Origin of the sequence: Vibrio sp. 2-1-2a (genome assembly GCF_032648565.1) — a bacterium.
Taxonomy (GTDB): Bacteria; Pseudomonadota; Gammaproteobacteria; order Enterobacterales; family Vibrionaceae; genus Vibrio; species Vibrio diabolicus.
Genome location: NZ_WBOH01000014.1, coordinates 1 through 57,671 on the forward strand (window position 1 = coordinate 1; position 57,671 = coordinate 57,671).

The window sequence follows — 57,671 nt, forward strand, 5'->3', positions numbered from 1 at the left end:
ATCAAACTCTTCAATTTAAGATTTTGTTCGGCTCAATGAATACTGAACATTACATAAAGTAATGTTTGAATTGACTGTGCTGAATCTTTCGATTCAATGGTCACTTCGTTTCATTGAAACCTAAATTGTTTCCGAAGAAACTATTTGGATTATCATCAACGAGTGCCCACACAGATTGATAGGTTTATATTTTTAAAGAGCTTTTCTAACTTATCCAGCAACTTAGTTGCTCGTCGTTAGGGGTGCGTATCTTACTCCGCACCGTGAGAGAGTCAAGCATTTTTTCAAATTTCTTTTTCTCTCACTTCCGATTCGCTGTGTGACTTTCGTCTCACTCCGTGTCGGTGGATGCGCAGTATAGGGAGTTGAGAAATTAGTACAAGCGTTTTTTGCAAAAAAACTTTCAACAGGTCATTAGTTAGCCAAAAGCGTGATATTTGCATATTTCTTCGTCACATTTGAGACATATCACAGCAATTGGTTGGAAAAACACCAACCATATACGTAAGATTCATGTGTCTATTCTGTTAATGGACAATCGATCTCTTTATCACTATGTGTAGTAATTAAAATGACGTCTAAAAAAAATCTGATTTTATGTGCTGGGCTGGCCGTCGTTGGGGGAATCGTCTTCTCTCAAGTCACCATCCCACCAGCCTTGAGTTTTCTCATTGGTGTTATCGCTACTGCTTTTTTATTTTCATTTTCTAGCCAGACACCTTCTATTCAATCAACAGACTCGGATCCATCAACTAAAACTCTGTATGTCGGCAACCTTCCTTATAAGGCCAATGAGAGTCACGTTCGCGATTTGTTTGCTGAATATGGACAGGTCTATGCAGTACGCTTAATGAAAGATAAGCGCACTGGAAAAAGAAGAGGGTTTGGTTTTGTCGTGATGGCTGCGGCAGATGCCAAGCCAGCTATCGATAAACTTAATGAAAAGGAATATATGGAGAGAACGCTAAAAGTGAGAATTGCGAACGATCCTAAACACCCGGATGGTGGTAAACCAGAACAGGATTAAAACCTAGCTTCTTTAAACAAATGTTCAGTGCATCTTCCTGCCAAGGAGTTGCACTGGCATAAATCGACTTACTTCCCTCTTCCGTATCCTCAATTTCATCACTTAATAGTAATGCTTTTACTCGACGTGCAATGGCTGCACCCGAATCAATTAAAGTAACGTCCCCACCCAAAGCTTGATGAATTTCCTCTTTGATTAAAGGGAAGTGAGTACAACCGAGCACCGCAACGTCTACTTTATCGCGAAGCGGAAGCAGGATTTTTGTCAGTTCGTCTAGAGAAACGCTGTTGCCTCGCAACTTCTCTTCGGCCATATCCACCAAGCGAGTTGATCCCAACAGCTCAACTGGTTTGCCTTGCGCAAAGTCTCGTATTAACTCTTGAGTATATTGGCGTGTTACTGTCGCCGGAGTGGCGATCAGCCCCACCCCTTTTGATGCCAAAAGCGATGCGGGTTTAATCGCTGGGACAACACCAACAACGGGAATCGATAGATTTTCACGTAAGGAAGGAAGCACTATGGTGCTTGCCGTATTACAAGCAATGACAACAATGTCGACTTGGTGTTCTTCGACTAATGAAGAGACCAGTTGGTTAACTCGTGAAATGAGTACCGCCTGATCGAGTTCACCATAAGGGTAAGCCTGATTATCGAATAAGTATAAGTAGTCAAGCTGCGGCAATAGGCGATGTATCTCTTGGAATACAGAAAGACCACCAACACCGGAGTCAAAAACTAGGACTTTTTTCTTACTTGCTACTCGCACGAGCCTTACCTAAAGAACAGAAACGTTGCGATCATACTGCTTAGATTTGTTTTGGCAATGCTTTAGCATGGTATCTTTGATGGCTGAATCTATCTCCAGATTCTACATCTCGCTTCGTTAGATCGATATGCCCTTGAAAAGACGGCGAAGACGTGACCAATGTGTGAAATTCACCATTTTCCCCACAGGGATCAATTTGACTTGGTAATGACTCTATTAGGGCTTTGTCATACCAGCGACCACACCATTCTGGAGGGAGAACACTTCCGTCGATGGTGATCAACATCGTTTGAATACCACGCTCTATGATTTCCATCGCTAGTTTGTCGCTGCTCTCCCCTAATAGCGGAAAGACGCACTCCCAGCCAGCAGGTTCAATATAGCTGCGTCGGTACTCGGCAATGCCATTGCAAAACATATCGCCAAATGCGACAGCTTCTATATTCAGACCACTACTTTGTAATACATTAACGATGGTCGATTGATAAATGTCGTTACTCGGAAAGACTTCAGGTAGCTCGATAGTAATGAGCGGAAGCGCAAGTAAGTCTGCTTGCATTTGTACAACCTCAAGCGGAGTTGCTTGGAAAGGGACTTCTTTCCCTACGTAAGTCGTGTACAAACCGACAACTTGATAATTTGGATTCTCGTTAAGGCGCTCAAGCGTTAATGTCGAATCTTTGCCACTGGACCAACTGATCACCACTTGCTTAGGTTTCGTCATTCGATTTTCCATCACAAAAATATTAAAAACCGCCCGAAGGCGGTTTGTGTTCATTCACGATTAGAATTCGTAGCCAACGTTTAGATAGTACGCTCGCTCCGCGGCAGGGTAACCTTTTGCCATCTCATACTCTTTATCAAATAGATTATCGATACGAGCGCTAATAGAGGTCGACTCATTCGGATAGTAAGTCACAGCCGTATCAACCAACGAGTAAGAAGAAAGCGTGATATCTTGTGAAGGCCAAGTGCTGTAATCCACATCTGGACGCTTACCTACATACTGATAGCTAACCGACCAGTCCACTTTATCGAAGCTCACTAAAGCGTTCCACTTATACATTTCTTTAGCGCGGCGCTGCAATTGATGCCCTTTATCGTCTTCAGCATCTTTGTAATCCGCACTCAACTGGTGCTGCACAATCCCTGTATCAAACTCAGCAACAAGCTCCACACCTTGGATATGTGTTTCACCATCGACATTCAAATATTTGTATGTGGTTGGATGGTAATCGATAAGATTCGTGATTTTATAGTCATAACCCGTTACGGACCAAAAAACGCCTTGGACATCACCGCTGAATGCTAGCTCCCAAGCATCTGACTCTTCCGGCTTCAGATCTTTCTCACCGTATGTTGGGTCATACTGTTGATATAGGTTTGGAGCCTTAAACGCAGTACCAAAAGAAGCTTTAACCCCAAACTCTGGCACAAACTGGTAACCAGCCGCTAAGCTGTAAGTGAACTCACTACCGTATTCTTCGTTATCATCCAAGCGAGCACTGCCCTCAAGCATTGCTTTATCAATGCTAGTGGTTGCCATACCAAACAGAGCGCCATTGGTACGATCAAACGTTTTATTCGCACTCTTGTCTTTATAAGATTCGTTGCGCCAATCAATACCACCAGCAAACGTCGTATTGTTGTTTAGCAAGTAACTGTTGGTCCACTGGACATTTTGCTGCTCAAGTTCATCTTCAGTACCTGAGTGTTTGCCTTTTGCTTGCTCATAGTTCCAAGACTTCTGTTTCTGTGCCGTTACTTGTAGTTCTGACATCACATTATCAGACTGATACTTACCGCCCAGAGTGGCAGAAAGGTCGTCTTTTTCTGCTTCGTAATAACCGCGACTGCCGTAGCTGCTGTCATATTGATAAACATTTTCGTAAGCACGTAGGTTACCAAATACAGACCACTGGTCATTGAAGTTATGCACGTAACCTAGCAGACCATTCTTTGTATCAAAGCCATGGCGGTCGCCGTCATTAACTCCCGGTACAGGACGAACGTTATAACCATCATCACTTTCACTACCAAGCGCGATATTCAGTTGGCCGCTCTCTGTGACTTTAATGCCAGATGCCACACTCAATTCTTGGTAATCTAAGCTACCTAAACCAGCGCTTAACTTCGTTCCTTCTTCGTCAGCACGCGCAATGGTGATGATATTGATCACGCCACCAATCGCTTCTGAACCATAAAGTGACGCACGCGCACCACGCACGTACTCAATCCGTTGAACGTAAGTAAGTGGGATTTGGTTAAAGTCCACAGCGCCCTTCGCTGCACGCGCAAAACGTACGCCATCAACCAGTACTAGAACTTGGTCGGAACTGGTACCACGAACAAATAAAGACGCTAACTGACCACGACCACCATTTTGTGAAACTTGAATCCCCGTAAGACGGCGCAACACATCTGGTAGGGTTTTCGCTTGAATGCGATCAATGTCTTGTCGAGTAACCACTTCGACATCTGCCAACGTACGGCTTTCGGCTTGCTCAAAACGGTTTGCAGTAACAACGATGGTTTCGTCAGTGGAGGTTTCTTGGGCCTGTAGATAAGAGACAGGTGAAAGCAGCGATGCCAAAGTGATCGCCAGTGCGGATTTTCTCATTGTATTGTCCTAAATCGCGTAATTCCTTCCGAGCCCTGTCATCATGACAGTCCAGTGCTGTGGCTCAGTTGTTGGCAGGTATTCGGACTCAAGAGCACGGGTGTACCGCCTACTTGCTCGACTTCCCACATAAACTAATGCAGTGTCTGATGAGCGTTCGTTCTCTTTTACCGCTGCGCGTCAGTTCTGGATTCACACCAGATTCCCATTTCAGCCATCTAGATTGCTAGATAGCACCAACTTGAGGCAAATATTATTCAGCTATTGATTATTTGTCCAGCCAATATTGCCCTTACAAGTTGTAACGTTTTGATTGATTTTGCTTTCTACTCTGTCTGTACGCACTATCTTTAAATCAATTCCAGTACAAAACTGGACATCCTATTGAGATTGAATAAAATCTGCGCTCTTAAATTGAATGCACTATAAAAGGTAAGATCATGGCTACTCTTGATGTAAACCCACAACGCTACCAAGAACAACTGGCTGAAAAAGTCGAACGTCTCACGGATATGTTCGCGCCATACAACATGCCAGAACTGGAAGTGTTTGAATCACCAGAGCAGCACTACCGCATGCGTGCTGAGTTCCGTGTTTGGCATGAAGGCGAAGATCTTTACTACATCATGTTCAACCAAGAAACTCGTGAGAAGTACCGTGTTGACCAATTCCCTGCAGCAAGCCGTCTGATCAACGACCTGATGCCGCTATTGGTTGAAGCGATGAAAGACAACGACTCACTACGTCGTAAACTGTTCCAAGTAGATTTCCTATCGACGCTAAGTGGTGAGATTCTGGTTTCACTCCTTTACCATCGCCAACTTGATGAAGAGTGGATTGAAAACGCGAAAGCCCTTAAACAGCGTTTAAATGATGAAGGCTTCAATCTAAACATCATTGGTCGTGCTCGTAAGATGAAGATTGTCCTAGACCGCGACTACGTTATCGAGAAGCTCGATGTAAATGGTCAAAGCTACATCTACCAACAAGTAGAGAACAGCTTCACTCAGCCGAACGGCAAAGTCGCAGAGAAGATGCTGGAATGGGCGGTCGACTGTACCCAAGAAAGCACTGGTGACCTACTAGAACTTTACTGTGGTAACGGTAACTTCTCGCTGGCCTTGGCACAGAATTTCGACCGCGTCCTGGCAACTGAGCTAGCTAAACCATCGGTGGTATCTGCACAGTACAACATCGCTGCCAATAAGATTGATAACGTACAAATCTTACGTCTATCAGCAGAGGAATTTACTCAAGCGATCGAAGGTAAGCGTGAATTCCGTCGTCTACAAGATGCAGGTGTGGATCTGAAGAGCTACAACTGCAACACGATTTTTGTCGATCCACCACGTGCTGGGATGGATGCCGATACTTGTAAAATGGTGCAAGGTTACGAGCGCATCATGTACATCTCTTGTAACCCTGAGACTCTAAAAGAGAACTTGGACATTCTATGCGAAACACACAACGTGACGCGTTTTGCTCTGTTTGACCAATTCCCTTATACCCACCATATGGAAGCGGGCGTGCTATTGGAGCGCATCAAATAAGGGATCTCACTGTTTTTTTATTGTAGAGAAATCGCCACGGGTACGGCTTAGGGTACGGGGATATTTCAATAGTAGCAAAGACGCTTTAGTATCTAGCTTGCAATGTTGGGGACAATAAAGCTCTCAATCAATTAGTCGTTACAAGGTAAAATACAAAGGCTTCTGATAACATGGAAATACAAACCAGAAACCATATGAAACTGCCACCCCATTGGAATAGCTGCTCTGACAAAAAAGTTATATCTTGATGAATTATAGAAAAGAGGATGCTATTCGCACCCTCTTTTCTTTTTATAACTTTTATCTAGTTTTATGCGTAGATCTCAACCCAAGATAACTGGTGACTACTAGAATGAAGTAATCTTCCCAATTTCCATTAGCGATTGAATCTAGAACTCACGCGTAAATGCATCTCTGGCTGATTCGATTTAAGCAAATATTCATTAATCAACATTGAATCCGGCTCAACTTGACAAGCATGTGAGAGGAACTCCCTATCAATTAATCCAGGAAAACAGCCCAGTGACAGCTTTTGATGATCATAAGAAACGATAACTGGACTCTTTTCAGTGTTACCCATTGTACATTTATAGCCATCTAGCTCTAGTAAAGAACATAGCTGAGACAACTGTCTAGCTTGCTCACTAAAATGAGCACTTTGAGGTATCTCGCCATAGATTGCATAACGCAATAATGATGCCCCTAAATATCTATCTAGCCTCGTTTGTAGGTGTTGATTGTGGAAGTGGTTTAAACAATCTGTACAAGAAGAATCACACTCGCAACCTTCGAGAAGCTCCAAAGTCGTGGACAGGATTTCATCTAAATTGTTAGCAGCGATTTCCGCATACCCCGCACCTCCCGATAACGTATCGTAAAGAAACAGATCGACTAAACGATCTTCTCCTTGAAGGGCAGGCACAACTCTGAAGCCAGCCCCAAACTCTGCAGGGTCGACATCTAACTGTCTATGTCTACTAGCAGCAAGACGAAGAGCTTCAGCTATTGTATGCATTGAGTCTTCTAGAATATGTAATGAAATGCTATCAGAAGTATCTGTAATCAAGGGAGCCGATATCTTAAACCTTATCAAAAGCAAATCTGTCGTAAAGTTATGCCCTAAGAAAACCCTTTTAAATTCACCAGCACATTTTTGTGGCGTTCCTTTAGAGTGTAGCGCTTTGTACGGTCGCTCATGCTCACCACTAAAATTAGAACGTTCATCAAAAACCGAAGCTGCTCCGCAGTCTTCACACACGGAAAATCCACCTAGTTCATTGTCTTTTTTCCCACGGTTAACAGTGACAAGTCGTTGACCAATTTCATGTGTATAGCTAGCGTTTGGACCACAAGGTTTAAAAACAAAATCCTGCTCATTGACCGGTTGAGGGAACTGAGCCATCGTAGCAAAAGTAATCTCCTGTTCCCTATCTTCTTCCGGGAGATATCTAGCTTTTTCTGGCCCAAACACTTCTGGCTGGATCATGGTTTCTTCCCTGAGATTCCCCGAACAAACTGGGCAAATGAGTTGTGTATCCTGCGTTATATAAGGATCTCGTACAAAAGAGCAGTCCTCACAATAAACCAGGGTCTTAGCTTCCTCAAATAGAGGCCGGGCTCGGTTAACCTCATATGGAGGCATATCGGCAAAAACACCTCCGGATCGATACGTTTTTTTATCTATAACTATTAGCCTTCCAGGAGCGTACTCACTGAGAGCTTTTGAAATGGCTTGTTGAGGTTTTTGAACCGTTTTAACTTTCCAGGTACCTTTTTGTTTCTCCAAAACTTCTACTAAAAAGCTACTCAAACTAGTGGGGAATGCATAGCTTGGAAGTAAGTCATGAAAAAATAAGAAGTCTAAGAGTTCTTCTTGCTCTAACTCATCAACAACCTCATTATCAGTCGCTATTTCATCCTTATCTACATCAATGACTTGAGGGATATCTTTACCTAAGCATTTCAGCTTTTCTATAAAAGCTGTCACTGTATTCAGCAGCCACTGCTCTAGATTATGCGGCCCCGTTGATAAAGATGTCGGTAGCCAATTAAGGATGGATTTACGTAAGTTACCGTCTTCCGCTAGCACTTTAACGGATACCCATTGCTCAAACGCTAGTAAACTAAGCTCACTATCCATACTGCCAAAGAAAAAGTCTCGAGTTTTACCTAAAGCTTTCTCTAATACAGAAGTCTCATCACTCGGTTTTTTATGAGAAAAATCAATATTTTCATGGAAGAATGTTTGTATTAAATACGAATGGACGTGCCTCGTAGCAATTCTTGCATTATCAACTTTTACTTCAGGGGTCCTAGGTGGCCCAGCAACAATATTATGCGGATTAAGGAAGTAGTGACTATCATGCGGTCCATTCTGACAATAGGTGATAACCGTAGAGACGGACGATCCTCTTCGTCCTGCTCGACCAGCCCTTTGCTGATAGTTCTCACGCTGAGGTGGAACATTACGCAACGATACTGCTGTGAGAGAACCAATATCTACACCTACTTCCATAGTAGTCGTACAGCTTAAAACATCGATGGGTCTACTATCAGCATCAATCAAAACATCTTGAAACCTAAGTTCATAAAGCTCTGTGGTTGAGTGAACACTGCTTCTATCTCTATTTGATAACTGTGCTGTATGCTCTTCTACGGAGAGAGTTGAAAGTCGAGTTTTATTAACTAATGCGTCTTCAACCGGGGCTCTCCAAAAACCCTTCCTAGCGTTAATATAAGTATCACTGCGTGGATCGAGTGCTATCGCTGTATTACTTCCACATGAAACACATATATCTTCCTTTAGAACTATTGGCATTAAAGAAGTACAATCTGCACACTGATACCAAATGTGTTCCATATCTATATATACAACTAGAGAGTTAGGCGACAAAAAATATGTATTACCTTGCTCTAGAGTCAACTGATCCCTGAAAACACTCTCGACCTCTTCAATTGTATTATCACACCAAGAAAGCCTTTGCGTTAAGCTATCACGAAATGCCCTTTCAAAACGTCCACGACTCCCCCAGGTTGGTTTATAGTAGCTTGCAGCTTTGTAACGCAAATGTGAATCGATAGAAGAATCGAAAGCAAAAGCTCTTAGTTGAGAGTCAATCCAAGCAACTGAAAGAGCTGAGACATCGCTATCCGATAAACCAAGCCCTTTGCTTTTAAAATTATTAACCAATCGCTTAAACTTTGCTTTACTTGGCTCAACGAAGCCAACGGTGGTACCGGCTAAAGAGTAGTAAGTACCACACAGAAGTTTGAGCAATGCTACTTTATAACGACTAGGTGGCGGCTCAGAAGGCTCAAAATTATCCTCTAGAGCCTCTTCAAGGTCTCCATCGTAGTCACGGCTAAACTCATTTCTTGCAGCAATAAGCTTTAAGGCATCCGAGCCATCAAACATTTGTAAATCATGCTCAGAGAGAACCGACAAAAACGCTAGGTAAAGGCTATTATTAGGCCTAGGCTCTTTAGAGCATTCTCTCAACCGAACACACGCTAATGCTATCGCTTGACGAAAAACATCCAACTCTATATCTCTAGGTATATCACGAGCTAGTCGCGCTGCTTTTTGTCTGCCATCTGAAAATATTAGTACTTTTCGGCCACCATTGGGATGTTTGGCATCAGCAGTTCTATTAGGGGCCTGATTGGACATTTGTGTTCTGACTAACGCAGTAAATGGAGCCTCACCTTTCGTAACATGATCCATGATCTTTGAGCTTTCACCGTTTGACAGACTGGTATTACGCATACAAACGGGACACTCATCAAATAGCAGAGGCTCACCTGTCGCTAGTCGATCTGGAATAAATACTTTTCGGTAACCATTGAGGTCTAGTGGACAAGTATCAATAAGCTTGCCACTAGACATATGTAACCACATTTCTCTATAACGTCCACGTGGATGAACTTTATCCTCAACCAATATATCTATAGGGACTAAATCCAGTGCGCCATTTTCAGTTAGGGGGCCATTTGCTTCATGCCATAGAAAGTTCAAGTCAGAACTCACAAAACCTCTAAGAAATGCAGCACCACAGTCTCGATGAGTAAACAATTCATAAACTCGAGATTTACCTAAACAATCACACTGTCTCCGCGATTTAGTATGTAGACGTCCTAAGATAGGGGAGTCCTGAGTTCCTAAGCGCGCAGAACAACTAGGATCAACACATGCATGGAGACCAGGTAAACCTCGGTGAAACAAGTGCAGTCGTGTCGGTAGTAGTACCCTTCCGTCAGAAAGTCTTTTGGCATAACAGCCCAAAGCAAGCAACGTATCGGTAGCTCTAGGCGATATTTCTTCTGATATCCCTGGGAAGAGTTGCTCACTCAGTTCATCCAATCGAACAGCTTTTCCTGACACAATAGACACTAAGCTTTCCAATGGACCAAACCCTGTCAAGTTACTAAATAACCAATCCTTGGTTTTTTCAGGGCAATCTCCAGGTGGAGTTGACCACCCCAACTGCACAGCTAGGTTAGTCAATGCTATTGAAGCATTTTTCAGGTCATTGGCTATGCCTTGAAAGGCATTCAAATCGAACTCAGCGAGTACATTTGCAATTGAGGAATCACAGAACTGTGTCACCGTTCTCTCTTCAGCAGTTCCTTGGATAATTTCAAATTTACGGGAAGATGAGCTAGATAAACCTGTTAGATCACACGCAAATTGAACACCATCTTCGACAGTCCCCAAACTTGCACTAGTCAAAATACATCTCATACGTTCACGAGGAATGTCTAAGCGAGCACACAGACGTCTTATGAGGAGCGCAACCTCTGCTCCCCCAGTGCCTCGATACATATGGGCTTCATCAATGACCAAAATAAATTCATTTCGCAAATCATTCTTTAGCCACTCACGCGTTTGTTCGAAAATATCTCGCTCTATTGGGCGCATTAGCATGTATTCGAGCATAGAGTAGTTGGTAATGAGCAGTTCAGGACACTCAGTCTGGATTTCATGACGAGTCATTAGTTCTCTATCAGAAGCTTGGGTAATTAGACGTTCATGCCAGTTTTTTCTCGAATACTGCTTACCTTTCTTAACACCTTTCTCATAAGTTTTCTGCTCAATAAGTTCTGCACCATAAAAACCACTCAGATCCTTACTAGGCCAACGGCCGATTTTTTCTAACTGAGTTTTTATAACCGACTCACCACCCACTTTATTATAAAAGTTCTCAAAAAGTGGCTTTATGAACTGCTCATCTTTAGTTGCAGTACGGCTGCCTGGATATGGCGTTCTACCTGTATAACTACCGAACCGGATAGGCTTTGTTCTCTTATTTTTCAATATTTCGGATGCACGGGGATCACCAAACATCCTGCGAATCCGCGATAACTGATCATTAACGAGCGCATTCATGGGGTATAGTAGCATCGCGCGACAGCCAGGTAGATTGGCTGATTCAGGTCTTTCCTCTCCTTCAAGAGCTAAATTACCTATGATTGGCATTAAAAAACTTTCTGTTTTACCAGAACCAGTACCAGTTGCTACTACTATGTCTGCCCTATCCTTTCCGAAAAAAGAGGTAAGTGCTTGAGATTGGTGTTCATATGGTCGAGGGTACAAACCAACACCTATTTGGGATAGCTCTGTTAACGTCTCGGAAACGGGGGCTGGGATATCAAGTTCTGAATACGACCTTCCAACTTTATAAACCTGTGTAGCTTCCACGTAAGGAGATTGAACTATTGTGGGTTCTTGGTCTAGTAATAAGCTTCTTTCTTCAACGAGCGACTCATTACGAATATGATACTGAGCCTCAATATACTGTTTTAGGCTTCGCTTTAAATTAGCCACGGTTTCATGAACACTACTAGCTACTTTTTGATTTGCCAAACTATCCATCTATTTATCCTTATTCTACTAAGACCAACACTATACGAAGCCTATCGAGTACTTCTCTGATAATCGGAACTACCTCTACTGGAAACTCATAGTAAGTAGCTTTGTCGTATTCTCCCTTTTCAACCGGAACCCGCCAGCCAAGGTTTTGAATTATTGACTCTTCTATAGGTAATGGTCTAACTATCTGCATACGAATTAAGTTCCGAGAAACGTATTTCGCACTTATACAGACCGGCCTACCATCCTCAGCATCACGATAAAAGCGGTATCTCCTAGCTTCTTGGCTCGTTATTGAGCAAGCTCTTTCTAAACGACCAGCAATCAACTCACCAAAGAAGTATAAGAAACAAGCAGAACCACGCATTCTGCATATAGATAAACTATTAATGCTCACAGGCAAGTCATCGAAATCAACCCACCTTCCTTTCAGATAAACTTGCACTTGCCTTGAATCATATACAGATTCCACTAAATTTTTTGATGCCTTATGCTGAAGGGAATTTGCCCAATGACTTAGGCTTTGATGATTAAATTGAACCCACTTATCGATGTCCCAGAGTTCAATCTCGCCTTCACACGCTTGTTGATTAACAAGCCTTAAACTGCCAACTGTGGATACTACTGAACGAAGAGAGTTAGGCAAAATAGTGGTTGGACCACCACCTAAGAGCAAGGCATGTTCATCACCACAACGGATTGCATGTATGGGGGGGATTGTCCATTGCCCCCCGCTGGATTTATGCAAGTCACCTAGTCTATGTAGACAATCCGCTAGCTTTAATACATCTATTTGGTTGTTACTTTTTCTATTTGTTGAATGACCATACTCAAAAAGAAATTTCAGTTTATCTTTGACTATTCTTGTTAACTGTATTGTGGATACTGGCCCTTTATAGAAATCACCCTCAGAACCGTGAGAATAAAAAAAGAGCATAGATCTCAGGCATTCTGAGATTATAGAGATCTCCCTACCTCTATCAGCCAGTGGGCAATTAATTTGGCGAGCTAGAAAATCTAATGTGGCATTTTTTGACAATGAGGATAACTTCATAAACCTATTGGACCATAATCTCTTGATCTTTAATTGAGCAGTCTTGTTCCAAAGCCCGCTCTATGCCATCTGTTTTATTTCCACTAGCAATAGCCCATGGCAACGCCCAATTGAGCAAAATTGCATGTAAGTCTGACTCTTCATTTCCTCCAGGTACACTGCGCAAAGCTTTGTAAGCTCTTGAAACACAGCGAGCCCATAAGTTCCCACCATGAAAGCCTGTATCTTCTATGAGTTCATCTAAATCCTCTTGATTTGATGACACATTTCTATCTGCTTCATCTAGCATCGCTTCATAATCAAGTTTGCCAAAAATAAATTTATTGCTCCTAGGAGGAGTAAGTCGAATGCGAAGCTCATCAGTATTAAATAAAGGGCCTATTTCGGTGATCGAACCGCCATCGGGAAAAACAGCAGGACCTTGTTTGACAGTTGCAAGAAAAAATGTTCTGGAGGAACTTGATAAAAAGCATTGTCTACGAATCACCTCCTCTCGAATGGGGGCCCCGTAAACTTCAAAAGCTGATAAATTTACACCTTTAATCACCGCACAATATACTTCAGTTTTGGCGCTACTAGAGATAAATTTCTCAGAACTAATACTATCGACTAACCCGACAGGAATGGACCATTCCAACACTTTAGAACCGCTTATCGCAGCAGAGACTGCATCACACGCTAAATCAGCTAAAGATCCCGAGAACTGAATAATTTGACCAGAAAGGATTCCTGCTAGAATCTTACGAGATAGTGAATTGGTTTCTGATTTAGTGAAACCAACAACATGAAGATTAGCAGCTATCGCTTCATAAGCTTCTGATATAGAGCTTAAATTTACAGTTTCATCTGCCAGTTTTTTCAGTTTCATGCCAGAAGGAATAGCCTGCGTTGATGTTTTGGGTACGTCTTCACCCTCACAACGTAAATCTAACTGACTAATTTTACTAAACATTTCATCAAGACGACTTCGAACATTCACGAAGTCGTCGATTTGGTCTAAGTTATCAATACGAGATTCAAGGCCCTCAATAGCCACAGATATAGTATCTATTTCAGTTGTTCTTTGTGATTGCCTTTTTAACTCACCTTCTATACTTTCCATTCGTCGCTCTAGGCTTGTGTTCGCATCTGAAAGCACAGATAAGCTATGATCTAACTTATTTTGCAGTATTCCTACTGAATCTAAGCGCCCTTCAACTTCTCGCAAGCTTTGCTCATTATCAGAACTAATAAGAGATGTGACTCTCAAAACCTCTGTAGTTTCCTCTGAGATAGCTTTTACTCTGCCTAGCTTTTCCTCAATAGAGTCAAATTCGACTTCTGATTCCAAGTGAAGTGCTTCAAACTCTCGGCAACTACTTTCGATTTTCTTGACTGTACTTTCTAATTCGCTTAAGCGCAGCGGTAACTCCATGACCATTTGGTCACGTTTAATATCAGCTTTTTTCTTAAAACTAGAAATTAGACTATTAACCTGCTCACATGTTACAAACCCACTAAACTTGTATAACTTATCTGCATCTTCTTGCGAAAGGTTGGGATAATTCTCACTTAACTTGTTAAAGAAATACAAAGCCTTCTGAACATCATCAAGATTTTCATCCACTTCGGGTAAGTCTATACCTAGATTTTCTTTTGCCCATAGCTCCCATATTTTACCAAAAACAGTCCAACCTGGATTCACCTTTGAGCGTTCATAACGAGTCAAGTGCATAATCAGCCGTTTTTGCTTCTCTTTGAACTCAGCAATACTATTACGGCGAAAACCATCGACCTTGGGCAAGGCTTTAAAAACCACTCTTAGAATACTTTGGGGTAACTCTTCAATGAAACTAGTAATCTCTGCTTGAGCAAACGATCCTATTCTTTCTTTAGCTGCATTACTAAACTCATAGTTCATATTGAATTAATGCCTATCTTTAAGTTACTCCCACACCGAAGAATTTCATTTTTTATCGAACGGTAATTAGGTACTAAACCAACTGTTGGTTTTGTAATTTCGAAAGCTCGAATTAATTCTTCATCTGTGAGAAAGTTATTTACGGGCGCTGCAGATATTTGTGATAGAAAAAACAATAGTCTACTTCTCAAAAATGGAGGTAAAGTTATCGTCTCCTCTCCTTTATATTCATTTTCATTATATCTAGCATTGGTTAAATACAGATTGCCAAAACCACCAAAGTCTAATTCAACTGATACAATCTGCTCAGAGATTAAGCTAGATATGTGGTTATTTATATCTGCTTTAAGTAGCAGCGCTTTAGGATTATGAGGAGCTGGCTCACTTCCAGCTACAAGAAGTTTTCCAGTATTTTCTGATGGATATACTTTAACTCTCCCTTCAACACCTTTGGGCATCGAGATGTAAGAAAATCGATACCCACGCTGCAAGAGGTTAGAAGTTAAGCTTTCACACTCAGCAATATGAAGAGAAAATATTTGTATATCTTTTTCATCATTTGTAAGTGCTATATCAACCGTTGGCTGAGAAGGCACTTCTAAGTTATTTTCTTTCTTATCGATTGATAAATATCTATGCGTATTCGAATCATCGTCAAAAAAAAGCGCAATTAATTCCAAATGATCTGGCTCTAGAGCAAAGAACTTATCAGCACCTCTCAAGCTTGGGATGGATAACTCTTTTTCCGCACTAATTGCCTTGAGTCTTTTTCTCGCAGACTGCTGATGATGAGGGAGATGATCTATACCAAGCAATACTTCATTTGTTCGCTCTAAAACAATTTCATCAAGATTAGATCTTCTCGTTACAAACGGCCAAATTACGTTGATTGAAGGGACAGAGTGAGAAACCTCTAGTCCTGTAAACTCTTTCAACCAAATAGTTGCCTCAATTGATATGTGGCTTGGAACAGTTATCATGGCTAAATGCCACTTTCCTCTATTAGTCAAAGAGTCAACCGTAATCTCTTCAGGAAAAATTACGGAACTAGGCAATGCCCAAAGCATAGCGAACGAACTATTTAATCTGATTTCTTTTGAAACAGAAAAGCCTTGTCTTTCGCTACTTGGGGTTGGACTAAAAACGGTAGCTCCGAAAGCTTTAAGAGCTTGACACTCTCGCTCAACACCGTTAAAAAATTGCGGATCAGGTGTTCCCGTAAAACTTACTATACGGTAGCTTTCAGTTACTGGTTCGGCGGTTACCCTTCTCGGTTTTGACATACCTTTCATGTCAAGTGTTTGAAAACGACCTCCAACATCTATCGTAACGGTCGCATCTGACTCTCGGCATGGGGGAATAGTTAATTCTAGGTACCAAGAAGAATGTTTTGTACTTGGTATCTTTAGCCACAGCTCTATTCGCCCCATTGTAGGTAGATCGGAAAGTTCGTCCTCTGGAGCGCCTATGGACACGCCTCCAGGCACAAAATTTTCACATTCGGGGCCCCCATAACCCGGCCAATGAGCAAAATAGGCTTTTCTCTTTCTCCCAGATCTCAAGCTCACTGGTTTTCTGCATTCGTGGCATATATATATACCAAAAGTATTTGCCCGTTCTGCAAACTCGACCTTTCCAGTAAACTTATTTACCGCATATTCCATCTTTCCTCAGTACCATTTATGTATCATTAAGCTATATTTTTTTTATCTATTAGTTGTTTAGTTTTATATCCCAATAGCTCTGTGACCGAAGAAGAGTTCCATTTAAGATAACTTTTGTCCCATGCCGCTCTTGGTATCACCCACCTTTGAAGAGCAGATTCAGCGACTTCTCCCGAAGATTTTAAGTTAGATATATCGGGCACCCCTTGCCCTGTTCGGAGTATATCTAAACTATTCTCAGCCAATTGAGATATAAAGACTTCACGTTGTATACCATGTTTGAGCAAATCAGCCTTGAACCCCAGAGTAGATAAAGCAGCCTTTGTTGCCCTCAGTCGCCAGTTTGGTCCCTGACCAAAGGAATATTGATCTGCATATCTATGATCCTTTTCTCGCAAGTATTCCCTCAATTCTTTGAACAACCACTCAGGTATATGAAAATGTCCCCATCCACCTGTATAACCCAGAGATTTGAGATATTCCGTATTGTTAAGCCTTACTCGATTGTAAACGGATGAACGTCCCATCGAGGAGGAAGTCGTAACAGCAAGTAAATTAGCCTTTTTCTCTGACTTAGATATCACTCCGGTGGTAGAACCATACTTGCTGCTAAAATCATTATAAAGCTCTTGGGTTCTTAAAAGGCTGGCTATGAGCTTACCGCAAAGCAATGAATTGTATGGTGGGATTGCACCTAGTACATAAGCGTCCATAACATTTACTAGTCGATCACTGCGATCATGAGTATTCCAGCCAATATAATTGTCACGGACTGCTAAGTTAAAAACAGGATCACCAATCGCAATTAGCCCCATAAGCTTTCCATTACTTTCATCCCAAACTAAGTAACGTAGGCGCCGTCCAAAGCCATTGGATACAGGAACTGACCATGTTAAAGATGCTAGACGAAAGAGGTCCCCTGACCATGCTTTAGAGTCCACTCGCTCCAATACTGGGGATATTCTTTCAGGAACAATATCAGAGCCTGACGCAAAGTGACCAAGCAACTTGTCATAATTATTTACGATAAAGTTACGACTAGCTTCAAGTCGTTCCTTTCTTTGCGCTTGGTGCATCGAGCGAATAACTTCTTTACTATTCCCAGGAGCCAAGAGAGATCCATCTTCTGATTTTGTAAAGCCAAGTGAATGTAGGTGTTCTCGGAGTTTTCGTTTTAGTTGAGCTTCCTTTAAATTGACGCTCACAACACTCTTGGACATATGTACCCTTATAAAACTTATGCCATCGATTAACAATTCACTCTAAACACGACTATCCAGAGCTCAAACATCTAATGAAATGCAAGCAGGCAAAATTGGTCAGCTATAAGCCACCAATATCATACTAATCTCATGGATTTAAGACTATAGAAACAGTAAAAGTTAAGAGAGATTTTATTGAAGGTGTAGATCTTATCACCATAATTAGCCAATTTCTTCTGTAACGTGAGCGACTCATACACCCTCCATAGTCATATCCACATGTATTGCAAAATCTGTAGGGGCATCATCAATAGCGAAAAAGCGACAATGTGGGGCAATTGCGTTTCCCCTTTTTTGTATCTCTATGTAACTTTCTTATAAAGCACTTTAGGGCAGGTATGAGTTGATACTGGTGCTTAACCCTATATCAATCCTCATGGATATAGGGTTAAGCTTACAGGAAGCATTGAATTATATAGATTTTTTAATCGCTGGCTTTTGCCTGACTAACTACGATGTAGGTGATTGCTACAATATGAATTAGATTCAGTATGACCTGTGATAGCACTATTTTCAGCCACCACATACTCATACTTGTGAGAAGCATCATCAAGCAAGTACCAAAAGTAGCGAGCAAAAAAATAATAGATACACCATACAGATTAAAGAACACTGTGAGGTAGCCTTTATTTCTCCATTCGCTAAACGTTGGATTTCTTGATATAGAGAGCAAATATGCTCCAATTGCGGCTATAAAACCTGTCATAGTGATACTAAAAGTAGTTATGATACCAAGCATCGTAGATATATTTTCAGGGTTTATAGCTGGAAACAATGAAGAGCCTTTCCACATGAACAAAAGATGGTAGATACCAAGAATGATAGGGACTCCTAACGCCGAGAGTAACCATATGACTCTCTTCCAGCATTTTTCATCATTCTCTGTAAGCATTTCCATTGTCATTACTCTAATAAGAATTCTGATTTTTCAAGTTCGCCCATTGCGAACAAGGCGCGACTGTTTTTAGTTTTGCTCCATATTGACTAAACTCTTGATTCGCTAGAGTATCAACTTGAGCATTAGCATATCTCTTATCTTGAATTTGAGTCTCAATTGTATTTCCAGACTTCGGATAAATAGTATCAAACACAATCATTGCCTGATCTAACAAGATATCTTTGATTGTCTCTTGTGCTGAGTGAGCTTTACCTCTAAGGTAAACTTCAGCAAAGTCTCTATCACTAGGGTCATTTTTTATGATATCTAATAGAGGGTCGATCTGCTGCTTAATGTCTAATCTACTATGAGCCTTGCGTTTCACTCGAATCTCAATTTCAAGATTGTCTGTGTTACTAGCAGCATTAAAGAAGGAACTTAACTTACTAAACTGACTCGAACTATTTCGCAACAGTACCTTTGCTTCAGATAACATATTAATGCTTTTAACGTTGCTCTTAGCAATCCCGGTGTTAATCGGCTTGAGCTCTAAAGTGTATTCCGATGACGAGATTAGTCCATTGAGTACTTGATTTAAGTAATACTCAACATCTTCCTCTGTCGCACCACCATGAGAAGCAGCTATACCTATAACTGGTAACTGATCATCTAGATGAACATAAGTTACTTTCTCTAAGCTCGCATTCCCAATAATAGACTGTAAATCTTCAACAGTGCCAGAAGCCTTATCTAGTTTACGATAGTTATGTAGCTCTGTCGGTGTCATTAAGTAATAAACAGACATGTAGCTCGCAGCCTTAGCAAAGTAGAGCTTTCTGGAAGTCTTCTGATTAGTCTTCTCAAGGATAGCTTGCTGTTTCTGATGCGTGCAGTAAAGGTCAATGATATCCTTCACACAGATTTTACAGGTTGTCCCAGATGTCTTGAATTTAACGGTATAGGTATAATAGTTTAGCTTCATATGTGATGTATTTTAGTGCGATTATATACATACAATTATACATAATACTGGTATGAGGAAAAATAAGCGAAATTTTTTGCATATGTCTTATCGATAAATTACTGTTTTTTGTCCAACGAATAGTAAAAGCCACTGCGTTATTTTTACTTTGCCTACTCACCTACTCTGAGACTACAGCTAATAGTCCTGTACAGATCAGCACACAAAGATGAATCACTTGCTGGCAGTACCAGCAAGTGATTCATTGTCTTTACAACTGACGTTTCGTCGCTAGGAGAGCATATCTATAAGCAGCATCTTTCCCAGCTGAACAGGCAGCGACTTTTCTCACCTCAACACGCTTCTCCGCGCTTCTTTCATCCACCAGCCGCCAGAGCTCTGCATTAGCTATCGCTTCTTTATTTGCCTTACGCCAATCTCCTTTCTTCCAACCTTCTAGCCACTCATTAAAGCCTTTGACGCAATAATCGCTACTTGAATAAATAATATCGCCATCTCTCGCATGCTTTAATCCAAAAGCAAGCGCTGACAGATCTAGGTAAGCCTGGTCAGTGACATAGTCAACAGGCTTCCAATCTTCATCATCAATACATCCATCAGCATCGAGTGCTATGTACGCAATACCACCAACAAGACGACCTCTTTGCTTTCTCACCATGGCCGCTTCTACATAAATTTCTATACTCATTGTCATACTCTCCAGAGACTAAAAAGCCGATACATTCTTTGATTCGGCTTGGTTGTTAATAACTTGCTTTACAGCGATTTCTACATAACAACGGCAAGTCAGTTATTTTTTACCTGTCTCTGGGCACGCTTGCTTTCTATCCTCCAATTCCTAACAAGCCTGATTTAAAACACTTTCAGATATATTTCATCAGTACGCATAACCAAACAGATAGTCTAAGGAGCCCTTATGCGTACCCCAAATACTGACCATGACTACCCCTTTGAGACTTCAGAACTCAATGAGCTGCTAGAGCGCGCAGCCGAAGCTCTAGCTACGAAATACAAACGTGAAGGCACGTTCACTAATCCAACCAATGTCAAAGAGTATTTAAAACTCAAATTAGGAGCACATGACCGCGAAGTATTTGCGGTGATGTTTCTTGATAACCAACATCAATTGATCAGTTTCGAAGAGTTGTTCTTTGGCACGATTGACGCCGCTTCGATTTATCCACGTGAAGTGTTAAAGACAGCACTAAACCACAACGCTGCCGCGGTGATTTTTGCCCACAACCACCCTTCCGGTATTGCTGAACCTAGCCAAGCCGACAAACGCATTACACAGCGACTTATCGACGCTCTAAAGCTTGTGGATATCCGTGTCTTAGACCACATCGTAGTTGGTGAAGACTGTGTCTCATTCGCTGAAAAGGGGTGGATATGAGTGATTTTATTGTTTCCAGGCTTAATGATGAGCTCGTTACTCCAATGCATTGCTTTCTTGATGCCCTGCTATTGGACAGCACCATTCCTAATACAGTTGAACGATTGGCGTTAAACATTCGTTCTCAAGAGACTGACCAACGATTTCAGCCGATTGAAATTCAATTAGAACGCACATCCAGTGATTCGCCCTGGCGGCTTCGCTTTATCGCCACCTTTGATGTCGTCGTCACTGGCACGCCACAAAAAGAGTTATCGCTGTATTTCAACTTCGCAGGGTGTTGGTTCTATCACCCTGAAATTAAGCAGTGCAGCTTACAACGGCCAGAAGTACAAACCTTACTCGCCAGTTGGCTTAAAGCAGTCACTCGCTCGCTCATCGCACACTCTGCAATCTCAATCGACATTACCCCCATTCGCTAATCTCAATTTCCCTCAAAGAGGTCACTATGAATCAAGCTGCTAACCTGGCTATGTTCGCATGCAAGCGAGCCAAGCCTTCATACCAACTCAAAGACTTAATCAAACGCTCTATTCATGATGTTAATTACCGAGGGCGGCTAACTATCCGTTTTAAGGACACCAGTTACCATCCGAAAGACGGCGGGTTTCATCCAGTCTCTATCACCATCGATATGAAAGACAGCCATATTGCCATTAGGGAGATAACGGACCGTGTTTATGTGGGTGATGAAACACCGGAACTGGTTACCGATCTGACTTTTGATTTTGCTAACAACGTTGCTTTCGCACGCTTTAGCGGCTGGCTGGGCATGCACCTACAAGAAACCACGGAGCTGTATGAAATGTGGGAGTGTAACTTTCTAGCTTATGTTGCAATGGACGCTTACAACCAAATTCAGATTAAGTGTGGCTAGTAACCAGAGCCAATCCACTTACCACCCCGGAACACTCCCCTCCGTAACCAAACATTCAACAAAACCACCAGCATAGAGCTGCACCGATGCCTGCTTCCCATATTGTTAAAACGGGAAGCTTCAATCCCTTATTGCACAAGGGTTTCTTGATATCGTCGGCTCTGTGCTTCCCAAAACATCCTTATACAGACAAAAAAGGAAGCAGATTATGGCTGAGGTCCAAGCAATCAAAGATGATGACACCATACGCCTGATTGGTCATTTACTGAGTATTCGTTGTAATCCACAAATGGCCGATGTGTGGCATATCGGATTAAACCTGGCACTTCGGATTTCTGATTTGTTATCGATCCGCTTTGAAGACATTCATGGTGACCGACTCATTATTCGTGAAAGCAAAACCGGCAAGCTGGCAAACATTCAGCTCAATACCAAAGCGCAGCAGTATATTGCTAGATTAAGGGAGCAACATCCCGACCACATCTATTTGTTTCAATCCCACCGATGCCAACAGTTGAAAAACAAACCACCGCAGCCAATCACGCGACGTGCTGTGTCCATGGCATTTCAACAAGTAGGCCAAGAGCTAAATATCGCTTTAGGTACTCATTCGATGAGAAAGACGCGAGGTTACTTTCTTTACCAATCTACAAAGGATATAGGCCGTGTCATGAAAATGCTTCGTCACACATCTGAGGGCGTCACCCTTCGCTATATCGGTATCACTCAAGATGAAGTCGATAAAGACTTTGTTTCTCTTGAGCTTTAAGCCTGGTCATTTAGTGAGGGAGCGGGACCGTCAATCCCTTATAAACATTAAGCTCAGAGCCTTTTTTAGTTTCGCGATTATTACATTTGAGAGCAAATAACATGAACCCATATAACGCAATAGGAAGCTTTGTTGTAGGCAGCTTATCGAAAAGCTTAATCCAAAATTTATTCTGGAAAACGGATACCCCAGTAAGAGGGAGCATTGTGTATTGCGATCTCGCGTTTGGATATGCTGAGCATTCGGGTGTCTACGTGGGAAATGGACGTATCATCCACCGTAATGGCAAAGGTCTTATCGAAGCTGTATCAATTCATCAATTCCTAGCAGATACCACAGCCCTTTCCATTTACGTGAGTTGCAATGCTCAGGGCCATTCCATTGGTAATGAGCAATGCGCTCAAATAGCAGAAGCTATGCTAGGTGTACAAACAAACTATTCCCTGTTAAATGAAAACTGTCATCAGTTCTGTAGCCACTGTCTAAGCGGTGATATCTTCTCTAACACTTTCACATTGACTCAGCTTAAAGGTGACGCTCGTACGCACCTTCAAGCCAGTCAGTGGCGTGTATGGGACTTAAGGCATCGTCATAAAGGATAAGCAAATCATCTTTCTCAGCTAAACAAGTCCGCTTGCTATATTCCATAGCAGACATTGTTTGTCACCGGTCTTCCAGCGCATAAAAAGGCTAGGTCTCCCTAGCCTCATTACATATCAACTCAAAATTACCTAACATTCACTGCGCTCTGCTAAGCGAGCTTCCATCCACTCATTTATCTCAGATTCCACCCATGCCACAGCTCTACCACCAAGAGGTACGCTTTTAGGGAATGAACCCTCAACCATAAAATTGTAAATGCTTGAACGCCCTAGACCTGTCATGTTAATCACTTCTTTTAATCTGATAAATCTCACTGGGAAATCTCCTATGTTCTTCTTCCTCGTAGGATTCCGTGTGATGTGATTATTTAATGGATTCTCTAGCCAACCCCATGATTAAGCTAAAAGCACAAGTACGACGATTGGTACGTGATTCCTAATAGGAGTTTAAGGCTTTCGTCTCGCAGAGCTCATTTATGGTTCTCTCTTGATCCTGCTACATCCAAATGAGCGTACCCCTTCTCCAAAATTCTTCGTCTCTCTTTTGGCCAAATAACACATTCGGAAAAGTAAGGCGTCATAGTTACTCTTTGTGTCATACCTATTTTGTACAACTCTGAATTTATTATTATTAGGGAAATGAACTAAGCCTCTCATACCACAATATGAATACCCTAGAGCGTCAGACCACGCTTCTTGAACCAATACCGCTAAGCTTTTTTGGGGCTCAGGGCTGGTAGAATAGTGCCCTAAAGATCGGAAGTTTTCATTACTCATTAGAATAAACATATGATAGTGATCATTATTGCCACGATCCCTTTCTCTGCACCAGATATTAAAAGCCTTATTTCCTTTCTTAACATGATGAACTCTAGTTTTTTCCTTTTTTTTCTCTTCCAAAGTAAAATCAATCTTCGTCTGAAATATCCTTCTAAACTTTGTTATATATGAAATATCTCTATCCTGCTCAAGATCTTGAGGAAATCGTAGAACAAAACTAAAAGCAATAACCCGATTGTGTTCAGTGGTGACATAATCAAGAAGTTCTTTCGACTTTATCAGGTAAGGCTCGTAGTATTCCCTTTTTGGATTAAGTTTTATATCGTAAAATAACTCTCCCTGGTAAATTTTCGGTTCCCTTACTCTTACCCTTTTCTCTTTCTTCATTCTTATACCTATTAGATTATCTATCTCATAGGTTAGGTATATTGGTAATAATTTATTAGTTTTGTTAATACTGCTTAAGAATAAAACATATATAACTATATACCGACGGTTTATCAGCGACACTAAACTATATCAGGCTAGAGGCTTCGGTGCTTTATTAAGCCATAAGCTGCTCGGATACTCTGTCTAATTGTTTCCACATATAGTACAAGACAGTGTCACCTTTGAACCTCGCTAGACTCAATAAAAAGCAGCGCATATCCATACATAGTACCACCCACTAACAGACTTCCCCTTTTAAAAAGAAGACTTACCACAAGAAACAACTTCAATAAACCATTGTAAAAACAACTTTAAATCACGATAATAACCAATTAAAAACACATAGAAAACTCAATAATAACTCTGTGTAATTTTAACATTTATATAACAAGGAGTGAGTTATGGATAGCAAGTTATCAGTTGAACCACCCAAGGCCCAAAGTGACAGGGAAGCAAATTCATACATCTCTTTACTACTTAAAAAGAGAAAGTTACACCGATATCAAGCTAAAAACTTTATCGATTTAGATATAGAAAAAAAGAACTCCCTCGTAAGAAAAGCATTCAAAGGATTAGAAAAAAACGATGCGAAATTTTTGAAGGATGAATTAATCAAAGAATATAATGAAAATGACTTGCTAGAAAAAATAAGATGTAACTTTGACCAAAAAGATAGTAGAAAAATAAATTGGCTATGGGGATTTATTATCTATAACTGTAGATATATAGAAAAGGAATTCCTTGACGATGCTAAAAGTGAAACAAGTGTATTTGAAACATTAGCTGTAGATAAAGAAACAAAATATAATCAGGCAATTAATTACATAGATAAATTAAACATCACCCCTCATAACTCAGTTAATTTTTACAACGACTTAATAAAAGAGTGGAACTTTATAAGTAAAGACAACTCACTCAATAAGTTCTTAGAAAGAGATCAAGATAGATTAAATGAAAAGTCTACAGAATTAGTGAGGTTCATAAGTAAAAACCATAGATTATATCCTGAAATTAGAGTATTCAAAAATATTGAAAATACTCATCCTTATGACACTTGCTTAGCAGTGTACGACCTTATTAATGATGAGATAATTAAAGAAAACCTATTATTAAAATTTAGTAAGGCATGGAGTCAGTATAAATACAGAACCAAAAATAGTGGTAAAAAGCAATACACTTTTATTCTTCCACCTGACGCCAAAAAGAAACTAGATAGAATAGTTGATCTTTCTGATAAAAACATAGGCGACACTCTAACTGATATCATTGAGAAAGCCTACCGAGAGCTTAGTTAGATATATCCGTTTTACAACTAAATCAAAGCAGTAGAGATGCAGTTCCTCGAATCATTAGAAAGAGGCTGCATCTTCCTTACAAGTTGGACTAAAACTCAAGCCGATTTCGTCGGTGATAAAGGAACAATATTCTCAACTGTCAAAGTCTGAAGCTTGTCGCCCCACGCCTGTAAAACGGCTAGTTGCTCATCAAGATAATCATGGTGATTATAAACTCGAAGCATACCCGGTAACTGGTGACCGACTGTCTTTTCAATCGCCACGATATCTAACCCCATTTCACTACAACGGCTGATAAAGGTACGACGCAAATCGTGGGGTGAAAAACGCTCTAGATCGGCTGGTAAGTTACGTTTGATCAATGCCCGTACTGCCGCAGGCTCTTGAGCTTTATCTACAGTGAGCTGAGGCCAAACCAACTTCCATTTACTTGGAACATTTTCACGTTGCTCTTGCAACAACTCAATAAGATAATCACTGAGCGGTACTTTGCGACTGTCCGGACTTTTAGTATGTCGCTCTGCTGAACTGGCTGGTAGAGTCCAGACCTTGTTTTCTAGATCTAACTCACCCCAGCACATTTCTAGGACAGCACTGATACGTTGACCGCATCCCAACAAGAAACGTATTAAACGCACGTTAGAAGGAGCTGTACGCCACTCTCCTAAGCTAATTAGCAATATCTTCAACTCAGAAAAGCTAAGGTTTCGTTTTGTTACTTTAGATCCCCCTCCAACATCCTTTGCTTTAAGTTGTGGGGCCGGATGAAAATCAAGCATATTGAGGGCTAAGGCATGGTTAATCACTTGATTGATGATTTTATGGCAAGCACCGATAGCACCAGCCATACGGTTACCGTCTTTATCAACCTTCGCATCAAAAACCTTATTGAGATCATATATGCTTAAATCCGCCAATTTAACATTACCGATAATTGGCTTTATATCTCGATTGTAAATGGTTCTCGACTGAACGCCTCGTAATTGCTTAGAAAGACGCTTCTCATCAAAACTTTCAAATGCATCGTGAAAGGTCTTTGCCTCATCTTGTGCACGTTTTTCTTTATCAAGTTCAACTTTTGGATTCTTATTGTTCTCCAACCAACTCCGATAACGACCAGCTTCCACTCTTGCCTGCTCTAATGTCATACCCCGCTCAGGTTTTGACTGAACATATCGCCCCATAGAGATTTTTTCGTGTTTCTTTCCAATCTGAAACCGAAATGTCCATGTCATTGTACCGGTAGGACGAACGCGTATATTTAGCCCTTCAATTTTTTTATCTGGGATTAAGTACTCTTTATCTTGTGGCTTCAGAGCTTGTAGCGTGGCATTGCTGTTTATTCGTTTTGTCATTATAAGCAACTCTCTAAAATTCTGGGTACGGCTCGGGGTACGGCAATGGTGAGGTTTTTATTGTACCCATAAAGACTTTAATGGACAATGAATCTAAACAAACCAATATAAGTCATTGATTTATATAACAACAACAAACATTAGTGGACGTTAATGGAATTATGTCACCATATACCCACCATATGGAAGCGGGCGTGCTATTGGAACGCAAAGCGTAACCCACCGCGTCAAATACAAAAAAAGCGAGCTCAATGGCTCGCTTTTTTAATTTGATTCGTTTTGCTTATTCCGCAGAAGTCTTCTTGCTGACAAAACCTAGCTTCTTACCAATCCATGCGAGTAAGATCATTGAAACCATGATCGCAAAGAAGTTTGAGCCTGCTTCTGGGTATTGCGCTTTAATAAACGCAGAGTGACCAAACGCACCTACGAAGAAACACGCCAAGCCAACTAATGGGATATCTTCTGATACCGGATTATTTAGGTACTCTTGGTAAAGAGCTTGTACAGCCAGTACGAGTGCAATCAATGGGAAGATTGAAAACGATACTTCACTCATGGTCAACCATGACAACAAAGCATCACCACACATACCTGCAACCAGTGCCAAAATCAGCGTTTTCTTTTCAGATTTATTTCCATTCGACATTATTCTATCCCGCCTTTTAATCGGTTACGTTCACGTTCTTTGCGATACCAATAGGCCCCTTTGGCTATCATTCGCAATTGCATGATCAATCGCTCGGCGAGTTCATCGCGCTCACGTCGATCTAAATCTAAAGCTTCAGCCCCCGAACTGAAAACCAAAGTCACAGACGCTTCTGCTTGAGTATACGCCTCTTCTCTGGTCACGCCGGTGCTCATTAAATACTCGGTTAATTCTGCCGCAAAATGCTGGATTTCTCGAGCAACAGCGGTACGAAATTCAGCAGAAGTGCCGGAGCGCTCACGCAACAACAAACGAAAAACGTTCGGACTACTTTCAATGAATTCCATAAAGGTTTCGACCGAGGTACGAATTACGCTACCTTCTTTCACAATACGTTGACGCGCCTGACGCATCAGTTGACGTAGTAGCAAACCGCCTTCATCGACCATAGTTAAGCCTAGCTCATCCATATCTTTGAAGTGGCGGTAAAAAGAAGTCGGTGCAATCCCTGCCTCTCGGGCGACTTCTCGCAAGCTAAGGCTGGAAAAGCTGCGATCCGCACTTAATTGACTAAATGCCGCATCGATCAATGATCGACGTGTCTTCTCTTTTTGCTGTGCGCGGATTCCCATCGATTTCATTCTTAACTTGCTCTTTTTCTGTAGGGTACAAGAGCCTCAATATAACGCAATTTGCTCCTACGGAGAAAGATATGTTGCTTCGCTCGCTCTGAGCGCGGAGAACGTTACTATTGGCATGCATCTAATTGCAATGTTCTCGATGCAATTTATAGACATACAACATACCAAATCACCCTTTTGGTCGATTCTGCGTGATCACTTCCACTCTCTAACAGGCATTACGTGTACCAATAGAGTAAATGAGTTAAAATCGCGCTAAAGCAATGTTAAGCAAATATAACAAGGAAGGCATCATGGCGCATGTTAATCACTATGACGTGATCGTAATCGGTAGTGGCCCTGGCGGAGAAGGGGCTGCAATGGGATTAACCAAAGCGGGACTGAATGTTGCCATTGTCGAGAAAGAAAGCAGTGTCGGCGGCGGTTGTACTCACTGGGGTACCATTCCATCAAAAGCACTGCGTCATGCCGTTAGCCGCATCATCGAATTTAATAGCAACCCGCTATTTTGCCGAAACAACACCAGCGTTCATGCAACATTTTCTGACATTTTAGGTCATGCCAAGTCGGTCATTGATAAGCAAACTCGACTTCGTCAGGGCTTTTATGACCGTAACTCATGCACACTTTTGTTCGGGACCGCGCGATTTATCGATAACTACTCTATTGCAGTGATGCAAAGCGATGGTACAGAAGAAATCTATTCTGCGGATAAGTTTGTCATCGCGACGGGTTCTCGTCCGTATCAGCCTAACGACGTTGATTTCTTGCATGAGCGCATCTACGACAGTGATTCCATTTTGAGCCTGAAACACGACCCTCGCCATATCATCATTTACGGTGCAGGCGTTATCGGTTGTGAATACGCTTCTATCTTCCGCGGCCTTGGAGTGAAGACTGACCTTATCAATACCCGCGACCGCTTGTTGGAGTTTTTGGATAACGAAGTGTCAGATGCGCTGTCTTACCACTTCTGGAACAGCGGTGTGGTAATTCGTAATGATGAGACCTATGAAAAAATCGAAGGCACAGAAGATGGCGTGATTATTCACCTACAATCTGGCAAGAAGATGAAGGCGGACTGTTTGTTGTATGCGAATGGTCGAACAGGTAACACCGATAAGTTGAATTTGGGTGCAGTGGGTCTGGAAGCGGATTCTCGCGGACAACTAAAAGTAAACCGTAACTACCAAACCGATATTGAGCACATTTACGCTGTAGGCGATGTCATCGGTTACCCTAGCCTTGCAAGCGCCGCTTATGACCAAGGGCGATTTGTCGCACAAGCCATTACGAAAGGTCAGGCAGAAAACTATCTGATTGATGATATTCCAACAGGTATCTACACCATCCCAGAGATTAGCTCTGTGGGTAAAACCGAGCAAGAGCTAACAGCTGCGAAAGTACCGTATGAAGTTGGACGCTCTTCCTTCAAGCATCTAGCTCGTGCACAGATCGCTGGGAAAGACATCGGCAGCTTGAAGATATTGTTCCATCGTGAAACCAAAGAAATTTTAGGGATTCACTGCTTTGGCGAACGTGCCGCGGAAATTATCCACATCGGTCAAGCCATTATGGAGCAAAAAGGCTCAGCGAATACCATCGAGTATTTCGTCAATACCACCTTCAACTATCCGACGATGGCCGAAGCGTATCGTGTCGCTGCGTTGAATGGTTTGAACCGCTTGTTCTAATCTATGCTTCTTGATAGCAAACAGAAAAACAGCAGGCTTGGACCTGCTGTTTTTATATCAACATTGTGCGAGGAAAGTATCCTTGCGCCATTGGTAGAGAAAGATAACCCCCAAACCAACACCCCGCATCAACATAAAGCTCGTCATTGCAAACCACAGCGCGTGATTTTCCCACTCGGCGAATAAGTAAAAGACAACGAAGAAACTGCTGGTCGCGACAAACATACTATTGCGCATGTCTTTGCCTTTGGTTGCACCGACAAAAATGCCATCCAATAGAAAGCACCACATCGACGCAAGTGGCATCACCACCAGCCAAGGTAGATACACCGATGCTTGCTGTTGTACCGCCTCAATTGAAGTGATCATGGCGATCAACTCCGGTCCCGCCAAACCAAAGAGCGCGGTCAGTCCTAAGCAAATAATCAAACTCCAAAAGAAAGTGCCGACAAGCGATGCACTCAATTGTTGCCTATCTTTGGCGCCAATCGCCTTCCCGACCATGGCCTCCATTGCATAAGCAAAGCCATCCATGCCATACGAGATAATCATCAGGAAGCTCATCAGAACCGCATTTGCAGCGACAATCTCATCACCAAAGCTCGCGCCTTGGAACGTCATAAAGCTAAAAGCCGCTTGCAGACACAAAGAGCGTAAGAAAATATCGCGATTCAATTTCACGAAGCGCCCTAAACCGTGTTGAGTGCTGGCTAGCAACTTTTGAGGTGATGGTAATTGCCTCTCTCGCCAGGTTTTCCAGACACACATGAGACCAAAACCCATACCTGAGTAGTCAGCAATCACCGATGCCAGCGCAGCGCCTTCTACTTTCCACCCCAAACCGATCACAAACAACAAATCGAGGACAATATTAGTCACGTTAGTGATGATCACCATCCACATTGGTGCTTTGGAATTTTGCGTTCCGAGCAACCATCCCAACAACACAAAGTTCATTAGCGCAGCGGGGGCACTCCACACTCGGATAGAGAAATATTGCATGCCGTAGTGCTTCACTTCAGCACTGGCGTCACTCCAACCAAAGATCAAATCAGCAATCGGGTTATGGGCAATAAGGAAGACTAACGCAAACAACAGTGCCATGAGTGAGCCTTGCATGAACACCAAGGCAAGTTGCTTTCGGTCTTCACCGCCATAGGACTGCGCCGCCAACCCAGTAGTCGACATACGCAAAAAACCAAGCAGCCAAAATGTCACGCTGATCATGGTACTGCCCAACGCAACACCGCCCAAATACCAAGCGTGGTCTAGATGACCAATCACCGCAGCATCGACCAAACCGAGCAATGGAACAGTAATATTCGACAGCACCATAGGTATCGCTAAAGCTAAGACTTGGCGATGAACTTTTGGGTTAGATAAAGGAGAGAAGATTGAATTTGTCACAGGCACCTCATCAGTAAGATCGACGAGTGTACCTGAGCGCTTAACGACTAGCCAATTACCACTTGATATGAACGAGTACTGGCGTGAGGCGATGCTTCAACATTGGAATCTTATTAAGCCAACGCTGCCAAGCTTTCCAACGAGAACAGAATCTATCGAATGGCGAGAAAGCTTTCACCCACTGTGCCCATGGTAACCATTGCAATATCTGTTCTGCAGGCGCTTCAAAGCCATGAGCATAACGATCAGAACCAAGCTTTTGTCCCCACTTGGTTTCCGTTAAATCTCCTGCCAGCACCATACACAGTTCAGCAGAGACAAAATGTCGACCCAAGGTTTGAATAAATTTCGCGACTTGACGCTCTGTGCAATCGAGCAGTGCCATTTCACATAAAATGAGTACCGGTGCTTGCTCTGGAATGGCTAACGTCTCTAGCCACGACATTTCATCCACACTGCCACAGCGATGTTCATAGCGTTCATTTTTGTGGAACAAGCGCTGACGCCATACCAAATTTTCCGTCACATCCAGCTCTATCCAATGGCAGCGTCCATTATCCAAACGATAAAAGCGGGTATCCAGCCCAGCTCCGACATTGATTATCCAAGCATCGGGATACTGCTGTAAGAAGTGACTAACCTGCTGGTCACAAAGCTGGGTCAGCGTCACGTGCAGCAATTGCTTCTGCGCAATATCACCACTCAAACAATCCGGCGCCATTTTACAGCTCAAACACGCTTTAGCAGCTATCGGATCGTACACCAAGCCATTGTCGACCATGCTTTCACGGCTACGCAATAACAGTGGCTTTAATAAATGGTTAGGAACTTGATGTTTAGACTGAGACATGGGCATTTCCTGCGCCAGAGAGAAAACATAGACATTAATAAAGATGATAATGAATATCAATTACATTATCAAGCTTATAAATTGCTCAAAACAAACAAGGTCAAGATGATAAGCAAGCTTTTGGAGGAAGTAGAACAAAGAGAAGAGAAAAGACAAAACAGCCCAGAAGAACTGGGCTGCTAAAACACACTTACATCCAATCGGTATTGCGAATAATACCAACGGCTAAGCCTTCAATCGTAAGGTGCTGAGACGTTAAGTCCACTTGAATTGGGGCAAACTCTTCATTCTCAGCATGCAGTAATATGGTTGAACCTTTGCGCTCCAAACGCTTTACCGTCACATCATCATCAACGCGCGCAACGACAACTTGACCATCTCTCACGTCTTGGGTCTTATGCACCGCGAGCAAGTCACCATCCATAATCCCGATGTCTTTCATACTTTCGCCATTTACACGAAGTAAGAAATCCGCTTGCGGTTTAAACATCGCAGGATCGACTTGGTAATGCGCTTCTACGTGTTCCTGAGCCAGAATCGGCTCACCAGCAGCAACTTGACCAATCAAAGGCAAGCCCTGTTCGTCATTAGCGGCAGAGTCATCAAGTAGGATACGAATCCCACGCGATGCACCTGGGATAATTTCAATTGCTTGCTTACGAGCAAGCGCTTTTAGGTGTTCCTCTGCGGCATTCGCAGAGCGGAAGCCAAGCTCACGCGCAATCTCTGCACGAGTTGGTGGCATTCCGGTGTCATCGATTTTACTTTTGATCAAATCGAAGACTTGTTGTTGGCGTGGCGTTAACGGCTTCATGTCTCACCTGTCTTTTTATACAGTTAACTGTGAGTATATCCAGTAAATGCTCAAATGAAAACCCAATTGGTTGTTTTTTAATTTATTTGTGGAGTGCACTTCGTTTGCTGAATAAGTTCATTATTCATGCGTTTAAAACACCGCCTTTTCAGTTAATCAAAGTAAAGCAACAACTTAGGAGTTCGACTAATTTACAGCCAATAAAATTAAAAGGTTTGACCAGTTTCTGGTATCCTTGCTGCGCTTAAATTTTATCGCCTAGGCTTATTTCTTTTGCCGTACTCATTTCTTTTTCTATAGAAGACATGCAAAGCGGACACTGAAATAAGGTTAGGCCTGTTTGAATACCTATTGAGGCTGTGAACTTTATGTCTTCTGGACAATCATTTTCACGTTCATTACTAAAACTACCTTTATCGGTACTGGTAAAGGGCACCACAATCCCGTCGAACCCGATTGAAGATCTGAATATCGACCTCGCTAAGCCGATTGTATATGCCCTACCGTTCCGCTCGAACGTGGATTTGCTGACACTGCAAAAACAAGCCATGAGCCTTGGTCTACCCGACCCGCTCAGTCCGCTGGAAATCAATGGCAAAACGCTGAACCGTTTCGTCTTTATCGCTGCGCGTCCAACTGTGATGAACAACGATAATGATGTCCCAACCGACTCTGTCTCTCTGTTCACAGACTTGCTGGAACTGCATAAACTGGACAGTGAGTTGGACGTTCAAATGATCCCTGCAACCGTGCTTTGGGGTCGTAAACCAGGTAAAGAAGAGAACCAAAAGCCTTACCTTCAGCCAATGAATGGCCCGCAAAAGGCGAAAGCGGTAATGGCAGCAGGACGCGACTGCTTGGTTCGCTTTAGTCCCGTGGTATCTCTGCGTTATATGGCAGACTCTCACGGTACCGACAGCGCAATTGCGCACAAATTGGCTCGCGTGGCGCGTATCCACTTCTCTCGCCAAAAACTTGCTGCTTCAGGACCAAACCTGCCACAACGCCAAGTGTTGTTTGCTCGTTTACTAAAATCTCCAGCTATTGAACTGGCGATCGCTGACGAAGCAAAGAGCAAAAACATCTCGATTGATAAGGCACGTAAAGAAGCACATGACATCATGGATGAAATCGCCGCCGACTTCTCCTATGGTCTAGTGAAAAACGGCGACCGCATACTGAGTTGGCTATGGACCAAGCTATACCAAGGGTTGCACATCAATAACGCCTCGACTGTGCGTCGTTTAGCGCAAGACGGCCACGAAATTGTGTACGTTCCGTGTCACCGTAGTCACATGGACTACCTACTGTTGTCTTACGTTCTATACCATGAAGGCATGGTGCCTCCGCACATTGCGGCAGGCATTAACCTGAACTTCTTCCCGGCCGGTCCTCTTTTCCGTCGCGGTGGGGCGTTCTTTATTCGTCGTAGCTTTAAAGGTAACAAACTGTACTCAACCATTTTCCGCGAGTATCTAGCTGAGCTGTTTGCCAAAGGCTATTCAGTCGAGTACTTCAGTGAGGGTGGTCGTTCACGTACAGGTCGCTTACTGCAAGCGAAAACGGGTATGCTGGCTATGACCATCCAAGCAATGCTACGTGGTCTAAACCGCCCAGTAACACTAGTGCCGGTCTACATCGGTTACGAGCACGTAATGGAAGTAGGCACTTACGCGAAAGAGCTGCGTGGCAAACGCAAAGAGAAAGAAAACGCAGGGCTTGTACTGCGTACTCTGCGTAAACTGCGTAACTTTGGTTTGGGCTATGTGAACTTCGGTGAGCCAATTCAGCTCAACCAATACTTGAACGAGCATGCTCCTGAGTGGACGAAAGACATCGACAGCATGGGTGGTAACAAACCACAATGGATGAATCCTGTGGTCAATGACCTTGCTAATAAGATGATGACGCACATCAACGATGCGGCGGCAGCAAACGCGTTGACCTTGTGTGCAACCGCACTGCTTGCTTCTCGTCAACGTGCACTTTCTCGTGACTCGCTGATCAACCAGATTGAGTGTTACTTAAAGCTACTCAAAAACAACCCGTACTCAAGCACCTCCACTATCCCTACCGAAAGTGCTGAGGAGTTGGTCGATCATGCGATTTCACTTGATAAGTTCGTGATTGAAACCGATAGCATGGGTGACATCATTTCGCTGGATCGTAGCCAGTCAATCCTGATGACCTACTACCGCAACAACATCATCCACTTGTTTGCTCTGCCATCATTAATTGCTCAGATGATCATTCGTCAGCGCAACCTTTCGGTAGAAAAGATTCAAGCGAATGTCGCGCAAATCTACCCATTCTTGAAGAAAGAGTTGTTCTTAAGCTATCAAGAAGACGAGTTGGATGAATTGGTCGTTAAAACACTGCATGAGTTTGCCGAGCAGAAAATGATTAGCCTCGATGGTGATAAGCTGGAGATCAATCAGTCGAACAACCAGCCTTTGGTTCTGCTAGGTCGTACAATCACGGAAACACTGCAGCGCTACTCTATCGCGATGAACTTGCTTGTTGCTTACCCAGAGCTCGGTAAATCGGACCTAGAACAGAAGAGCCAAGATATTGCTCAACGTTTAGGACGCTTACACGGTATTAATGCGCCAGAATTCTTCGATAAAGGTGTGTTTACCGCTATGTTCAATACGCTCAAACAGCAAAAATACCTCGATAACGATGGTAACTGTGACACGAAGAAAACGCAGCAATTTGCACGATTACTATTCACTCTGCTTTATCCAGAAGTGAAACTGACGATCGAAGAGAGTATTCATCAACTTCAGTCGTAACCGTTTTACCTTCTTCCAAAATAAGAAAAAAGGCATCCAATCGGATGCCTTTTTGCTATTTCTTCGCTTACCAAAATGCGACCAATAACCCTATCGCTATCACCATGCCAACATAGTTGTTGTTGAGGAAAGCCTTAAAGCACAACTCCCGCTCGCGGTGACGAATTAAGTGCTGCTGATAAACAAACAACGACGCTGCAATCAAAAGGGTCCAGTAGTAACTTTGCCCCAATTGGTAGAACTGCCCTAACCAAACCAACATCGCGAGCGTAATCAGTTGCAATACCCCAATGATGAGTTTGTCATGACGACCAAACAAAATTGCCGTCGATTTAATGCCAATCTTTAAATCATCATCGCGATCGACCATCGCATACTGAGTATCATAAGCAATGGTCCATAAAGCGTTAATCAGAAACACAAACCAAACTATCAGTGGTAGCTCCCCGGTTTGTGCAGCCCACGCCATTGGAATTGCCCAGCTAAACGCCAAGCCTAAAAAGAGCTGTGGAATATGAGTGTAACGCTTCATAAATGGATAAATGAACGCTAACACGATGCCAGCGAAGGATAGCTGAATCGTCAACGGGTTCATGGTCAGCACTAACAAGAATGAGCTGATACCCAAAACCAAAAATAATCCAATCGCTTCTTTTGCTGTCACTTTCCCTGATGGCAGTGGGCGTTGCTTGGTACGTTTTACATGGCCGTCGACTTTGCGGTCAGCAAAATCATTAATCACGCACCCCGCGCTACGCATTAGGAATACACCCAATACAAACACGATAAATACATCCCAACTCGGCATCCCTTGGGCTGAGATAATCAGCGCCCAAATCGTTGGCCACATCAGTAACAGTGAACCAATTGGGCGATCCATGCGCATCAGTTGCCAATATGCTTTGGCTTTTTCTGCGGACATTTACACTGTCTCCTTAGCGTAAACTGGTGAATTAGATAAGAATAACTCGGCGACCAGCATCGGTTTGTGATTCATCCACAACCTTGAGCGTCGCGCTAACAAACGTCCTTCTGGTACGGCTACCCATCCCATTTGCAAAGAGTCTCGCTCAACGTTGTCTGCGCTGAACACTGTTAGTCCTAATGGGATATCCCCTTGTTGAGCCAAATCATACTGCTGATCAACTAAGGTTGAGCGAGGAATTAATGTCCGTCCGATAACCCAGTTATCATTGTCACCACACAAAATTACCTCTCGCAGTAAGCAATCTTGTTCGGACAATAACTGGCTTTCGTCCTGTTTTAACGTCGCCGCAGTGACGATCTGATTTTGTAGCAATTCTACCGTTAATGCTTGGCAGTGTCGCTTTAAACGACGTGACAAAGACCCTTGCTCTTCAAGCCAGTGCTTGGCAAATTCATTTGGAAATTCGAATTCTTCGGGGTTTTGCCACTCTACTTCCAATAAAGAAGCAAGATAGAGTGATGTTGGCTGATTCATACTAGTATTCAATTGGAGGCTTTATGCGTACAATAAAGCAACAACTTACCGTCCATAGTAATGTATGTAACCGTAAGTTCCGTTATTTGTTATAGACGGCCCATTGTATCAAGACTGAAGCGATTCGAATATCGCGATCCAGAGAAAGAAAAGTTAGAAATATGTACAAACGTTATATAGCCCAAATTATTTTTGCGTTAACCATACTGTTCGCCGCACCAAGTTGGGCTGAAACGGAAGAAGCTGGACCTAAGTTGGCATACTTTACCCTTGAGCCTGATCTGACTACTAACTTTTACACCAAAGGCAAAAAGTTAGGTTATGTGCAAGTGCGCATCGACATCATGGTAATGAGCCAACAAGATTTATCGATTGTTGAGCATCACCAACCTTTGATTCGCGATGCAGTAATTGAATTACTGGGTAAGCAAACAGAAGATACTATTAAGTCCCTTTCTGGCCGAGAAGATCTGCGCAAAACCTTAGTGACAACCCTCAACGAAACACTTTTGCCCGAAACAGGTAAAACCATCATTGCGGATTTGTTGTTTACAAAATACCTTTACCAATAAACCCAAATCGTTTTGAACATAAAAAAGACCGCTCTTGAGCGGTCTTTTCATTTCAGCTTTAGGCTTGCTGTTGGTATTTCATCTTGCCTGAATCAAACAGCGCAATCGCCATCCCCGACAGTAAACCCACTAAGTGAGCGGTGTTTGCAATCGCCATGAACGGCTGCACAAAACCAAGAACTAACCATACCAACATAAAAACGATGATTGGCTTGGGTAGCGTAAGGCCTAAATGTGGCAAACGGTAACCCAATATCCACAAATAGCCAAGCAGTGCATAGACCACGCCAGACAAGCCACCGAAGTTTGCCCCTTCAACATAGAATTGGCCAGCCCCAGAAAGCGCTGCTGATACTACAAAGAGTTGCAATAGCTTACCGGAACCGAGACGACGTTCGATGTCGCCCCCCAACTGCCACCACCATAGTAAGTTGAACACGATGTGAGTCACTGAAAAGTGCAGTAACGCATGGCTTAGCCATCGCCACACTTGCCATTGTTGCCCCTCAAAAGCCGGGAAGTGCAACAACTTAAACACTCCATTGCCAAAGCCAAACATTTGTAACAAGTAGATGATGGTACACACCGTCATGATCAGCAAAGTCATTGGGCCTGCTTTTGCTTTGACCATGCTCATGATACTCGGGCTAGAATAATGAAAGGTGCTCTTGCGAGTATCGGCAACGTCCCACGAGGCGGCGCTGTATTTTGAATCAGACGGGTTAGCAAGGAACTGCTTAAGTTCGGCTTCCGCTTCTATTTCATGCTGGCTATCAGTCAGCCACAGCGCAAATTGCCCGTCTCCTTCTGGCATCATTTCGATGTCAATTTGGCGAGAGGCCATATAATCAATAAAGGCTTGCGCCATACGTGGATTATTTAACGTTACCAATCTTTTCATTAACTTCTCACTATCGGTAGTTCTGCTCGGTGCCAGGCTTCAAAGCCACCATCGACACTGTACACCTGTTCAAAGCCTTGGTTAACTAAATATTGTGCGGCACCTTGGCTACTAATGCCGTGGTAACACATCACCAGAATAGGTTGTTCGAACTCCACTTCATCCATAAACGCAACGATCGTATCGTTGGTTAAGTGATACGCGGACTCCGCATGCGCAACGGCAAACGATTGAGGGTCACGGATATCTACAAGCTTCGCATCACCCTGCTCGAGCAGCGCTTGCGCACCTTGTACATCGATATGCTTAAACTGATCCATTTACTTTCTCATTGTCTTATTAATATACCCAAGCAACCTCGAATCTAACGTGCTAATCAGCACCCGTGGTACAGCATAAAATCTATATTTGAAGCCGCTTGGGTATACTGCCGCTATTGTAACCTATCCAACGGCAAACTTAGACACATGGATCATCAGGGTTTTAAAAAGTGTACACATTCCAACCATTTGTGGATAAAGCTGTGAATTGCGTTGATAAAGTGTATTTGGATCTTTTGATCCACAATATGTAGTGATGATCCTGATCTAACTGTGTGTATATCTATAACTATCCCCAGATGGAAAAGTGCTTGAATCCCTTATTTTGTCCGGGTTTCGAACAGTTGATAAATAATTACTTCACAGAGTTATACACAGGTAGCACATAAAATCCGGATCGCAAACGCTATCGATTTTCGATCGACAATAAAAAAGCCGAGATCACATGATCTCGGCTTTCTATGAAAATCTTACTTTCAATTAGCAGTGGAAATTAAAATTCACCCACAGCCAATTTTAGTTTCTTCATTGCGTTTTTTTCTAGCTGGCGAATACGCTCGGCAGAAACACCGAACTCATCAGCTAAGTCTTGCAATGTTGCTTTCTCATCGTCTAACCAACGAGAACGCACGATGCGCTGACTACGCTCATCCAAACTCGCTAATGCATGACCCAGACGATTGTTGGTATGCATTTCCCAGTTTGCAGCTTCGATGTTGTCAGCCACATCAGACGATTTGTCTTCTAGGTATAGCATTGGCGCTGTGTAAGCGTTTGAGCTGTCGTCTTCGTCAGTTGGCATATCAAAGGTTGAATCCACCGCCGCTAAGCGTGATTCCATCTCGCGAACTTCAGAAGGTTCAACACCTAACTCACGCGCAACGGTTTCGACTTCACCGTTGTTAAACCAACCCAAGCGCTTTTTCGACTTACGCAAGTTGAAGAACAACTTACGTTGCGCTTTAGTGGTCGCAATTTTCACGATACGCCAGTTACGTAGCACGTATTCGTGGATCTCTGCTTTGATCCAGTGGACAGCAAAAGACACCAAGCGAACCCCTACCTCTGGGTTAAAACGCTTAACGGCTTTCATTAGACCGATGTTACCCTCTTGCACAAGGTCCGCCATTGGCAAACCGTAGCCAGAGTAACCACGAGCAACGTGAACAACGAATCGTAGGTGCGAAAGAATTAGACCTTTTGCAGCCTCAATCTCACCTTTGTAGTGTAATCGTTCTGCCAGCTCACGCTCTTCGTCTGCAGTCAGCATTGGGTAGCTGTTTACTGAGCGAATATAGCTATCAAGGCTATCTTGCGTGACTAGAGCCATCGGATACGCTTCTTTTGTCATTCAATTCCTCATCAATCTCTGATCTGGAGCATTACATTGCAAATTTAGCTTCGATATCTTGAACTCAAAATGAACAAGTTTCAAGAAGGGGAAGCAATTATCCATAAACATTCGGTCTAAACAAGGGATCCAGATTAGCTAGTGCTAATAAAATCCAAGTAGTAAGACCTTCATCACTTAAACTGGTTCAATTTCTTTTAAATGTCGTTGCGCCGAAAAGCGCGCCGCAATGCATCCCAAAAGACTACCAATGATGATTAATAGCAAAGATTCATCCCAGCTTAGACCAATCAGGCGAAACTGGCTGTCGTACAACGCAGCAAGATCTTCCACCGCACTATTCATAACAATGGTCACTAAAGCCGTTACCAACCACGCGATGGTGGCACCTAATACGCCAAACCACATCCCCGTGTACAAATAAGGACGCAGAATAAAACTGTCCGTCGCACCGATCAGTTTCATGGTTTGAATCTCTTCTTTATTCGCCAGCACATTAAATCGCAACGTGTTGCCAACGATTAAAAATACCGCACCGAGCATCAACACTGTCAGAGTAATGACAATAATACTCGCGAGAGTTTTGATCGCATCAAGACGCGCCAGCCAGTCTTCGTCAAGTCTCACATCGGTCACGTCTTGTTGCTCTCGAACGTCTTTGGCTAATGACTGAATATCACTTTTTAGCTCCGAGGCTGGCGTAATCACCAACACACCGGGTAGCGCATAGCCACTTAAAAGGCTGATAGCCTGATCGAATCCTGCATATTGGCTCAAATCAGACAGACCTTGCTGTGGAGAAATATATTCTACTTCTTTTACCAAAGGCCAAGTTTCAATTTGATCTTTGAGAACCATCACACGTGCATCCGGCATGCCTTCTACTAAGTAAGCACTAACTTGCGAGGGAGATGCCACATCTTCCGCGGCACCCGCGACGTTTTTGCCCAGTAGATACAAACAAGCTGGCATAGCAAGTGCCATTGAGATAACGGCTAGGGTCAGGATATTACCTAAAGGTCGTTGCCATAAGGCGCTAAAAGAGGATTTTGCTTGTTTTGCGTGGACAGAGAAAAAACCATCGGTATTTGCACGCTTGGCACTGCGGCCTTTCCCCTTCTTTTGGGAGTGCTTGTTACCTGCCATAGTCTTCTACCTCACTTAGGAAGCCTTGGTTTAATTCAAAATGACGATACTGTGGGCGAGTATTTACTAACCCCACATCGTGCGTGGCGAGTAAGATGGTCACTCCCGCACGATTAAATTCTTCGAATAGACGCAACACACGGTTGGATAATTCTGGGTCAAGGTTACCTGTCGGCTCATCAGCCACCAGCAACGTTGGTCGATTGACTACGGCACGAGCAATACCGACGCGTTGTTGCTCACCACCAGAAAGTTGACTAGGTAGGCAACGAGCTTTATCGAGTAAGCCCGTTTTATCTAACGCCGCAGAAACGCGGCGTTTGATTTCGTTTTCAGAAATCGATTCGATGCGCATCGGCAGAGCGACATTGTCGTATACGCTGCGATCCATCAATAGACGATGATCTTGAAAAACAATCCCAATATTGCGGCGCAAAAAAGGGATGTCTTTGCTTGGAATACGCGTGATGTCGTGGCCATTAAAATGGATTTTCCCATCAGTTGGTCGCTCTATCGCGCAGATCAATTTCAGCAAGGTACTTTTACCAGCCCCGGAATGCCCGCCTAAAAACGCCATTTCACCGCGCCTCAGGTGAAAATCGACTTTTTGCAGTGCTTGTCGACCACCTCGGTAAGCTTTGCTTACTTGCTGAAATTTGATCACCGTTGATTTCCTCTAACTCTTTTTATTCTTCACGACTAAACAGTGCGTCAATAAACTCTTGAGTTTCAAATGGACGCAAGTCTTCGATACCTTCACCCACACCAATGTAACGAATTGGAATACCAAACTGATCAGCAATAGCGAAAATTACGCCGCCTTTCGCTGTACCATCCAGCTTAGTCAAAGTAATCCCGGTTAGAGGGGCAACATCACTGAAAAGTTTCGCTTGGCTGATGGCATTTTGCCCTGTACCTGCGTCTAGCGTTAGCATGATCTCGTGTGGTGCAGAGTCATCAATTTTCTTCATCACACGTACAATCTTACGCAGCTCTTCCATTAGGTTCGCTTTGTTCTGTAGACGACCCGCTGTATCAGCAATCACAACATCCACACCACGTGCTTTTGCCGCTTCAATCGCATCATAGATAACAGAAGCACTGTCTGCGCCAGTATGTTGAGCAATCACAGGAACATTATTACGCTCACCCCATACTTGTAGCTGTTCAACCGCCGCCGCACGGAAGGTATCGCCCGCCGCTAGCATCACTTTTTTGCCTTGAGTTTGGAACTGCTTGGCAAGCTTACCGATGGTCGTGGTTTTACCCACGCCATTTACACCAACCATTAAGATGACGTAAGGCGTTTTGTTGCTGTCGATTTCTAGTGGCTGTTCGACTTTAGAAAGAATCTCAGCCATTTCTTCTTTCAACAAACCATAAAGGGCTTCGCCGTCTTTCAGATCGCCACGTGTGGCTTTTTCTGTCAGGTTGTTGATGATTTTTGTTGTGGTATTCATGCCCACATCAGCAATAAGCAGTTGCTCTTCTAGCTCTTCAAATAAGTCCTCATCGATTTTCTTACCGCTGAATAGACCGAAGAAGCCAGCACCAATATTTGCTTTTGTTCGGCTTAGGCTACGTTTAAGACGAGCAAAAAAGCTTTCTGTTGGCTTTTCTTGTTCTTGAACACGAGGCGCGGCCGATACGACTTCTGGCTCCTCTGCTTCTGCTTCTGCTTCTGCTTCTGCTTCTGCTGGGGCAGCCTCCGCTTTTTTCGATTCTTCTTCAAGTTCTGGCGTTGCTTCCGCTTGCTCAGCAGCCGCGTCGGTTTGCTGCTCTTCAGAAGGCGCTTCCACTGCTTCTTCTTTTACTGTTTCTTCAGTTTTTGGTTTTGGGCTTTGTTCTTCGTCACCAAAACCTAGCCACGAAAGTAATCCGCGCTTCTTTTTTTCCGTCATCTGGGGCTATCCTAGATTGTTCTTTTATCTATTAATGACTCTTTTTTGACAAGATTATTATCTGTCTAAAAAAGGCTAATGACAAAGTTGTGAAAACTTTCCGATTAGGTAATTCTAATCTTATTAGTGTTACACTCTGTCATCTTGAATATTCTGGGCTGTATCCAAGCTCCAAGCTCACGGCTTGGGCGATTAGATATAGTATCACTTTATTAGCGGTCAAAAAATCTATGGTAAGACGTCGCCAGCAAAACTCATCACAAAAAAAGCCAACAACGGGCTTTGTTCGCATTATTAGTGGCTTATGGAGAGGCAGAAAACTTCCTGTACACGATGCTGAAGGCTTACGCCCAACGACCGATCGCGTCAAAGAAACGCTATTTAACTGGCTGGCTCAAGATGTGCCGCAAGCAAAATGTCTCGACTTATTTGCCGGCTCCGGCGGCTTAGGCTTTGAGTCGGCTTCGCGCCAAGCAGAGCAAGTGACCATGGTCGAGCTGAACCCACAAGCTTTCCAACAGTTACAAAAGAACGTGGCGTCTCTTAACGCGAACAACATCCAAGTGGTAAATACCGACGCACTGAGCTTTTTAGAACAGCCGGGTACTGCTCACCATGTGGTGTTTATTGACCCACCGTTTCGCAAAGGTCTATTGGATGAGACCGTGGCTCTGCTAGAACAAAATGGCTGGCTCGCGGAAGATGCGATGATTTATATTGAAACAGAAAAAGAACTCAATATTGCCGACTTACCAGAAAACTGGCAGTTACATCGAGAAAAAACAGCAGGCCAAGTGAGCTATCGTCTGTATGAACGTACCTCCGCATAACGCCTCGATTTAAAAGGACACTTAAATGAAAGCATTAATTATGCTGGCCAAAGCGGCTATCGCCTTTGTTTGGTTAGTATTGATCCTCAATATCTTTATGCCGTTTCCCGGCAATGCCGCGATTGCGCTGTACATCATGACCGCTTTTTTGTTCATCATGCACGGTTTGCAAATGGCCATCTTCATTGGCGCATTTGGCGACAAAATTAAAATGAGCAGTTGGGAAAAATATTCTATCCTGATCTTTGGTATTTTTGCCCTGCTCGATATTCGTCGTAAACACATGATGTAATCGCCCAAATACTAAAAAGCCGCTCACAAGAGCGGCTTTTTTATTACGTTTATTCCATCACCCAAGATAGCTCTTAACACCATCCAAAAACATTTGAGTAGAGATCATCACCAGCAACAAGCCCATTAAACGCTCTACCGCTTTTAAGCCACGCTCGCCCAACAAACGATTAAAGAAGCCATAAAACATTAGAATAAAAAATGTTGCGCCCCACGCAATCACAACTGATGCGGACATTTCCAACATTTTTTCTGGATGCTGTGAAGATAGCAAAAGCAATGCTGCAATCACTGAAGGGCCCGCGATCATAGGAATGGCCATCGGAACAATAAAGGGCTCCTCGCCTGCCGCCAGTCCAGTGATGCTGCCAGCACTCGGAAAGATCATCTTAATCGCGATAATGAAGAGAATAATGCCACCTGAAATGCTGAGCGTTTCTGGCTGGACATGCAAAAAACTTAAGATGCTTTGTCCTGCAAACAGAAACAACATCAAGATTAGTAAGGCAAACAGTAGTTCACGAATCAATACCTTACGGCGACGCTTAGGATCGATGTGCTTGAGAATAGACAACACAATCGGCAAATTACCGAGAGGGTCCATGATTAGAAACAGCATGGTCGCTGCAGAAAGAATGTCCATATTCTGGCCTCACCTAAAAAATGGCGGCCAGTGTATAGCAAACTGACAACGTGAGTACATGGCTGAGGGCGAAAACAGCATATTCACCCTCGCATCATAGCCGCCGCTTAGTGATTGCAGACACGCGCCATATTGACCACAAACTTACCTTCAAGCTCACGGATTTTGTCGCGCTTGAGCAAAAATGCTAGCAATGCATCTAAGTCTAGATCATTCAGTTTACAGGTGTGAAAGCGAACGGTGTTGCCAAAGTGCTGTGCCAGCGCTTCGCGATCCATTGGCGTTTCTCGAAGTAGGTTTAGCAGCTCGTGGGCATGGATTTCACTCATTATTGACTCCAGTCATCAAGAACAATACGTCCAGTTTACTGAAATCTTCGGGAGCTGCTTTGACTTAAATTAGTAAATGATAGAGGCAACAATGAGGGCGTGGGCAAAGAAGTAGCTACCACTTACCCACAAATAGGCGTGTTTCATCGGTTTTCGGTAACCGTGTATCGCATACGCCAACGCCGAATAGATCAAAACTAGGGTTCCGCTGAAACCGATAGCATTGGCATAGCTCGGGGCCTGCAACCAAACTTCACCCGCCGCCCAAGCAAGCTGAACCAACATCATCCCCATGATCACAACAGGAAACACCAGAGAGTCGAGTTGAGGTAGCAACAAAAAGAACGCCACGATACTCGCTGCGAGCAGTAGGGCCAACAGCCACCAGACAATCTCACCATTAAGCTGCACCCAAAATGACTTGCTATAGCACACCTGAGCAAGCAAATACGCAGCAAAGTAAATTAGCTTGCGAGTTTTAAACGAGTGCAGCGTATCTGCCACCATAGAAACAATAAGCCCACCCGCAATCCAGTAGGTATATGTTGCGGATGCGCCTTGAGTTAACACCAACACAAGAAGAAGTAGCAGAGTAAAGATTTTAAACACGAGGGATTGTGTCGGGTTAGCTTGTTTTGCTCCCAACACGGAATACACACCTGATAGCCCTATCGCCAGCCAACTCCACATGCCGTATACACCTTTTACTTAAACTCGCCGCTAGTCTAGGTAGACCAGTTTTGATGTAAAGACACAATCTGCGAAAGTTGGATCTCGCTAGCGATTCGAAACATTTTGTAACCCTCAGTCTGCACAACAATTAAGTCGATGAGCCTTAGTGACGGCCATAAATATGGGGCACTGCCCTATCCCATGAGCCAAGTTCATCAAATCACACGGCACAGTAACCCGCGCTTATTAAAACAATTTAACTAAAAGCCAGCCCAATGGCCTTGGTAACCCATCACGTCAAAAACTGATGACTAAACCATCAGACTGCATACATCACAGGCAACAAGAATAAATAACAGACACAAAAAAGAAAATCGTCTTGGTAGCGAGCTAAAATAGTAGAAACCACCGATGAACAGATTAGAACAACATGAAAAATCAAACTTAACTCAATAACAAAAACATCAAATAACGAACGTAAGCTAATGATAAATAAAGCCACATTCTCAATAACCATTGAAAACACCGACTTCATAAACCATCAAATCACTAAACACTTTTTAAGCCCATATTTTCTCATTAGATAAGAAAATTCCCCTTCCACACCTCAACTCAATGATGCACCTCCATAGCACATCTTTTTATTTTCTCAATTTTTGAGAAACACAGACAAAATCGGCAATCAACATACCAACCGAAACAAAAAACAATTTCAAAGCCAACAACAAACCAAGATTGACACCTTAAAATCATACACTTAAATAAAATACGAACAACAATCACACAATACGAGCATTTTAAATACAACACAAAAAACACAGTTTCATTAGTCAAAAACACGTAAAAAAAGACAAGTTAAGTGTATTTTTTGAAAAGATTATCGAGCATATGTTGATCAAACCCCAAAAACAGTGCTATATTAAATTCATCGAGTTCATCAAAGATTAAGGGGTAGTGTTATGATTTCATCTTCTCAAAAACAAGGGCTGGTAATGATTGCAGTGGTTGTGGGTTTAATGACACTGCCAATGATGTACTAACCTACTGATTAAAAATAAAAAAGGACGCAAATGCGTCCTTTTTTATTTATCTGTGCTTTTCTACTGTATGTGTTTGGACAAGATATCCCAATGCATGTAGTAGAAACCAAGAGCGGCGAGCGTAATCAACGTCATTAGCAAAATTGCTGCACGCCAAATAAAACGAGAGCTTCTTGGCGTTAGCTCTTTTTCACAAGCGTCACATGCCGCCATAAAGCCTTTCCGATCATCCAGCTTATAATCGTCTTCGTGAACCACTTTATTACGCACAGTAGCGATAAAACGAAGCTTCGCTATCACGTCATGTGGTAAACGTTCTTCACAACTATTAATAAGTTGGTGTAACCCTTTCCCTTCTGCATGGTACTGAGTACGCAAAAGTTTTTCGATCGTTCGGGTACGCATGACTACTTTTTCAATATCTGACATCGTAACCCTCCTTACCAGACCCTTCCCGTGTTCGTTATTTTTATTCTTCTATAAATTTAGAGCTTTTTCGAGCCGTTAAGTGCAATTTTACTTTCAATTTGTGCCCTTGAGCGCATATAGCCAGACAAGTGAAAGCTGCTTAGTTCAGCTTTAGTGACGTAGCTTGCAGATGAAACAACGATTTCATCGCGCGCCCATTGAGGTAAACCGTGAAGTGCGCCGAATAAAATTCATGTCCCTTTCATTAGATTATGAATAAGTTATCTCAACTCATCGTTTCATCAGTGAGTTCTGTAGAATAGAGCTCAATGAAACATCGGAGGTTAACATGCCAATCTCACTTATTGTCGCCCTGTTCGCCCTTATTGCTTTGGGCGCATGGGTATTTTTTCGTTTCTATAGCAAGCACTATGTGGGCGAAGACGCTCCAGAACAAAGTGCACAGGTAACTATTTTAGATAAGCAAGCTATCGACATCCCAGATGCACCACCAGGCCAAGACGACCAAGAATATTGGATTTATGTCCAACGCGGTTCTATTGGCCCTAAACGAGAGTTCCAAATTGGAGTGCACTACTACCATGCACTCAACCCTGGAGATAAAGGAACGCTAACCTATCGTGGTAACAAATTCCTTCACTTCGCCATCAAACGTTAAGGCAGTAACCAACGAGTCTTGGCAGAGCGAGAAAATAGATAGCTCATCGCCAAGGCTCCAGCTCCACTGATAATGATCCAGACTGGAATCACCCATGCGGGATGTCCGGTGTACCAACCAAAGGCTTTCATCGGCCATAAGAAAATTGGGTGAAGTAAGTAAATCCCCAAGCTGTGCTGACTGATCACACTCACCACTTTTTGTACTTTTGGTGACAAGCCTTCCCCAAAGTAACGACCGATCATGAAAATCATCGAAGCTGCTAGAATGACATTCAGTGTTTTGTAAGATAGCCAGCGTCCAACCGTGTACTTCTCAGCCTCTAGACTGTTTGTCACGACCATAGTAAATGTCACAGCCAACGCGACGAGACCAAACCCTGTAAATAAGGTCACCATAGAGCGGTTCAAAGGCACCTTTTGAAATAAAACATACCCCAGAGGAAGGTAACCCATGTAGAGCCACATTTGGTTACTCCACGGACCATCAATCTTGAACAAAAACAGCGTGCTGGTGAAAATCCAAAATGCGAGATAGGTATACAACACATTGTCATCAACGTTGCGTACCATCCATTGGAACAACGGAATCACAAAATACAGCGGTATAAAGTAATAGAAAAAACCGAGGTGGTAATACGTTGCGTGAAATGGGCTATTGCTTAACACCTCTTTTACGGTTTCAAAGTCAAACCCTTGAGCCGTCCAGCCAGAGAGGTATGCATAAAACATCGACCAAATAAGAAATGGGACTAAGACTTTGCCTAAACGCCTTTTGATATAATACTTACCGTCAAATGGTCGAGTGTCACTGAGCATCAACGCTCCGGTGATCAGAATGAAAACTGGCACCGCCCAGCGGGTAACGCTATTAACGCCTACGGCCGTCAACCACTGGTCAAACGGAATCACTCCTAACTCATTTCGATAAGGGGCCAAGACGTGAATGGCGATCACTGCCACCGCAGCAAAGCAGCGCAATAAATCAAAAAACAGAACCCTTTCTCTCATACCTTTCCCTACTTTGAGTCGCTTATCGTTTATAGCATAGGGTAAATCTCAGCCAGTGAAATGGTTAACAATCTGTTTTTGCTTATTTTTAACGCAACAATGACCTACAACGGGGATTTCATCGCCACTCTAATCAATTAACGAGAACCAAACATCAGCATTCACCCTCGATGCCAAACCCACACAGTTTGATTACATCAAACGGCGCATAAGAAACAAAAATGGCTCCAAGTTGGAGCCATTTTGTACGATCTACAGATAAAAACACCGGGCAAAATTTACGCTGTGGCAACGTTAGCTTTTGGCAACTTAATCGAAATCAACGTCGTCAGCGCCAAGAAAGCAAAGGAGACCCATAAGCACGCCGCAAGACCAGCCTCTTGGTAGATCCAACCCGATAATACCGTGCCAATCAAACGTCCCATCGCATTGGCCATGTAATAGAAGCCAACATCCAGAGACACACCATCGCCTTTGGCATAGCTCACAATCAGATACGAGTGAAGTGAAGAGTTAATGGCAAACACAGCACCAAAAATCATTAACCCCACAACAATTACCAACTCAGGCTGCCAGCCGATTTGCACACCATAAGCAATACCGCCCGTAATTAACGCAAGAATTCCTGCCCATACTAATGCTGCACTACCATCAGGCACGCGACCTTGCGCTTTGCCAGTAATACGCGGCGCAAAGCCTTGCACAAACCCATAAGCAATGACCCATGCGGCTAAAAAGCCACCGACCCACAAGTGATCCCAGCCAAACACACTGCCGAGATAAATAGGCAGAGCGACCACAAACCACACATCACGCGCCCCAAACAAGAACATACGTGCCGCAGATAAAATATTTATAGATTCAGATTTGGAGAAAATTTGGCGAAACTTAGGTTTGCTCTTTGCTTTACCCATGTCAGCTTCTAGCCAGATCATGCTGCAAACAAACACCAATGCCAGCACACTCGCCATAATAAACATCGAGTTTTGGAAACCCACCCAAGACAACAACAAGCCACCGACAAAGAAACCCGCTCCTTTGAGCGCGTTCTTCGAGCCCGTCAAAATGGCCACCCATTTGTAAAGCGCGCCTTGCTGCTCGTCTGGCACTAGCGTTTTAATCGCACTCTTGGCACTCATCTTGTTGAGGTCTTTGGCAATCCCCGACAAAGCTTGTGCCGCCATCACCCAAGGAATCGTCAGCCATGCGTTGGGTACTGCCAGCATCAACAACGCAAACACTTGCATCGCTAAACCAATGTTCATGGTTTTGTTCAAGCCTAACCTTGCGCCCAACCAACCACCAATCAAATTGGTCACCACACCAAAAAATTCATAGAAAAGGAACAGTGAGGCAATAGCTAACGTGGAATAACCCAAGTCGTGAAAATAGAGCACCACCAGCATACGCAGCGCTCCGTCGGTCACGGTAAAGTTCCAATAGTTAAACGTCACTAACATGTACTGACGAATACTTTTGCTCAATTGAGAAATCATATTGACCTCTTATGTACAGCGATAGAAGCATTTAGATCATCATGTGCCAAATGCTTATTAACCTGTACACCAACCATAAGGCGATACAACCTTAGTTCGAATTCACAAACACACCAAAATTTACAAATGGACAAAGATAACCAATAAAAACAAAAACTTAAATTGAAATTTTTAGTTTTACTGCTGACCTATTTTCCATTATATAAACTGGAACATAGCTTTTGGATCATGATGTTCCAAAAGCTATTTAAGCTGATCAAGCGTCTTTCGCCACGCGTTCGATGTACTCAAGCTGCACCGGTTTTGTAAACGCACCAGGGCGAAGAGCCTGCACTTCTCGCACGATATCTTCTAACTGCCATTTCTTCTCTAGCAACAAGTGAGCCGCAAACAAACCTGTGCGACCCGAGCCGCCCATGCAGTGCATCGCGACTTTGCCACCTTGAGCAAGAATCGCATGCAGTTCCGGACTGGCTTGGTGCCACTTCGCCGCAAATTCTTCACTTGGTGCGCAGTCATCTTCAATCTCGATCTGGAACCATTTCATGCCCAGCTGCTGAGTGGTGTCACCCAAAGCCGCAACGTCTTTCGCTGCTAACTCGCTATCGTCCAATGCGGTAACGACCGCTTGAACCCCCTGCTCCTTCAACTGTTCCAACGACGCTTTCAACTCGACGCCTTTGGTACCCGGGCACGGTGTCAGAACTAATGCACCGGAGTCCAAATCTAATTGCCATGTAGGATGAGACATTGTGAACTCCTGTTATGCCAGACCAACGTTTCGAACCAATTCTGCGGTGCGCGTTGCGTATCCCATTTCATTGTCGTACCAGGCGTAAATCTTCACCATTCGTGAGCCAACCACCATGGTGGATTGTGCATCAACGATGGTTGAGCGTTGGTCGCCTTTGTAATCGATCGACACTAACGGACGTTCCTCAAAGCCAAGAATGCCTTTTAGCTCCCCTTCCGACGCTTCTTTCAGCAAAGCATTCACTTCTTCTGCTGTGGTATCGCGTTTTACATCGAAGATGATGTCGGTCAATGACGCATTCGCCAACGGTACACGTACCGCGTGGCCGTTAATCTTGCCTTTTAAATCTGGGAAAATTTCCACAATCGCAGTCGCACTACCGGTAGTGGTCGGGATAAGACTCATGCCGCACGCACGAGCACGGCGCAGATCTTTATGTGGCGCATCCAAAATGGTTTGCGTATTGGTCAAATCGTGAATTGTCGTGAAAGAGGATTGCTCAATGCCCAACTTCTCATGAATGACTTTCACCACAGGCGCTATACAGTTTGTTGTGCACGAAGCGGCTGTCACGATACGATGTTTTTCAGGGTCGAAAATATGATCGTTCACGCCAACAACAATGTTCGCAATGCCTTCTTCTTTCACTGGCGCACTCACCACCACGCGCTTCACACCTTGATCGAGGTATTGGTCTAGGTACGAGGTTTTGCGGTGTACACCTGTCGCTTCAATCACAACATCGCAGCCAGACCAGTTCACAGCGTCGATATCACGTTGCTGAGTCGTGGCGATGCGCTTGCCATTGATGACGAGCTCATTGCCCTCAACCTGCACTTCATGGTGCCAACGACCTTGCACTGAATCGAACTCTAATAAGTGGCCAAGCGTCGCTGCATCACCTGCGACATCGTTGATTTGCACAAACTCTAACTCTGGCCAATCGAATGCCGCTCGCAGTGCTAAACGACCAATTCGGCCAAAGCCATTAATGCCTACTTTAATTGTCATAGTTTTACCCTTTAATCTTCTACCTTGAATCTCTGTTTGCTATTAACAGCAAGCCTCACGACTTTTATCGTGCAAGCGTGTGATGTCGTCTTGGTACTCTTGCTTCAAACAGTTTGATGCCACTAAGTCTTCAATCAGCTTACGCATCCAACCTGGTAATTGCTGCGATAACTCGTAGTACACCCATTGCCCTCGGCGTTTATCCACCAAGATGCCACTGGAGCGTAACTGAGCAAGATGACGAGAAACTTTCGGCTGACTCTCTTGCAACGCAAACGCCAAATCACCCACGCAAGTTTCGCCTTCACGGGCCACCAGCATTAAACAACGTACGCGCGTTTCATCGGATAACAGCTTGAAAAACTGATGTGGAAGCATAATAAACATACCTATATATGGATATGCGTATATATTTATTTAACTCTGAGATGTCGTCAAGAGTGATCCCAGAATCGTCATAAAAGTTTCACATCGAAAGAGCTAATAAAGATTGAGAGAAGAACGGTTAGAGAGAATAAAGATACGGCAGAAATTTACGCGGTTGCGACGTTTTGACTCCAGCGAACCGCTTCGCCTAACGAGAGCTTGACCTCTTCCAAAGACAATCCCAACTGCATCGTGATTTTTTCAACGCCTGACCAGTCGGCACGCTCGTAACACTCTTCGAGAGAAATCAGCGCACCATAAACCCCCTTGCGATGTAATAAGGCTTGTTGTACAGATTCGCTAAGTGGCAATTGCTTGACTAAAGATTCCACCGACAAATCAAGCATCGCATCTAAAATCGATAATAAGCCGACCATAAACCCCTGTTCGTTGAGGTGGGAAAATGGCTGATAACGCGACATTAATTGGCAGAACTGCGCTCGTTGTAATGAAAGGTGGTAAAGTTCTCGAGGCTTGTTACTAGAGATATACGACGCCACGACCAAGGAGACAAACTGCTTAAGATTATCCTGACCAAGGTAGATCAAGGCCTGACGAAACGAGCTGATTTCGACAGCCAGGTTCGGCGCTTGCGTATTTACAAAGCGCAATAATTTGTACGACAACGCGACATCTTGCGTAATGATGGTTTCAATACGAGTAAAGTCTGGCTCTGGTGAGCAGACTTCACGAAAAAGCTGTAGCGCTAACACTTGCTCAGGGCTCACGTATTTTGTTTGCGAAACTAATGGCTTACTAAAAAAGTAGCCTTGGAAAAACTTAAAGCCAGCCGCTTTGGCTTGCTCAAACTCTTCTGCGGTTTCAACACGTTCCGCCAAAAAGTGATACTTGACGCGTTTAGCAAGGTGAGCTTTGACCAACGCACACGCTTTTTCCAGCCCCATTGCCATGATATCGAGTTTAACGATGTGCACGTAAGGTAAGAAGCGACGCCACTCCGGCGTTAAGGTGAAATCATCCAGCGCGATCAAATAACCTTCTCGATACAACTCGCGAATCGCATCGAGAAGATCATCGGTCGGCTGGCAAGTTTCCAGGACTTCGACGACGATTTTGTTTTTTGGCAAGCTGCGCGGTAAGCGGCGCACCAAGCTTTGATGAGGAAAATTGATAAAGCATCGCGAAGAAGCAATCACTGGGTTAGTGCCCAGTGATAGGAAATTCTCGACAATTAATCGGTATGTTGCTCGGTTTGACTCAATATGCGAAGGGTATGCGTTACTCTCCCCATCTCGAAACAACAATTCATAACCCAGCGTCTGTCTTTTGCGGTTAAAGATCGGCTGGCGAGCAACATACGTTGTATTCATGCTAAAGAAGGACCTATAAATGGCTTATGACTTTGCAGCTGCTAATAATGCACCACAACCCATAAACATTGAACCGAAGACTTTGTTTATTTTCCCCATGATTTTATCGGAGCGAATAAAACGTCCCATTTGCGCCGCCAAGGTGGTGTAACCCAACATCACGCACGCGTCGATCACAACAGTCGTAACACCAAGCACCAACAGTTGCGTCAGTTGGTCTTGTGCCGGGTCAATAAACTGTGGAAACAACGCCACCAGAAAAACAATCGATTTAGGGTTCGTCAGGTTAATCAAAATAGCTTTGTACAAGAGTGCCATGCCAGACATGTCTTTGTGGCTCTCAGCCGCCACCAAGCTGGAAGTGTCTCGCCATTTCTGGATACCCAACCAAACCAAATAAGCCGCGCCAACCCATTTAATGACAGAAAATGCCGTTGCCGATTGTGCGACTAGCGCACCAATTCCTGCCCCAACTAACGCAATGTGAATAGCCAAACCAATTTGGAGACCGATCACAGCCCCCAAAGATTTGCGAGTACCGTAACTCAAACCATTGCTGATTGAGTTCACCGTGCCAGACCCCGGAGCCAAACTAAAAACGATTGCAGTTACTACATAAGCTAACCAGACGTGGGTATCCATTGCATTTCCTCACTAATTCTTCGATGATACATCGCGTAAACAACGTATCTTCAGGTAATCGACTAATGGCTACTAACCATTCACCTTTGACTTATACTCAAGAGTCATTATTTGAGCAAGCAATTGGTGGTCCGATCGCGGCACTTTGGCAAACTCGCCAAGAAGGCTTTGTTAAAGGAACTGAGAAAAAGAACATCTACTGGTGCAAACTGACCAATCCAGAACATAAAAAAGCCGTGCTCATCGTTAATGGGCGCATTGAATCTTCCTGGAAATACCAAGAACTGTTTTACGATCTCTATCGCCAAGGCTTCGACGTCTATTCCTTTGACCACCGCGGACAAGGTTTATCAGATCGTCTATTGTCTGACTCAGATATGGGTCACGTCTATGACTTTACTGATTATATTGACGATATGGACGTGGTCGTAAACAAACACGACCTTAGCGACTATCAGCAATGTTTCATCATTGCCCACTCCATGGGCGGCGCAATCGCTACACGTTATCTGCAAACTCACCCAGAACATCCCTTTACCGGCTTGATTCTTAGTGCGCCTATGTTTGGTATTAATCTGCCATGGTACTTATCGCCAATAGCGATTCCAGTGACACAAATTATGTCAGCGGTATCGACTTTGCCACGCTATGCACCAGGACATCAAGCCTACTTCCCTAAACCCTTTGAAGATAACCCACTCAGCCAAAGTTACGGCCGCTACCAATGGTTCCGAAATCTCTATACGGAAAAACCGGAACTGCAAGTCGGTGGACCGAGCACACGATGGGTATGGCAAGGGCTAATGGCAGCAAAACAATGCTTTTTATTGACTCGCCAAGTCAAAGTACCGGTGCTCCTGATTCAAGCTGGGAACGATCGTATTGTCAGCAATCTGGCACAAAAACGTTTTATCGATAAATTGCGTAAAACCAACCCACATGCGGAGCTACTTTCTATCGAAGGCGCACAGCATGAGATCTTATTCGAGACCGACCAGTATCGTAATCAAGCACTCGATGCGATCTTCCGCTTTATGAATGACCCGAAATCATCGCCAAACGAAAAAACATAATAAGAACTCTAGGCGACCATTTCACGGCCATGATTAAAGAGGAAATGTCTGCACATTGATTTACCCTCTTTTTCATCCTCATTTTGACGTACACTGCTTGGGTCTGGCTGCGTTGAACCATGCAGATGCAACCGACCAAAGTTCCCCCGCATTCGGAGCAGCATGATCTAGTCAGTCTGCTGTACTCCGTTTGCAATCACCTGTTCCACACTATCCAAACCGTTTACGAGGACTTCATGAGCACATCGCTACCTTGCAAAGAGATCACTAAAATCGTTGCCTCTGATCTGGATGGCACGTTACTCGCACCAAACCATCAGCTCAGTGCTTACTCAAAAGAGACGCTAAAAGCGCTGCATGAAAAGGGTTACACCTTTGTCTTTGCAACAGGCCGTCACCACGTAGACGTTGCGAGCATCCGTCGTCAGGTCGGTATTCCGGCTTACATGATCACCTCGAACGGTGCCCGTGTGCATGACCAGGAAGATCAGTTGATGTACAGCGAGAATGTCCCTGCAGAACTGGTTCAAGGCGTGATCGACACGATCAAGCACGATCAAGAAATACTTATCCACATGTATCAAAATGACAGTTGGTTGATGAACAAAGACGACGAAACGTTGCGTGATTTCCATGACGAATTCACATACGTCTTATTCGATGAAGACCAAGCGCCAACTGACGGTATTGCGAAAATCTTCTTCACCCATCCGGCACAAGATCACGAACGCTTGGTGGTGTTTGAAAACAAACTACGTGAACAATTTGGCGATAAGCTGAATATTGCGTTTTCAACACCATGGTGCTTGGAAGTAATGAGTGCAGGTGTGTCTAAAGGCCATGCTCTTGAAGCGGTAGCGAAAAAGCTCGGCCTCACGTTAGAAAATTGCGTGGCATTTGGTGATGGCATGAATGACGTAGAAATGCTGTCGATGGCAGGTAAAGGATTGGTCATGGGTACATCACACGAGAAAGTGATGAAAGCATTGCCAAATAACGAAGTGATTGGCAGCAATGCAGAAGATGCGGTTGCACACTACCTACAAGATCACTTGCTGTAAGCTGCAATACTCCAAATAATAACAAAGGGCTGCACATTCGCAGCCCTTTTCTTTTATCGCTGACTTGGCAACTTCTCTTTGCCAAGGATCGCTTCCCACTCTTCTTCTGTCACTGGCATGATCGACAAGCGATTTCCACGTTTCACCAATGGCATGTTCTCAAGTTCTGGCATCGCTTTCATCACCGATAACGGAATCACTCGCGCCGTTTTACGCACGAATTCGACATCCACCATAATCCAACGCGGGTTGTCTGGGTCTGACTTTGGGTCGAAATAATCGCTTTCAGGATCGAACTGGAAATGATCGGGATAGGCTTCTCTCACGACTTTAGCAATACCGGCAACGCCAACATTCTTGCAAGAAGAGTGATAAATCAGGACGAAATCGCCCACCTTCAC

General features: G+C 43.5%; 56 protein-coding genes and 1 riboswitch (1 of these 57 running past the window's edge). Of the genes, 17 read left to right on the forward strand and 39 right to left on the reverse strand.

All coding sequences use genetic code 11. From position 1 onward, the window contains the following. Positions 1–571: 571 nt before the first annotated feature. On the forward strand, positions 572–1,027 hold the full coding sequence (locus F7Y48_RS21735; protein ID WP_046874612.1) for an RNA-binding protein: 456 nt from the start codon (positions 572–574) through the stop codon (positions 1,025–1,027). Here the strand turns inward: F7Y48_RS21735 and murI are convergent. Genes murI through btuB form a run of 3 tightly spaced genes read right to left on the reverse strand, consistent with a single transcriptional unit; the run spans position 990 to position 4,413 of the window. After that, positions 990–1,793, reverse strand: a complete 804-nt coding sequence (gene murI, locus F7Y48_RS21740; RefSeq protein ID WP_301610514.1) for a glutamate racemase — start codon at positions 1,791–1,793, stop codon at positions 990–992. The two genes, F7Y48_RS21735 and murI, sit on opposite strands and share 38 nt — an antisense overlap. Positions 1,794–1,833: 40 nt before the next feature. Further along, a complete protein-coding gene (locus F7Y48_RS21745) occupies positions 1,834–2,517 on the reverse strand; it encodes an adenine nucleotide alpha hydrolase (RefSeq protein WP_258507801.1) in 684 nt (227 codons plus the stop codon). A 60-nt stretch (positions 2,518–2,577) separates the two neighbouring features. Continuing rightward, positions 2,578–4,413 (reverse strand): TonB-dependent vitamin B12 receptor, encoded by a 1,836-nt coding sequence (gene btuB / locus F7Y48_RS21750; protein WP_258507802.1) that lies wholly within the window; start codon positions 4,411–4,413, stop codon positions 2,578–2,580. Between the two features lie 55 nt (positions 4,414–4,468). Then, a riboswitch (cobalamin riboswitch) is annotated at positions 4,469–4,669 on the reverse strand. Positions 4,670–4,853: 184 nt separating this feature from the next. Here btuB and trmA point away from each other — a divergent pair. Beyond that, positions 4,854–5,963: a tRNA (uridine(54)-C5)-methyltransferase TrmA gene (trmA, locus tag F7Y48_RS21755; RefSeq protein ID WP_316685382.1), complete on the forward strand. Its 1,110-nt coding sequence runs from the start codon at positions 4,854–4,856 to the stop codon at positions 5,961–5,963. 376 nt (positions 5,964–6,339) lie between these two features. Here the strand turns inward: trmA and F7Y48_RS21760 are convergent, their stop codons facing one another. The 8 genes from F7Y48_RS21760 to F7Y48_RS21795 all read right to left on the reverse strand — a co-directional run bounded on the left by F7Y48_RS21760 (position 6,340) and on the right by F7Y48_RS21795 (position 20,259). Continuing rightward, positions 6,340–11,835 (reverse strand): DEAD/DEAH box helicase, encoded by a 5,496-nt coding sequence (locus F7Y48_RS21760; protein WP_316685383.1) that lies wholly within the window; start codon positions 11,833–11,835, stop codon positions 6,340–6,342. A gap of 10 nt (positions 11,836–11,845) precedes the next feature. Beyond that, positions 11,846–12,886, reverse strand: a complete 1,041-nt coding sequence (locus F7Y48_RS21765) for a hypothetical protein (protein ID WP_213906812.1) — start codon at positions 12,884–12,886, stop codon at positions 11,846–11,848. Between the two features lie 4 nt (positions 12,887–12,890). Beyond that, positions 12,891–14,786 (reverse strand): hypothetical protein, encoded by a 1,896-nt coding sequence (locus F7Y48_RS21770; RefSeq protein ID WP_213906811.1) that lies wholly within the window; start codon positions 14,784–14,786, stop codon positions 12,891–12,893. After that, positions 14,783–16,450, reverse strand: coding sequence for a hypothetical protein (locus F7Y48_RS21775; RefSeq protein ID WP_213906810.1), 1,668 nt, complete (start codon positions 16,448–16,450; stop codon positions 14,783–14,785). The genes F7Y48_RS21770 and F7Y48_RS21775 overlap by 4 nt, the downstream gene beginning before the upstream one ends. A gap of 26 nt (positions 16,451–16,476) precedes the next feature. After that, positions 16,477–17,670, reverse strand: a complete 1,194-nt coding sequence (locus tag F7Y48_RS21780) for a Druantia anti-phage system protein DruA (protein WP_213906809.1) — start codon at positions 17,668–17,670, stop codon at positions 16,477–16,479. A 466-nt stretch (positions 17,671–18,136) separates the two neighbouring features. After that, entirely contained in the window at positions 18,137–18,610 is a 474-nt protein-coding gene (locus F7Y48_RS21785; RefSeq protein ID WP_213906808.1) for a hypothetical protein, read from the reverse strand. A 10-nt stretch (positions 18,611–18,620) separates the two neighbouring features. Then, complete coding sequence (locus F7Y48_RS21790; protein ID WP_213906807.1) at positions 18,621–19,571, reverse strand: hypothetical protein; 951 nt, start codon at positions 19,569–19,571, stop codon at positions 18,621–18,623. Positions 19,572–19,821: 250 nt separating this feature from the next. Continuing rightward, a complete protein-coding gene (locus F7Y48_RS21795; protein ID WP_213906806.1) occupies positions 19,822–20,259 on the reverse strand; it encodes an RNase H family protein in 438 nt (145 codons plus the stop codon). A gap of 228 nt (positions 20,260–20,487) precedes the next feature. Between F7Y48_RS21795 and radC the strand changes: the two genes are divergently transcribed. The 5 genes from radC (at position 20,488) to F7Y48_RS21820 (ending at position 23,212) form a co-directional block, all read left to right on the forward strand. After that, positions 20,488–20,964 carry a RadC family protein gene (gene radC / locus F7Y48_RS21800; protein ID WP_213906805.1) on the forward strand — a complete coding sequence of 159 codons (477 nt, stop codon included), beginning with the start codon at positions 20,488–20,490 and terminating at the stop codon, positions 20,962–20,964. Next, entirely contained in the window at positions 20,961–21,386 is a 426-nt protein-coding gene (locus F7Y48_RS21805; RefSeq protein WP_316685384.1) for a DUF2787 family protein, read from the forward strand. Before radC ends, F7Y48_RS21805 begins: the two co-directional genes overlap by 4 nt. Before the next feature lie 26 nt (positions 21,387–21,412). Further along, complete coding sequence (locus tag F7Y48_RS21810) at positions 21,413–21,841, forward strand: DUF2787 family protein (RefSeq protein WP_213906803.1); 429 nt, start codon at positions 21,413–21,415, stop codon at positions 21,839–21,841. A 208-nt stretch (positions 21,842–22,049) separates the two neighbouring features. Then, positions 22,050–22,610, forward strand: coding sequence for a tyrosine-type recombinase/integrase (locus tag F7Y48_RS21815; protein WP_213906802.1), 561 nt, complete (start codon positions 22,050–22,052; stop codon positions 22,608–22,610). A gap of 101 nt (positions 22,611–22,711) precedes the next feature. Then, positions 22,712–23,212: a lecithin retinol acyltransferase family protein gene (locus tag F7Y48_RS21820; RefSeq protein ID WP_213906801.1), complete on the forward strand. Its 501-nt coding sequence runs from the start codon at positions 22,712–22,714 to the stop codon at positions 23,210–23,212. 129 nt (positions 23,213–23,341) lie between these two features. Here F7Y48_RS21820 and F7Y48_RS21825 read toward each other — a convergent pair whose 3' ends face one another. Both F7Y48_RS21825 and F7Y48_RS21830 read right to left on the reverse strand, forming a co-directional pair. Beyond that, positions 23,342–23,527: an AlpA family transcriptional regulator gene (locus F7Y48_RS21825; RefSeq protein ID WP_031851691.1), complete on the reverse strand. Its 186-nt coding sequence runs from the start codon at positions 23,525–23,527 to the stop codon at positions 23,342–23,344. A 159-nt stretch (positions 23,528–23,686) separates the two neighbouring features. After that, positions 23,687–24,379 (reverse strand): inovirus Gp2 family protein, encoded by a 693-nt coding sequence (locus tag F7Y48_RS21830; RefSeq protein WP_316685385.1) that lies wholly within the window; start codon positions 24,377–24,379, stop codon positions 23,687–23,689. 443 nt (positions 24,380–24,822) lie between these two features. Here F7Y48_RS21830 and F7Y48_RS21835 point away from each other — a divergent pair, with 443 nt between their 5' ends. After that, positions 24,823–25,716, forward strand: a complete 894-nt coding sequence (locus F7Y48_RS21835) for a hypothetical protein (protein ID WP_316685386.1) — start codon at positions 24,823–24,825, stop codon at positions 25,714–25,716. Positions 25,717–25,811: 95 nt separating this feature from the next. Here the strand turns inward: F7Y48_RS21835 and F7Y48_RS21840 are convergent, their stop codons facing one another. The 3 genes from F7Y48_RS21840 to fabR all read right to left on the reverse strand — a co-directional run bounded on the left by F7Y48_RS21840 (position 25,812) and on the right by fabR (position 28,361). Then, a complete protein-coding gene (locus tag F7Y48_RS21840) occupies positions 25,812–27,071 on the reverse strand; it encodes a tyrosine-type recombinase/integrase (RefSeq protein WP_213906798.1) in 1,260 nt (419 codons plus the stop codon). 283 nt (positions 27,072–27,354) lie between these two features. Further along, entirely contained in the window at positions 27,355–27,720 is a 366-nt protein-coding gene (locus F7Y48_RS21845) for a YijD family membrane protein (RefSeq protein WP_005378634.1), read from the reverse strand. Further along, positions 27,720–28,361, reverse strand: coding sequence for an HTH-type transcriptional repressor FabR (fabR, locus tag F7Y48_RS21850; RefSeq protein WP_005378632.1), 642 nt, complete (start codon positions 28,359–28,361; stop codon positions 27,720–27,722). The genes F7Y48_RS21845 and fabR overlap by 1 nt, the downstream gene beginning before the upstream one ends. A 263-nt stretch (positions 28,362–28,624) precedes the next feature. Between fabR and sthA the strand changes: the two genes are divergently transcribed. Continuing rightward, the gene (sthA, locus tag F7Y48_RS21855) at positions 28,625–30,055 is read left to right on the forward strand and encodes a Si-specific NAD(P)(+) transhydrogenase (RefSeq protein ID WP_005389689.1); all 1,431 of its coding nucleotides are present in this window, start codon (positions 28,625–28,627) and stop codon (positions 30,053–30,055) included. A gap of 57 nt (positions 30,056–30,112) precedes the next feature. On the opposite strand, the gene dinF is transcribed toward sthA, so the two are convergent. Then, complete coding sequence (dinF, locus tag F7Y48_RS21860; RefSeq protein WP_258507804.1) at positions 30,113–31,462, reverse strand: MATE family efflux transporter DinF; 1,350 nt, start codon at positions 31,460–31,462, stop codon at positions 30,113–30,115. A gap of 55 nt (positions 31,463–31,517) precedes the next feature. Further along, the gene (locus F7Y48_RS21865; protein WP_005393777.1) at positions 31,518–32,312 is read right to left on the reverse strand and encodes a class I SAM-dependent methyltransferase; all 795 of its coding nucleotides are present in this window, start codon (positions 32,310–32,312) and stop codon (positions 31,518–31,520) included. On the opposite strand from F7Y48_RS21865, the gene F7Y48_RS21870 reads away from it, so the two are divergent. Beyond that, positions 32,295–32,495 (forward strand): hypothetical protein, encoded by a 201-nt coding sequence (locus F7Y48_RS21870; RefSeq protein ID WP_109170349.1) that lies wholly within the window; start codon positions 32,295–32,297, stop codon positions 32,493–32,495. The genes F7Y48_RS21865 and F7Y48_RS21870 overlap by 18 nt on opposite strands. Positions 32,496–32,502: 7 nt before the next feature. Here the strand turns inward: F7Y48_RS21870 and lexA are convergent, their stop codons facing one another. Further along, positions 32,503–33,126 (reverse strand): transcriptional repressor LexA, encoded by a 624-nt coding sequence (gene lexA, locus F7Y48_RS21875; protein WP_005393778.1) that lies wholly within the window; start codon positions 33,124–33,126, stop codon positions 32,503–32,505. 368 nt (positions 33,127–33,494) lie between these two features. Between lexA and plsB the strand changes: the two genes are divergently transcribed. Beyond that, complete coding sequence (plsB, locus tag F7Y48_RS21880) at positions 33,495–35,921, forward strand: glycerol-3-phosphate 1-O-acyltransferase PlsB (protein WP_046874380.1); 2,427 nt, start codon at positions 33,495–33,497, stop codon at positions 35,919–35,921. Positions 35,922–35,988: 67 nt separating this feature from the next. Here plsB and ubiA read toward each other — a convergent pair whose 3' ends face one another. Beyond that, a complete protein-coding gene (ubiA, locus tag F7Y48_RS21885) occupies positions 35,989–36,843 on the reverse strand; it encodes a 4-hydroxybenzoate octaprenyltransferase (protein ID WP_005393780.1) in 855 nt (284 codons plus the stop codon). Next, complete coding sequence (locus F7Y48_RS21890; protein WP_258507806.1) at positions 36,844–37,383, reverse strand: chorismate lyase; 540 nt, start codon at positions 37,381–37,383, stop codon at positions 36,844–36,846. A gap of 161 nt (positions 37,384–37,544) precedes the next feature. Between F7Y48_RS21890 and F7Y48_RS21895 the strand changes: the two genes are divergently transcribed. Next, positions 37,545–37,955: a flagellar basal body-associated protein FliL gene (locus F7Y48_RS21895; RefSeq protein ID WP_046874381.1), complete on the forward strand. Its 411-nt coding sequence runs from the start codon at positions 37,545–37,547 to the stop codon at positions 37,953–37,955. Between the two features lie 58 nt (positions 37,956–38,013). Here F7Y48_RS21895 and glpG read toward each other — a convergent pair whose 3' ends face one another. The 6 genes from glpG to ftsY all read right to left on the reverse strand — a co-directional run bounded on the left by glpG (position 38,014) and on the right by ftsY (position 43,574). Further along, positions 38,014–38,856 carry a rhomboid family intramembrane serine protease GlpG gene (gene glpG / locus F7Y48_RS21900; protein WP_005393785.1) on the reverse strand — a complete coding sequence of 281 codons (843 nt, stop codon included), beginning with the start codon at positions 38,854–38,856 and terminating at the stop codon, positions 38,014–38,016. Beyond that, positions 38,856–39,176: a thiosulfate sulfurtransferase GlpE gene (glpE, locus tag F7Y48_RS21905; protein ID WP_005378691.1), complete on the reverse strand. Its 321-nt coding sequence runs from the start codon at positions 39,174–39,176 to the stop codon at positions 38,856–38,858. Before glpE ends, glpG begins: the two co-directional genes overlap by 1 nt. A gap of 493 nt (positions 39,177–39,669) precedes the next feature. Then, on the reverse strand, positions 39,670–40,527 hold the full coding sequence (rpoH, locus tag F7Y48_RS21910; RefSeq protein ID WP_005378693.1) for an RNA polymerase sigma factor RpoH: 858 nt from the start codon (positions 40,525–40,527) through the stop codon (positions 39,670–39,672). 177 nt (positions 40,528–40,704) lie between these two features. Then, positions 40,705–41,673: a permease-like cell division protein FtsX gene (ftsX, locus tag F7Y48_RS21915; RefSeq protein WP_005393793.1), complete on the reverse strand. Its 969-nt coding sequence runs from the start codon at positions 41,671–41,673 to the stop codon at positions 40,705–40,707. Beyond that, positions 41,663–42,337: a cell division ATP-binding protein FtsE gene (gene ftsE / locus F7Y48_RS21920; RefSeq protein ID WP_005393800.1), complete on the reverse strand. Its 675-nt coding sequence runs from the start codon at positions 42,335–42,337 to the stop codon at positions 41,663–41,665. The genes ftsX and ftsE overlap by 11 nt, the downstream gene beginning before the upstream one ends. A gap of 22 nt (positions 42,338–42,359) precedes the next feature. Continuing rightward, a complete protein-coding gene (gene ftsY, locus F7Y48_RS21925) occupies positions 42,360–43,574 on the reverse strand; it encodes a signal recognition particle-docking protein FtsY (RefSeq protein ID WP_258663193.1) in 1,215 nt (404 codons plus the stop codon). Positions 43,575–43,804: 230 nt separating this feature from the next. On the opposite strand from ftsY, the gene rsmD reads away from it, so the two are divergent. After that, positions 43,805–44,404, forward strand: coding sequence for a 16S rRNA (guanine(966)-N(2))-methyltransferase RsmD (gene rsmD / locus F7Y48_RS21930; RefSeq protein WP_054868128.1), 600 nt, complete (start codon positions 43,805–43,807; stop codon positions 44,402–44,404). A 25-nt stretch (positions 44,405–44,429) separates the two neighbouring features. Next, positions 44,430–44,696, forward strand: coding sequence for a DUF1145 domain-containing protein (locus F7Y48_RS21935; RefSeq protein ID WP_005378704.1), 267 nt, complete (start codon positions 44,430–44,432; stop codon positions 44,694–44,696). Between the two features lie 57 nt (positions 44,697–44,753). Here F7Y48_RS21935 and F7Y48_RS21940 read toward each other — a convergent pair whose 3' ends face one another. From F7Y48_RS21940 to F7Y48_RS21955, 4 genes are all read right to left on the reverse strand, one after another. Then, positions 44,754–45,338 carry a YhgN family NAAT transporter gene (locus F7Y48_RS21940; protein ID WP_005393807.1) on the reverse strand — a complete coding sequence of 195 codons (585 nt, stop codon included), beginning with the start codon at positions 45,336–45,338 and terminating at the stop codon, positions 44,754–44,756. A gap of 107 nt (positions 45,339–45,445) precedes the next feature. After that, on the reverse strand, positions 45,446–45,667 hold the full coding sequence (locus F7Y48_RS21945) for a YecH family metal-binding protein (protein ID WP_005393809.1): 222 nt from the start codon (positions 45,665–45,667) through the stop codon (positions 45,446–45,448). Positions 45,668–45,736: 69 nt separating this feature from the next. Next, positions 45,737–46,357: a lysoplasmalogenase gene (locus tag F7Y48_RS21950; protein ID WP_005393811.1), complete on the reverse strand. Its 621-nt coding sequence runs from the start codon at positions 46,355–46,357 to the stop codon at positions 45,737–45,739. A 1,082-nt stretch (positions 46,358–47,439) separates the two neighbouring features. After that, a complete protein-coding gene (locus F7Y48_RS21955; RefSeq protein WP_005393815.1) occupies positions 47,440–47,808 on the reverse strand; it encodes a hypothetical protein in 369 nt (122 codons plus the stop codon). Between the two features lie 328 nt (positions 47,809–48,136). Between F7Y48_RS21955 and F7Y48_RS21960 the strand changes: the two genes are divergently transcribed. Continuing rightward, positions 48,137–48,466 (forward strand): DUF2500 domain-containing protein, encoded by a 330-nt coding sequence (locus F7Y48_RS21960; protein WP_005393817.1) that lies wholly within the window; start codon positions 48,137–48,139, stop codon positions 48,464–48,466. Here F7Y48_RS21960 and F7Y48_RS21965 read toward each other — a convergent pair. From F7Y48_RS21965 to rhtB, 7 genes are all read right to left on the reverse strand, one after another. After that, positions 48,463–49,476 (reverse strand): acyltransferase, encoded by a 1,014-nt coding sequence (locus F7Y48_RS21965; protein ID WP_085344485.1) that lies wholly within the window; start codon positions 49,474–49,476, stop codon positions 48,463–48,465. The two genes, F7Y48_RS21960 and F7Y48_RS21965, sit on opposite strands and share 4 nt — an antisense overlap. 278 nt (positions 49,477–49,754) lie before the next feature. Then, positions 49,755–50,972 (reverse strand): organoarsenical effux MFS transporter ArsJ, encoded by a 1,218-nt coding sequence (gene arsJ / locus F7Y48_RS21970; RefSeq protein ID WP_005393820.1) that lies wholly within the window; start codon positions 50,970–50,972, stop codon positions 49,755–49,757. Between the two features lie 256 nt (positions 50,973–51,228). After that, positions 51,229–51,723, reverse strand: a complete 495-nt coding sequence (locus tag F7Y48_RS21975) for a cyclin-dependent kinase inhibitor 3 family protein (RefSeq protein ID WP_202600835.1) — start codon at positions 51,721–51,723, stop codon at positions 51,229–51,231. 12 nt (positions 51,724–51,735) lie between these two features. Next, on the reverse strand, positions 51,736–52,737 hold the full coding sequence (locus F7Y48_RS21980) for an ArsJ-associated glyceraldehyde-3-phosphate dehydrogenase (protein WP_005393824.1): 1,002 nt from the start codon (positions 52,735–52,737) through the stop codon (positions 51,736–51,738). 42 nt (positions 52,738–52,779) lie between these two features. Further along, the gene (locus F7Y48_RS21985; protein ID WP_005393826.1) at positions 52,780–53,115 is read right to left on the reverse strand and encodes a metalloregulator ArsR/SmtB family transcription factor; all 336 of its coding nucleotides are present in this window, start codon (positions 53,113–53,115) and stop codon (positions 52,780–52,782) included. Positions 53,116–53,270: 155 nt separating this feature from the next. Then, the gene (locus F7Y48_RS21990; RefSeq protein WP_085344481.1) at positions 53,271–54,494 is read right to left on the reverse strand and encodes an EAL and HDOD domain-containing protein; all 1,224 of its coding nucleotides are present in this window, start codon (positions 54,492–54,494) and stop codon (positions 53,271–53,273) included. A gap of 24 nt (positions 54,495–54,518) precedes the next feature. Then, entirely contained in the window at positions 54,519–55,136 is a 618-nt protein-coding gene (gene rhtB / locus F7Y48_RS21995) for a homoserine/homoserine lactone efflux protein (RefSeq protein ID WP_005393828.1), read from the reverse strand. Between the two features lie 65 nt (positions 55,137–55,201). On the opposite strand from rhtB, the gene F7Y48_RS22000 reads away from it, so the two are divergent. Continuing rightward, complete coding sequence (locus F7Y48_RS22000; RefSeq protein ID WP_047010230.1) at positions 55,202–56,209, forward strand: alpha/beta fold hydrolase; 1,008 nt, start codon at positions 55,202–55,204, stop codon at positions 56,207–56,209. Positions 56,210–56,445: 236 nt separating this feature from the next. Next, on the forward strand, positions 56,446–57,270 hold the full coding sequence (locus F7Y48_RS22005; RefSeq protein WP_005393831.1) for a Cof-type HAD-IIB family hydrolase: 825 nt from the start codon (positions 56,446–56,448) through the stop codon (positions 57,268–57,270). A gap of 53 nt (positions 57,271–57,323) precedes the next feature. Here F7Y48_RS22005 and F7Y48_RS22010 read toward each other — a convergent pair whose 3' ends face one another. Next, a protein-coding gene (locus F7Y48_RS22010; RefSeq protein ID WP_152815596.1) for an EVE domain-containing protein crosses the window boundary here: on the reverse strand, positions 57,324–57,671 show its 3' portion. It continues 123 nt past the right edge of the window; only the last 348 of its 471 coding nucleotides appear in the window; its start codon lies beyond the right edge, outside the window; it ends in the stop codon at positions 57,324–57,326.

Coding starts and splice junctions, on each gene's coding strand:
- F7Y48_RS21735 (WP_046874612.1), top strand. CDS start 572: ATGACGTCTAAAAAAAATCTGATTTTATGTGCTGGGCTGGCCGTCGTT.
- F7Y48_RS21745 (WP_258507801.1), bottom strand. CDS start 2,517: ATGACGAAACCTAAGCAAGTGGTGATCAGTTGGTCCAGTGGCAAAGAT.
- btuB (WP_258507802.1), bottom strand. CDS start 4,413: ATGAGAAAATCCGCACTGGCGATCACTTTGGCATCGCTGCTTTCACCT.
- trmA (WP_316685382.1), top strand. CDS start 4,854: ATGGCTACTCTTGATGTAAACCCACAACGCTACCAAGAACAACTGGCT.
- F7Y48_RS21760 (WP_316685383.1), bottom strand. CDS start 11,835: ATGGATAGTTTGGCAAATCAAAAAGTAGCTAGTAGTGTTCATGAAACC.
- F7Y48_RS21765 (WP_213906812.1), bottom strand. CDS start 12,886: ATGAAGTTATCCTCATTGTCAAAAAATGCCACATTAGATTTTCTAGCT.
- F7Y48_RS21770 (WP_213906811.1), bottom strand. CDS start 14,786: ATGAACTATGAGTTTAGTAATGCAGCTAAAGAAAGAATAGGATCGTTT.
- F7Y48_RS21775 (WP_213906810.1), bottom strand. CDS start 16,450: ATGGAATATGCGGTAAATAAGTTTACTGGAAAGGTCGAGTTTGCAGAA.
- F7Y48_RS21780 (WP_213906809.1), bottom strand. CDS start 17,670: ATGTCCAAGAGTGTTGTGAGCGTCAATTTAAAGGAAGCTCAACTAAAA.
- F7Y48_RS21785 (WP_213906808.1), bottom strand. CDS start 18,610: ATGGAAATGCTTACAGAGAATGATGAAAAATGCTGGAAGAGAGTCATA.
- F7Y48_RS21790 (WP_213906807.1), bottom strand. CDS start 19,571: ATGAAGCTAAACTATTATACCTATACCGTTAAATTCAAGACATCTGGG.
- F7Y48_RS21795 (WP_213906806.1), bottom strand. CDS start 20,259: ATGAGTATAGAAATTTATGTAGAAGCGGCCATGGTGAGAAAGCAAAGA.
- radC (WP_213906805.1), top strand. CDS start 20,488: ATGCGTACCCCAAATACTGACCATGACTACCCCTTTGAGACTTCAGAA.
- F7Y48_RS21805 (WP_316685384.1), top strand. CDS start 20,961: ATGAGTGATTTTATTGTTTCCAGGCTTAATGATGAGCTCGTTACTCCA.
- F7Y48_RS21810 (WP_213906803.1), top strand. CDS start 21,413: ATGAATCAAGCTGCTAACCTGGCTATGTTCGCATGCAAGCGAGCCAAG.
- F7Y48_RS21815 (WP_213906802.1), top strand. CDS start 22,050: ATGGCTGAGGTCCAAGCAATCAAAGATGATGACACCATACGCCTGATT.
- F7Y48_RS21820 (WP_213906801.1), top strand. CDS start 22,712: ATGAACCCATATAACGCAATAGGAAGCTTTGTTGTAGGCAGCTTATCG.
- F7Y48_RS21830 (WP_316685385.1), bottom strand. CDS start 24,379: ATGAAGAAAGAGAAAAGGGTAAGAGTAAGGGAACCGAAAATTTACCAG.
- F7Y48_RS21835 (WP_316685386.1), top strand. CDS start 24,823: ATGGATAGCAAGTTATCAGTTGAACCACCCAAGGCCCAAAGTGACAGG.
- F7Y48_RS21840 (WP_213906798.1), bottom strand. CDS start 27,071: ATGACAAAACGAATAAACAGCAATGCCACGCTACAAGCTCTGAAGCCA.
- F7Y48_RS21845 (WP_005378634.1), bottom strand. CDS start 27,720: ATGTCGAATGGAAATAAATCTGAAAAGAAAACGCTGATTTTGGCACTG.
- fabR (WP_005378632.1), bottom strand. CDS start 28,361: ATGAAATCGATGGGAATCCGCGCACAGCAAAAAGAGAAGACACGTCGA.
- sthA (WP_005389689.1), top strand. CDS start 28,625: ATGTTAAGCAAATATAACAAGGAAGGCATCATGGCGCATGTTAATCAC.
- F7Y48_RS21870 (WP_109170349.1), top strand. CDS start 32,295: ATGTTTAGACTGAGACATGGGCATTTCCTGCGCCAGAGAGAAAACATA.
- F7Y48_RS21865 (WP_005393777.1), bottom strand. CDS start 32,312: ATGTCTCAGTCTAAACATCAAGTTCCTAACCATTTATTAAAGCCACTG.
- lexA (WP_005393778.1), bottom strand. CDS start 33,126: ATGAAGCCGTTAACGCCACGCCAACAACAAGTCTTCGATTTGATCAAA.
- plsB (WP_046874380.1), top strand. CDS start 33,495: ATGTCTTCTGGACAATCATTTTCACGTTCATTACTAAAACTACCTTTA.
- ubiA (WP_005393780.1), bottom strand. CDS start 36,843: ATGTCCGCAGAAAAAGCCAAAGCATATTGGCAACTGATGCGCATGGAT.
- F7Y48_RS21890 (WP_258507806.1), bottom strand. CDS start 37,383: ATGAATCAGCCAACATCACTCTATCTTGCTTCTTTATTGGAAGTAGAG.
- F7Y48_RS21895 (WP_046874381.1), top strand. CDS start 37,545: ATGTACAAACGTTATATAGCCCAAATTATTTTTGCGTTAACCATACTG.
- glpG (WP_005393785.1), bottom strand. CDS start 38,856: ATGAAAAGATTGGTAACGTTAAATAATCCACGTATGGCGCAAGCCTTT.
- glpE (WP_005378691.1), bottom strand. CDS start 39,176: ATGGATCAGTTTAAGCATATCGATGTACAAGGTGCGCAAGCGCTGCTC.
- rpoH (WP_005378693.1), bottom strand. CDS start 40,527: ATGACAAAAGAAGCGTATCCGATGGCTCTAGTCACGCAAGATAGCCTT.
- ftsX (WP_005393793.1), bottom strand. CDS start 41,673: ATGGCAGGTAACAAGCACTCCCAAAAGAAGGGGAAAGGCCGCAGTGCC.
- ftsY (WP_258663193.1), bottom strand. CDS start 43,574: ATGACGGAAAAAAAGAAGCGCGGATTACTTTCGTGGCTAGGTTTTGGT.
- rsmD (WP_054868128.1), top strand. CDS start 43,805: ATGGTAAGACGTCGCCAGCAAAACTCATCACAAAAAAAGCCAACAACG.
- F7Y48_RS21935 (WP_005378704.1), top strand. CDS start 44,430: ATGAAAGCATTAATTATGCTGGCCAAAGCGGCTATCGCCTTTGTTTGG.
- F7Y48_RS21940 (WP_005393807.1), bottom strand. CDS start 45,338: ATGGACATTCTTTCTGCAGCGACCATGCTGTTTCTAATCATGGACCCT.
- F7Y48_RS21945 (WP_005393809.1), bottom strand. CDS start 45,667: ATGAGTGAAATCCATGCCCACGAGCTGCTAAACCTACTTCGAGAAACG.
- F7Y48_RS21950 (WP_005393811.1), bottom strand. CDS start 46,357: ATGTGGAGTTGGCTGGCGATAGGGCTATCAGGTGTGTATTCCGTGTTG.
- F7Y48_RS21955 (WP_005393815.1), bottom strand. CDS start 47,808: ATGTCAGATATTGAAAAAGTAGTCATGCGTACCCGAACGATCGAAAAA.
- F7Y48_RS21960 (WP_005393817.1), top strand. CDS start 48,137: ATGCCAATCTCACTTATTGTCGCCCTGTTCGCCCTTATTGCTTTGGGC.
- F7Y48_RS21965 (WP_085344485.1), bottom strand. CDS start 49,476: ATGAGAGAAAGGGTTCTGTTTTTTGATTTATTGCGCTGCTTTGCTGCG.
- arsJ (WP_005393820.1), bottom strand. CDS start 50,972: ATGATTTCTCAATTGAGCAAAAGTATTCGTCAGTACATGTTAGTGACG.
- F7Y48_RS21975 (WP_202600835.1), bottom strand. CDS start 51,723: ATGTCTCATCCTACATGGCAATTAGATTTGGACTCCGGTGCATTAGTT.
- F7Y48_RS21980 (WP_005393824.1), bottom strand. CDS start 52,737: ATGACAATTAAAGTAGGCATTAATGGCTTTGGCCGAATTGGTCGTTTA.
- F7Y48_RS21985 (WP_005393826.1), bottom strand. CDS start 53,115: ATGCTTCCACATCAGTTTTTCAAGCTGTTATCCGATGAAACGCGCGTA.
- F7Y48_RS21990 (WP_085344481.1), bottom strand. CDS start 54,494: ATGAATACAACGTATGTTGCTCGCCAGCCGATCTTTAACCGCAAAAGA.
- rhtB (WP_005393828.1), bottom strand. CDS start 55,136: ATGGATACCCACGTCTGGTTAGCTTATGTAGTAACTGCAATCGTTTTT.
- F7Y48_RS22000 (WP_047010230.1), top strand. CDS start 55,202: ATGGCTACTAACCATTCACCTTTGACTTATACTCAAGAGTCATTATTT.
- F7Y48_RS22005 (WP_005393831.1), top strand. CDS start 56,446: ATGAGCACATCGCTACCTTGCAAAGAGATCACTAAAATCGTTGCCTCT.